Origin of the sequence: Sporosarcina sp. P3, from assembly GCF_002743415.1 — a bacterium.
In the GTDB taxonomy this organism is placed as follows: domain Bacteria; phylum Bacillota; class Bacilli; order Bacillales_A; family Planococcaceae; genus Sporosarcina; species Sporosarcina ureae_A.
Genome location: NZ_PDZE01000001.1, coordinates 346,030 through 403,700 on the forward strand (window position 1 = coordinate 346,030; position 57,671 = coordinate 403,700).

Below are 57,671 nucleotides of genomic sequence, written 5' to 3' on the forward strand. Positions count from 1 at the left end.
TACTAGGCTATTATGTTTCATTAAAGTGTTCATAGCCATTTCGCGGTTTGAAGCATCGTATCCTTCTATATCACTTAATTTAGTCAAATTCTCTTTGAACCAGTCATACGTATTAACCTTATTGTAAGTGACACATGGACTATAGACGTTAATAATAGAAAAACCTTTATGTTGTATTCCTGCTTCTATTGTCGCAGTCAATTCTTTAATATCTGCTGAAAAACATTGCGCCACAAAACTAGCTCCACTTGTAATCGCCATCTCCATTGGAGATAATGCTTTTTCAATTGATCCTTCCGGTGTTGACGGTGTGATAAATCCATCCTCTGAACGCGGTGATGTCTGACCTTTTGTCAATCCGTAAATTTGATTGTCCATAACAATATAAGTTATATCCATATTACGACGCATCGCATGAATTGTATGTCCAATCCCAATCGCAAAACCATCTCCATCTCCCCCAGCCGCAACGACAGTGAGATCACGATTCCCCATCTTTACTCCTTGAGCAATGGGAAGCGCTCTTCCATGAATTCCATGTAGACCGTAAGATCTAATATAGCCTGAAATACGACCAGAACAGCCAATTCCAGAGATTACCGCCAGATCTTCTGGAGAAAGATTCAGACTAGCTGCACTACGCTGGATCGCTGCTTGTACAGAGAAATCCCCACAGCCTGGACACCAATTTGGCTTCACACCATTTCTAAAATCTTTAATTGTTGATGTAGACATGTTCTAACAACTCCTTGCTCGCGTCGTAAATATAATGCGGTTGGAATGGATCGCCATCATATTTCAACATGCTTTGAATTTTATCAACATGACCAACATTCATTTTTATAATATTGGCAAGTTGCCCCGTCGCATTGCTTTCTACGACAAGTACATGATCCGCCCCGTCTATATAAGGCTTGATAGCTACCGTCGGGAATGGATGAATGAGTCGAATTTGCAAGTGATTTACGTTCAATCCTTCTTCTCTCAAACGTTGGACAGCTTCTTCAATCGCACCACGCGTTGCATTAAAGCCTATTAGTAAAAGATTTGTTCTTTTTGTTGGAACATTCACTGTGATTGGATTTGGAAAACGTTCTGTTAAGTTAGATAACTTACGCATTCTTTTATCCATTTGTTGTTTACGATTATGTGCGGTTTCATTTGGTCTACCCGTTTCGTCATGCTCTACACCCGTTACGTGATGGATGCCACCTTTCACCCCCGGGATGACTCGTGGAGAGATACCATCTTCTGTTACTTCGTAGCGTTTAAAATAATCCTTTTCTTCCATTTGTTCAATGTCACTAGTAATTAACTTCCCTCGCCGAATGTGTACTTTATCAAAATCAAATGTTTCTACGGTTTGTTTTGCTAACGAAAGCTGTAAATCGGATAATAAAATAACAGGGCACTGGTATTCATCTGCAATATTAAATGCTTCTATCGTATCGTAAAAAGCCTCTTCAGCTGTACTTGGTGCAATGACAACCTTCGGGATTTCACCATGATTCCCATAGATAATCGCCATTAAATCCGATTGTTCTTGCTTTGTTGGTAATCCAGTAGATGGCCCTCCACGCTGTGTATCAACAACAACAAGAGGGGTTTCTGTCATGCCGGATAGGCCAATCGCTTCCATCATTAAGGATATTCCAGGACCAGAGGAAGCAGTGAAAGAACGAGCACCCGCATAGTTAGTACCGATTGCCATCGTCACAGCAGCAATTTCATCTTCTGTTTGAATGACTGTCCCACCAACTCTTGGTAGCTTTTTAATTAAATATTCCATAATATCAGAGGCCGGTGTAATTGGGTAAGCAGGCATAAAACGAACCCCTGCTGTCAGAGCCCCGAGCGCAATCGCATCATTACCAATCATAAACATACGTTTATGATTATTTTCAGCCTTTGCAAGAAATAAAGCAGAGGCCTTTTCTCCGAGGCTTTGTTGCATATATGCATACCCTTCTTGGATAGCCTCCATATTTTTCCCTACCATATCTCCGCCTTTTCTACCAAAAATCTCTTGGATGACAACAGAGAAATCCCCAATCTTCAAATCCATAACTGCACAAGTAGCACCAATCGCTACCATATTTTTCATCAAAGAAGTGCCTAGTTTGGAAGCGATTTCAGTAAATGGAACAGGATATAGCTCAACCGTCGAGTCTTCCGGTTTCACTGGCTTAAATTTCGTATCAGCAATGATAATACCTTTTTCATGTAATTCATGATAGTTTAGATCAATTGTTTCTTGATCAAATGCAAGAAGTATGTCTAAATCATCGGCAACTGTCTGTACTTTCCTAGTACTAATACGAATTTTATTGTTCGTATGACCACCTTTAATTCTTGATGAAAAATGGCGATATCCATATAAATAAAAACCGAGTCGGTTCAGAGTTTTGGAAAGAATCTCACCCGTACTTTCAATACCTTCCCCTTGCTGCCCTCCCACTTTCCACGATAGATCTTTTTTCATGAAATCTGCCCCTTTTTAGCACGGTTATTGTTAAAATCATACGCCTTAATATTTATCCGCTGATGTAAGTCAATAAAATCACAATACATAGCAATTCAGACAGTAAGTCGATATTTATAGCCAAAATCACTTCTACTTATATATTTTCGTTAATATTTATGCAAAGATTGCCGTACTATGTTTCGGTTGTAACCGGACATTCGGGTCAATGTACTGCTTTGCATTACTTACTGCGACCGGTGCCTCACCAAATCCGGTGGCGATCAGTTTTACTTTCCCTTCATACGTGGCTATGTCCCCAACAGCATAAATGCCAGGAATGTTCGTTTCCATTTTATTGTTAACAACTATGGAGTTTTTATCAATCATCAATCCCCAATCTTTAATTGGACCGAGCGCGGAAACGAATCCATAGTTGACGATAAAGTCATCGACATCAATCTCTTCACAGTTCTCAGTTTTAGGCTCTTTGACAATGATTTTTTTGATACCACTCTCATCTCCGATCAGTTCAGACGGCACATAAGGGGTTTTGATTTGGACACTGGATTTTTTTAACTTTTCCACGCTATGTTCATGGGCACGGAACTTATCGCGTCGATGGATGATGGTAACTCCCTTCGCAATTGGTTCCAGCATCAATGCCCAGTCCACCGCTGAGTCTCCCCCGCCACATACTGCCACTTCTTTATCTGTAAACCTATTCAAGTTGTCAATGAAATAATGGAGGTTTTTCCCTTCATATTGATCCGCATCTTCAATCCCTAACCGACGAGGTTCAAATGCCCCGTTTCCTGCTGTAATAATAATTGTTCTTGAAAGATGAACTTCTTTATTTGTTTGAATTTTCAGAATTCCATCTTCTTGCTTTTCTACAGTTTGTACCGCTTGCTCCAAACAGATTGTCGTCGGAAACGTATTCACTTGTTCTTTCAGATTATCAATCAATTCTTGTGCGCGAACTTTCGGCAATCCAGCAATATCGTAAATATACTTTTCCGGATAAAGTACGGACAATTGTCCACCTAGCTGAGGTAAGCTTTCTATAATCTTTACACTGGCTTCCCGCATTCCTCCGTAGAATGCAGTAAATAACCCGGCAGGGCCACCCCCGATTATTGTGATGTCGTATACTCTCCCATCTATATTCATTAAATCCCTCACTTTTCTTCGGTTCATATTGATGCACCTCTACCGTTGAGTAAAGTATGAGAGTATGTATCAATTACTCCGAGGCATAATTGCATCTAAATTAAAAGCACAAGTCATCTATCTAGCTATGGTTGGTACAAGTCAATCCACAAAGCAATTGCTATTTCTCTACGGCTTGGAATGACTTATGAGAACATCTGGAGACTGAAAGGCCCACTGGACTGAATATTAAATTGCTTTCGTTTCGCCTTCTATTGAGATGAAAGTCTCCTATAGCTAAAGCTTCACTTTTAGTATAAAAGTGAAGCTGAATTCGGATCAATTGACCCGTTAATTAATTAGCGGTCTGCCTGGGCAACAATCGCGTCTCTTTCTTTTGCGCGCTCAACGCGGATCTTTTCAAGTTCGCTTCCTTCTGGGTAAGTCGGTAGTTGTGGCTTTGCCGCACCAAGCATTACAAGCATCATCGCATCTTTGTCTCCGTCGTTGCGGATTCCACGTTGAATGCCCGGGGGTACGCTGACACAGTCACGCTTATTCATTTTGATTTCATAATCTTTTCCCTCATGCTCTAAAAGGACTGTCATTTCACCTTCCAAAATAAAGAAAACTTCTTCCACATCCGAGTGTAAGTGCAAGGGCCCAATTGAACCTGCTGGTAAGACCATTGTGCTTAACGTGAAGTTGTTTGCTTCAATTACATCTGAGTCCTTATTTGCTGTTGCACCACGTCCAATATAGCGCATTTGGGCACGACGATATCTTGGATCTAATTCTTCTTGGAACTTTAAAACGTTCCAATCTAGCTTTCTATCTTCCAACCTCGCAATATATTTCTTTTCAAAATCCTCTACTGTTGTGAATTCCATGTTTTCTTCCTCCCCATTTTTTAGACCTCTTGACGAAAACGTTTATTCTAAGAAGTCCATTGTTTTATATATAAAACACTGTTTTATATATTTATATTATACTTCTAAGTAAATTCATTGTCAACACGAAGTTTAGAATTTTCTAATAACTCATTTACCAATCAATTAGATGATTCGAGAGAGTCAGATATCGCCCAAAAGATTGTGTGACGGCTTTTGTGGCTGATGAATCTATTTGATATCGCAATTGCTGCCCTGTGTTGCTTGCAGAGAGATTTGACTACTCAACCAATAAATATATATAAATGTCTATTGTTGACACTGGGTTGAGCAGATCATACAACCCTTATTCCGACTAATTTTTCCTCAATGAGTTAATCAAAAGGAAGTCTTTACAGGAAATAAGCGAAACCACTGATAAACGAACATCAAGCTATAAGCGTCGAATCAAGCCTTGAATCTAAGCCTACAATGTTTTCTGATTCATTAGATTATGCCTTAAACGAGAGGAACATATTTGATTATGTGTTAATAGATTCTTGGTTCACGCAAGCTCCTTTATTTAAAGTTACAGTAATTAAAATTTAATTTGTCATAGGCATGGTTTAGCCGTCCGTGGATAAAAAAGATACTTTGAGCTCTAACTATGTGACACTGGATAATGGGACTCCTTCTGAAATCTACCTCATACGTAATCGGAATAAACGGAGTGTGTGATTAACGATTTTAAGCTCAGATACCATATAGCTGTGGATACGATGTTCATGTGCATGTAGAGCCAAATTAAGTTTTTATTATCCAAAAGAGTCTACACTTTTACGTAGCGCGTACAATTGGAATCTCTTTTGTCATTTCAACAATCCAGCCTTCACTTTCACACGCCGAGCTAGTAAATCGCTCATTGACTCCGAACTAATTGCGGCGATTTCCTGCGCAACTTCCATAAGTGCTCCGATTTTGATCAGGCTATCGTGTCAACCCTGCGACCCCCTACTCGTTACTCAATATCAGAACGGCAGGTCATAATCGCTTACTGCAATTGAACCTCGCCTGTTCCGTATTAATTATTACTTTGATTCTGAATGTTCATTTGCCATCGTACGGTTTAATCTACTGTAGATGATTCCCTTGCCCTTGGATTTTAGGATCATGGGATTGTACATAGACGACAGCTACAACCTCAGTAACATATACACGATCCTATTTGACATTCTCATAATCACGAGTATTGATACGGCCGTTTACTGCCGTCTGGCCATCTTTTCTAAGATAGGTCGCTACATTTTCAGCAAGCATTCTCCAAACTCGGACCCTGATCCATAATGAAATCAACTTCATTTTCCTCACGAGGGTTAGGACCACCAAACGGGAACTCGCAACGGAGAACGAGTAGCTTGGCAACCTTTTGAATTATCATGCAAGGTATGTGATCCACACATTTATATTGCATTATCGGTTATTTAACTCTTCCGACTTAGCTAAATAGTATTCCTAAAAGTCCACAAACACGGAAACAGATCTAAGTCGCTTGTGATGCATGACTGCCTAGGAACCAAGAGCATGAACACGTTTCTGACCGAATTCATCCCTTCATATATATACATCTGTTGGAGGGCCTACATAGCCACCTTGTGTGGCAGCTATTTCAAATAACCCATCGCGAGTAGTAGTGAATGGTGTATTTGGGTCATTCTTTGTTATATATCGCTGAAAAATGATATCCCGAAGCAAGAGATTCACGCTGAACGTTTCACGTACCTTTATGAAATGATTCGCCTCTTCTTGTGTTCTATTTGTCGGCTGAACAAACCTGTTCCAAATCAACGACTTCTGCTCATTCATAAAAGTCTACACTTTTTTCTATTTCAACCATCTTCTTTTATAATTTGAGAAATAAAAAAAGGTCGATGTCAATCGTATAGGATCAATCGAATTTTAAAAAACCAATACAACAGAAAACGAAAGTTCTTTGTTTTCATGTCATTTTATTAAACACTTTATTTACTTACTACGAGTGTGATAATTTCTCGTCTGGCTTTAAGTGAAGTCTTTAATGTCCTTAACTCCTTAATTGTAATAAAGCTAATGGAAAGATGTCGGATTAAACTTTGTATAAGCATTACTAATCAAACACTTAATCGAAGCCTTCTGCATACATTTTCGATACGTTTATCTTATACTGCTTAATAGAAGGAAAAGGAGCGCAGGCTATGAATAAAATTTCAACGAAGTTAGCGGCTTCATTCATTATTTCGTTTCTCATTTTGGATACATTGCTGATGGTGTATTTACATCAGACCATCACACATGCCCGGGTGGATGAAGAACTCGATCGACTCTTAAAGACGGGTAGCAATCATCGAAATGTGCTGGAGGATAATTATACGGAAACAACTCTTCACCATATTATTTTAATGGAAAGTGGTGGGGAAAGAGATGTCGCGATTCTCGACGATGAAGGAACGATTATACATCATTCATTGTCTAACGAGGAAATTCTCGTTCCATACGTATCCGAACTGCATGATAAGCAACTAACGGAGGATACTATATTGCCCGTGGATTGGGAAACGTCTCCTTATCTCGTCAGCGTGCATCCGTATGAAGTGAAAGGCAATTCAGGGGCTCTTGTCATGCTTCAAAGTACCATCCCGATTCGTCAACTTGTCAATCAACTTAATGCGCATTTTCTACTTGCAGGTGGCGGTAGCATCGTCGTTTTGTTTGTTGTCTACTTATTATTATCCAAGTGGTTGACACGTCCACTTATTCGAATGAAAGAAGCGACAGAGCAGATGAGCGAAGGTTTGTACGATGTGGATTTGCCGAAGCTTTCGAATGATGAGTTAGGCGAACTAGCTGCTTCTATCCGGAAGTTATCGAATGATTTAAGCCGCGTCAAACGCGAGCGAAAAGAGTTTCTAGCGTCCGTGTCTCACGAAATGGGAACCCCGCTTACGTACTTAATTGGTTATGCCAAAGTAGCTCAGCGCACAGAACTGGATGATACGGAGCGATTTAACTATTTATCGATTATTGAAGAAGAAGCCGAGCGCTTGAAAACACTCGTGAAAAATTTGATGGATCTCGCTCAAATGGATGAAATGACGTTCACTGTGACGAAATCCGAATTCTCTGCCGAAGAGTTCATCCGAGATATTGTGCAACTTGTTCAACCTTCATTTGATTTGAAAGGAATTATGTTGGTGATTGAACAAGTCCGCGATTTCCCTCTCGTGGCAGATCGAATGCGACTCGAACAAATTATTCTCAATCTGTTAGATAACGCGCTTCACTATTCTGAAACTGGTAGCACTGTAATCGTTCGAGCGTTTCAAGATAAAAAGCACACGGTTTTACAAGTGGAAGACAGCGGGTGCGGCATTGCAGAGGAAAATCAGCAACAAATATTTGAAAAGCTCTACCGCGTCGAAAAATCCCGTTCTCGTTCATTTGGCGGTGCCGGTCTTGGTTTGGCGACGGTGAAGGAATTAACAGAAGCGCACGGTGGCACGATCGAGGTGCAGAGCGAATTGGAGAAAGGCAGTATCTTTACGGTACGATTATAAAGGAAGTGAGTGACGCATATGAAAACGATTTTACTTGTTGATGATGAACAGCGCATGCTCGATTTGCTTGAACTGTTCCTCTCTCCACACGGATATCGCTGTTTGCAAGCGACTGACGGTCAACAAGCACTGGAGTTATTTCAGAAAGAGGATATACATCTTGTATTGCTCGATGTTATGATGCCCGGAATGGACGGATGGGAAGTTTGCCGTAGACTTAGAGAACTTTCAAATGTACCTGTCATTTTATTAACGGCTCGATCCGATAAATCAGACGTTGTGAAAGGACTCGACCAAGGTGCGGATGATTATATTACGAAACCATTTGACGAACGCGAACTCACCGCCAGAGTGCGTGTGGCATTACGGCGTACAGGGGACGAAACTCAATCGAAGACGATTCATGAAGGTCCATTTACTCTTGACTTGGAGTCCTATTCCATCCTATATGACACGCAGGAAGTTCGTCTTACATTAAAGGAATTCTATATTATAGAAGCAATGATGACCCGGCCCAATCGGACGTTCACACGAGAAGATTTGCTTCAAGTAGCATGGGAATATGACACATATACAGAAGTTCGGACTGTTGATTCGCATATTCGAAATTTACGGGATAAGTTGAGGAAGTCGAATTTTCCTATAGAGGAAATTTTGGTGACAGTTTGGGGGATCGGCTATAAGTGGAGATAATTACATAACACGCTTTAACGATAGAAAAGGCTACTTTCCACGAATGAATGGAGAGTAGCCTTTTCTTTATGGATCGGTTCGAGCAACTTCTTTTGCATTGTTATACATGAGATTGTCCTATAGCAGCAAATTCGAATGATTTTTTATTAATTACGCAAAATAACATACACTAAATATGCAACGTACGCTAGAACTAGCATGAGACCTTCACGCTTACCAATCCTGAAGCCAGTTCTAGCGAATACCAACAATATGAACGTCAATGCAATCATAATAATCACATCGATAAATACTTTATCGTTCACTGCAATGGGCGTAATGACAGAGGAAGCGCCGAGAACAAATAGGATGTTAAAAATATTGCTCCCGACAATGTTTCCTAAAGCGATTTCACTTTCCTTTTTCAAAGCAGCTGAAATCGACGTAACCAATTCGGGTAGAGAAGTACCGATTGCGATGATTGTCAGACCGACCAACGTTTCACTCATGCCAAGAGAATAAGCGATTTTCGTAGCATTATCGACAACTAAATCTCCTCCGAATATAATCGCAGCCAATCCGACTAGAGTAATGAGTATATTCTTCCCCCACTTCACGTTCCCTGTCGCTTGTGTAAGCGTGGCATTTTGACGGCTTCTGAGGCCAAGTTCAATCACATAATACATAAAGATCGAAAGGAATATTAAGAAAATCATTCCATCACTACGCGTGATTACATTGCTGCTGAAGCCTTGCAGTGCCATATCACTCATCAATACTAACATCACTATACTTGCTAATAATGTGAATGGAATCTCTTTACGGATCGTTTCGCTTTGTACCTTCAACGGGAACAAAAATGCCGCTATGCCGACAACCATAGTAATATTAAATATATTACTTCCCACTACGTTCCCGACAGAAACGTCCGCATTTCCGCCTAATGCGGCTATAATACTGACCGTTGCTTCGGGTGAGCTCGTTCCGAGTGCTACAATCGTGAGCCCGATTAAAATAGGTGGGATTTGCAGCAGCCTTGCGATATTGGAAGAACCATCTACAAAAAAGTCGGCTCCCTTGATCAATAATACAAATCCAATAATGAGTAAAACATAGATCATGTAGTTGTTACCTCCTCCATAGGAATAAAATGATTAATTAGCTGTATGTAAGTAGGTCATGTCTAGCATAAAATAATTGGTTCAAATCCTGCATACTTGATGCACTTCATGACAAGCACAATGATGAATATTACAATATGTATTTGACTCTACATCTCCATTGCAATCATCCTGTCCAGTCACTCATATTTTATACGATGTACACTCTTCACCAGGAATCCTCCCTTCTATTATTTTTTCATTTTGATTATCTCACGTCATCACTACTTATGCATCCTACAAGTCATGCACATGAATCTACTTCCCAACTCTACTTGCTCTTTTAAGTGGTAGTAAAAAGATTTTATTAAAATAGCCTGTGCATTGAACCAGTTCTACAAACCAGATCTTCCTGATCTTACATTTCTACTTCCTTAAATAACATGGGTATCATGTAAATAACGGTATCTATGGAATTTATAAGTATAAAAACTCTTTAAAAGTTAGATAAGATATGATAGACTATCCCTGTTCACACAATTAAATACTATAACTAGGGGTGTCCAACGTAATTGGACTGAGATGGAATGATAGTACACGCATTCCGGACTCTTTGGACCTGATCTGGCTCGTACCAGCGTAGGGAAGTTTTCATTTTATCAGCGACGCGTATTTTTGCGTTTTGAAGACCAGGTCCTATTTATGGAACTGGTCTTTTTTGTTGCCGATTCCCTTTCCTTGAACCGAGTCATGTCACCCCTCAAAAGGAGACGATGACAACATGCAAGAGAAGAAAGAAGAAATCCAGATCCATGAATGTTTTCCGGCCAGTAGAAAGGTTTACGTACAAGGAAGTCGTCCAGACATACTCGTACCGATGCGCGAAATTGAGCTATCACCGACTCTAACTGATCAAGGCGAAATAGCGAATGAACCTTTCCGTGTTTATGATACAAGCGGGAAATATACGGAAGCAGGTTATCAAGTAGATATTAAAAAAGGACTTCCAATGATCAAAAAGAACTGGATAGTGGAACGAAATGATGTAGAAGAATATGACGGCAGACAAGTGAAGCCACAGGATAATGGCTATCGTTCAATGGAACACATGCAAAAAGATGCAGAATTTCCATTGTTGAAACGAAAACCATTACGAGCAAAAAAAGGCATGAATGTTACGCAAATGCATTATGCGCGCAAAGGTATTATTACACCTGAAATGGAGTTTATTGCCATCCGTGAAAATGTGACGCCTGAACTTGTACGGGATGAAGTAGCGAGAGGACGGGCAATTATCCCGTCTAACATTAACCATCCAGAAGCGGAACCGATGATTATCGGAGGTAAATTCCATGTGAAAATTAATGCGAATATCGGAAATTCTGCTGTCTCCTCATCCATTGCTGAAGAGGTAGAAAAGATGACATGGGCTACACGTTGGGGCGCAGACAACATCATGGATTTATCAACCGGAAAGAACATTCACACAACACGTGAATGGATCATTCGCAACTCCCCTGTTCCAGTGGGTACGGTTCCATTATACCAAGCGTTGGAAAAAGTAAATGGCAAAGTCGAGGACCTCTCATGGGAAGTATTCCGCGACACATTGATCGAGCAGGCAGAGCAAGGTGTCAGCTACTTTACAATCCATGCGGGTGTTCTGCTCCGTTATATTCCCATGACCATTCATCGCGTGACTGGAATTGTCTCACGAGGTGGTTCTATTATGGCCCAGTGGTGTATGTTGCATCATAAAGAAAGCTTTCTGTACACACACTTTGAAGATATATGTGAAATTATGAAACAGTACGATATTGCCTTTTCATTAGGAGATGGATTACGTCCCGGCTCCATTGCTGATGCCAATGACGAGGCACAATTCGCTGAACTTGAAACACTTGGAGAACTTACAAGAATTGCTTGGACCCATGATGTGCAAGTCATGGTAGAAGGTCCAGGACATGTGCCTATGCATTTAATTAAGCAAAACGTTGATAAGCAAATGGAGATATGCCAAGAAGCACCTTTCTATACACTCGGTCCTTTGACGACAGATATTGCTCCTGCCTACGATCACATCACATCCGCTATTGGTGCGGCTATGATCGGTTGGTTCGGGACGGCCATGTTATGCTATGTAACGCCTAAAGAACATCTCGGTTTACCGAATAAAGATGATGTACGTGAAGGCGTCATAACGTATAAAATCGCAGCCCATGCAGCTGATTTAGCAAAAGGCCATCCGAATGCACAAAAACGCGATGACGCTTTATCAAAAGCCCGTTTCGAATTCCGTTGGAGAGATCAATTTAATTTAAGTTTGGATCCTGAACGCGCGATGGAATATCATGATGAAACGTTACCGGCTGAAGGAGCAAAAATCGCTCACTTCTGTTCGATGTGTGGACCCAAGTTTTGCAGTATGCGAATTTCACACGACATTAGAAAATATGCAGATGAAAACAGTTTAGAAGAGAAGTTAGCACTGGAAAAAGGCATGAAGGAGAAGGCTGAAGAATTTAAAAAATCCGGTGCTGAAATCTATCTATAATGAGGAGTGAATGGAGTTATGACAACTGAACAGTTAATTCATCAGATCTCTGTAAAACGCCGAAGTCTTCATCAGTTAGAAGAACAGTTGGCTCTCTTGCAAAAACAGTGCATTCACGACTATACAGAAACCGTAACGTATAGGAAATGTATGAAATGCTTGAAGATCGAGAGTGTCCATTATTAATACATGTCTCGCTTTCTAAAAAACTCATCGGGAGTGCGACTTACTATAGGTTTCAATTCACGTTATTCATAACACAATCTCTTGTACCTGTTGTGCTATTAAAGCTTGCTTTCATGTCGACACAATAAAAATGACCCACCTTATCTCATTTAAAAATGTGGACTGAGGTGGGTCAATTTTATATAAATAATAGGTTTTGAAAGTATAAATCTATAAATTTATTCCATTACTGTAAAACAATTAATCAAACTCTTCGTATTCATTCGGGTGCTGCCCTTCGACTCTTCCCGCTTCGCCTTGATCCAACGAATCAATCTGCTTCATATCTTCTGCAGTCAATTCAAAGTCCAATACATCCAGGTTGGCTGTTTGATGGTCATAGTTTGATGATTTTACGACCGTTAGAATATCATTCTGTAGATTCCAACGAATAATAATTTGTGCTGGTTCCTTGTTATATTTTTTAGCAATCGAAACAATTGTTTCATTTTCTAATACGTCATTTAATTCACGACCTAAAGGACTCCAAGCTTCTGTTACGATGCCGAGACTCTTATTGTATTCCACTACGTCGTTATTGTTAAAATACGGATGACGTTCAATTTGATTAGTAGCGGGCGTCACACCTGTTTCTTCAATGATACGGTCAAGATGTTCCGGTAAGAAATTAGATACACCGATTGTCTTAATTAGTCCGAATTTCTGTGCGTCGACTAACGCTTTCCATGCTTCTACGTATTGATCTTGTTTTGGAAGTGGCCAATGGATCAAGTATTTATCAAAGTAATCGATGCCGATCCGGTATAAGGATTCTTGAATCATTAGAATCGCTCTTTCGTAATCATGTGAAGCACCAGGAAGTTTGGAGCTGATCATCAGTTCTTCTCTAGGCACAGATGACCGACGAACTGCTTCCCCTACCATTCCTTCATTATTATAATTCGTGGATGTATCAATCAATCTATATCCCGCTTCGATTGCCGTTAATGTACTGACTACACCTTGCGCACCTTTTACTTTCACTGTGCCAAAACCAATGGATGGCAGGCTCGTTCCATCATTCAATCGCATGGATTGTACTTTTAGTTGTTCCATTTTTATCTTACTCCTTTTTTAAAAGTAAACTCTTCTATCGAATAAAACACGAATTGGCAGGACGTGTCTTCTACTCGTCTCACCTATGTAATTTCCCTTGCTGATTGCGAACTAAACATTCATTCCTCATTAGAATAAAAAACACTTGTGTCAGTAACCTACGTAGATTACTGACACAAGTGCACTTTTATTTCCCCTTAAACGATCGGTACAACAAATAGCAAAATAAAACAAATCCAGAGAAAGCAATACTAAACTGTACGGCGAATCGATCAACTTCCGCCACTTGTTGTAACACTTGAAGTGGGTTGAACGCTATATCCCAGCTATTGAAGCGCAAAAACCTTCCTATATAAACGCCAATTCCTGTCAGTAAACTGACGCTTAAAATACTCACATAGCCGATGTTCTTGGAATACTTCTTCCTGACGAGCTGTTCGAAAACATAAAACGACTCCAAACCAACTACTGCGGCATAAAAGAAGCCCATAGCAATGACTAATAATTTCGTCCATATCAAAATGTCGTGACTATAGACCATTCCAGCGTCTGGCGCATACGGTCCTGTACCCGCCATCCACCTGAACTTTTCATTCGCTATATGAATAAAATCCGTTACCAGATAGACAGAATTAGGGTAGAAAAACAACCAAAGTAGTATCCAAAAAACAGACCAACTGATTTTCTTCTGCCTGATCGTCTCGGTCGCCTGACTAATGAAGAACAACGGTAAAATGGCCAACAACACATTCCAAGACAACACCGCATAGAGAAAGTCCAAACTCTTAAAGAGCATGGCCAGACAGACGCTCCAATAAGCCAACATGAATAATACTAGCATTTTATGTTTTCCGAAAAATGTCTCCATGGAACCTCCCCTAATAAGAATGGGTATACGTTACCTCTTACTCTTGAATTCACTACTAGTGTAAACGAATCCAAACGAGTTAAGTTGCAACTATATAAAAGATTGTATAGAGTTCTGTAGATACGGAGAATGTCTTTCAAATATCGACACATCATAATACTTTGAATGAAAGGAGCTCGACACACGTGGGACCCAAAAAATACTTGATGACCCAATCGGGCAAAGAAGCTTTATTGAAAGAGTTGGATGAGTTGCAATCGAAAAAGCGACAAGAGGCGTTACAGCGCATCAAAAACGCACGCAAATTTTGTGATTTTAGAGAGGACTCCGAGTACGAGGCTGCCGTTACAGCGCAAGCACAAATTGAAGAGCGAATTGTGCTGATTTTAGATAGACTTCGACATGCAGAAGTAAGTTCGGGATCAGAAGACAGTACAGATACTGTCGTTTTCGGTGCTCCTGTGACATTCATTGAACTACCAGATGGTGAAGAAGAAACGTATACGATCGTGGGTGTCGAAGAAGCCGATTCACTGAACGGAACTATTTCAAATGAATCCCCACTTGCCGAAAGCTTATTAGGTCGTTCTATTGGTGATCGAGTATCCGTTCAAACGCCAAGCGGGGAAATGACCCTTTTAATCGTAGCAGTACAATGAACGCTATCAAACATTTGATTATATACCGCTCGGGGTATATAGTAGAGTGTATAAATTATATGATATCCAGTAACAGGAGGACGTAAATTGAAACGCATAAAAACTATAGAGGAGTGGCGAACAATTAGAGAAAGTTCAAACGGACAATCCATTCTTCTTTTTAAAATGAGTCTAACTTGTTTCAGTAGCCTATCTGCAAAAAAAGAATTACATAAACTCGTTACGGACTTACCACTCTATGTCATCATCGTCCAAACAGATCAAGCCGTTTCGAAAGCGATTGAAAATGATTTACATGTAAGACATGAATCACCCCAATTATTAATTGTAAAAGACCAAAAAGCAACATGGCAAGCTACACATTATCACATTAAAGAATCTGTTGTCCGTGATGCGATTGAACTGTATAGTTAAGTATTACAAACATCTGTACATGAGGTTTTAGGAATGTATACACACTCACGTTAGTTTCAGACACAGTATTTAACAGCTTTCTACATCAACAAACAAATTATCGGTTTGTTTGTTGATGTGGAATATAAAGCATGTAATAGCGCCCCTATAGTCTCAACACTGTATTTTCACTACCCTACCTCCCTTATTTAACGCCTGTATCTTTAACACAAAGCCACGTACTCACTTAAAATACAAAACAACTCCACGCACAACACATATATCTATAAGTGTACTTCCCCAAGTAATGTACGTTTTTATTTATTCAACTTGATCATCCATACAAGGAGATCTTGCAGAACTGTCGTGTGAAGAGTGTAGTAAATATACTGCCCCTTTTTCTCCGAAGTGACAAGCCCAGCTGTCCGCAAGATGTTTAAATGATTGGAAATGCTCGGCTTGCTCATCTCGAATTCTTCATGTATTTCACTAGCAGTTAAGGAGCCTTTCTCACTGAGTAGAGTAAGTATTTGCCTTCTCGTTTCGTCGTTTAGTGCTTTAAAAATATCATTCATATAAAAGTTTCCCCTATCTTTTAATACATTTAGTAATTTGTCTAATTAGTTATTCATCTAATTATATACTATGTAAAGTAATTAAAGTAGTACCTATGCTGAAAACAATTAGGAATGAATAAACATTCACGTTTGTTTCCGTACAGGTACTACTCGTAGAAATACATACTTCAAGTTCTCAAGTCTTCGTGCGCTCATTCATCGTGAGTCCGAATGGTTTCAAGACACCGGCGTATTGTTACATTACGTAAGTCGATCTTCTAGGAGACAAAGATTACATAGTGGTGAATACTTGAATTATCTCTTCACGAATTCTTGCAATCCTGCCTTAATAATTGATCAGCAATATTCGCACCAATGAAGAAAGCTGGCGCTGACGTATTGCCATCTGAAACAAACGGTGCAATGGAATCATCCGCAACAATCAAATTTTCTACACCGAATACTTCTCCCATAGCATTCACAACACCTTGATCTTCATTTGGCGCCATTCTAAGTGTGCCTTGTATATGGTGTGTCGGACCTAAGTTATCCTTAATGAACGCCTCGAGTTTGCTATCGTCCTGAATCGTTTCCAATGTAGGTGTAACGAGTTGGTAGTGTGCATCTATTTTCGATAGTTCTTCTGCAATATTTTTAATATATACCCGATATATGTTCTTTATAGTTTCTAGGTCAGATCGATTATTCAAAAACTCTACATCAGCAAGTACAATCTTTAACGGATCTGCATTTTGAATTCTGACAGTTCCTTGGCTTTTCGGCTCCAATAATATCAGGATAATGCTTAGCATTCCGCCAGCTCCTATTTGACCAATTAGCTGGACGCAACGCCGGTTGGGATCGGCACCAGGCGTTGGATCTGGCAAAAAGGCCCCGCCTGTATAAAGCGCAAATGGATCCGCGTCCGGAAGTGCTTTGTCATTCGGATTCGTTGTAAACATCGAAGTATTTACCGGGTGGGTAGTCATGTTCTTCCCTACATTCGCGTTATGATGAACAACGGAAATACCGGCTTTATTCAGGGTATCAGCTGGTCCGATTCCAGAAAGCATTAATAACTGAGGACTATTTATTCCTGCCGATACAATAACTTTTTTGCGAGCATATGCGTAATAACAGTTTCCTTCTTTAAAAAATTCCACACCAATTGCTCGCTTATTATTATCAAAAATGACACGTTGCACCGTTGAATTATAAGATACCAATAACCGTCTGCCGCCTACACCTTCCCCACTTTCTTTCATAACATCCGACGATAGAAAGGCGGTATCAGAACTTTCTCGTTGACCATAAGGAGTCTGGTATAGTTGCCATCTTGTAAAAGGACCAAGTGGTGTATTGGGATCATTATAGTCTACAATTCTGGGGAAACCCGTGGCTCTTTCTATCGCTGTCACCAATTTCTCAACCATGCTAGTAGGGTAAGCGGGTGCCTGTCTAATATCCAACTGTCCGTTATATCCCCTAGCATTCGGATTCTGAGTCTGACCATTGTATTTTTCAAGTTGCGAAAATTGATACGTCTCTTGTTCAGGCGACCAAAGTGGTCCTAGAAGGTTTTCCCATTGTTTCATATTGACCTGTGATGGTCTTACATACTGGTTATTGTTAATAGAGGAACCACCTCCCAAAGTTCGCCCACCCGTCCAATCAAATGACCGATCTTTCACATTTTTCTGAGGGACACCTTTTCCTTGCCAGAAGTATTGAGGAAAAAAGTCTTCAGTGAGAATAAATGGCGGTGCAAACAAAGAATCTCTAATCGGCTGCTCTTTACTATTATTATCTCCTGCCTCTAAAACTAACATAGAATTTTGGTTATCATCAGTTAGTTTTCTTGCAATGGCAGCACCCGCTGGCCCCGTTCCAACCACGATATGGTCATATGTTGGTTGGCTGTTGGTTCCTTTATTCATTTCAATCCCCCTAAATGGTTTTTGTGCAGTATATCCTATGGCAAGGAGAATGGGATTATGAAGCAAAGGAAAGTACGAACGACGTGGACCGATGATACATTTTAGTAAAGGGCTCTTTCATGAACAGGGCGTGGGGAAATTTATCAATAAAAAAAGCACCGCTATATGCGATGCTTTTAAGGCGCTACCTCGATTCCAAATTGCTTATTATTTCATTTCACTCAGCAGCTCACCTAATTTTTTCACGCTAGCTGCTTCATCTGTTACAGTCTGTTCCAATAACTTTTTCTGTCTGTCCAGCGCATCCGTCAGTGTAGAAATTTCTTCTGACAAATCAGGCTTCGTTTGTTCTTTCTTCGCTTGCAATGACTTGATCGTATCGAATAGGTCTTCGTGGTCGACAATTCGTCCAGCACCCCACATAAGTTGCTCTTTCGGTGCTTTTATGACATAGTCTGTGAAGTAGTTGAATACTTCCTGATCAAAGTCATACGCATACCAGTTGTTGTCAATTGCGTATAAGTACTCATCCAGTGGAGTAGCGATATCGCCAGTAGTTAATGCCTCAATAGAAGCAGTTAAGTTTTTGACGTTATTTTGCGCATGCTCATGAGGGAATATCGGTTCATCTTCCCACGTCAATCGCACAAATTGGTCTTCCGCATATTTATAAGCTGCTAACAAGTCGCTGTTTAACTCACGACTTTCCTCGTACAACTTCTTCGCTGCGTCTGTATCCTCTTTTTTAAGTGCTTCTGCGTACTCTTTATTAATGTCAGCGACTTTTGTGTTCACTTCTTCCGCACTGGACATCGCCTTTTCAATCTCTTTCGTCAAGTTGTTCGAAGCAACAGACGCCTGTTTAAACGCATCGGTGTCGATCAAGTCTTTCATCGCTTGCAAACGTGTCGTGAAGTCTAACGGCACAATAGCAGTTTGATCGTAATGCATGGTCAATAATCCATAAAGGTTTAAGTGGAATTTTAACGCCTCGGCATTGAATGCGTCTTCGCTGTCAAATTGAGAATGATAATGGGAGTGCATGAATTCACTGTCTTGGAAATCATTCCGAAGCGCCGGCACACCCGCAATACTGAATGAGAAGTCATCTGACCATGTACGTAGCGGGGAAACGACTGAAATCCCATCTTTGTACACGTCGGATAATGGTGGAACTTCTTTTGCGAACTCCGTCAAATAGTTATTCAACTCATACGTAGAACGAATTTCGTCTTGTGTCGTATGTTCATATGCTGGAAGCTCGAAATTCATATTCGCAAACGTCTTGCCTACCCACTCAGGATGAACAGTAAATATTTGATTGTAAGCACCTGTCGACCAGTCGTAGCGAGTATTCGATTTGCCCCATTCTTCTGCTGCGATCGCATTGAAAATAAGAGTCTTTTCTGGTTGATAGCCGCTGTCAATCATTCCTTTAGCGATACCAAGCAGTAGACCGATTGCTGCATTGTCATCTTGGAACCCGGCAAAATACGAATCATAATGGCCAGATAACAGGATATAGGAGTCCGGATCTTTTCCGACAATTTTCCCGTAATAATTATACGCTTCTTGATCCATTTTCACAGTAGATTTAGCATCAAATTTTACGGTAAACTTGTCATTTTCACTTGCCTCGAGTGCCTTCTTTAGTTCAATTGCATCCGTTTGAGACATCGAGAATGCAGGTGCATCGTCCGGTCCGCAAATATCTTGTGAATTCAACGCATCGGGATCCACTTCGGCATAACCAGCTTCTTGCACCGCAATGACCGCTGCTGCCCCTTTTACATGCGCTTGATACGTAGGGTAATTAATCCACCATTCTTCTCGTTGATTGATGTCGACTAATACCAGTTTCCCTTCGATATCTAATCCCTCTAAATCTTTCGCAGTCCCTTTTCCTGCATAAACTATCTCAAGTTCTTTCACACCATTCGTGTCAAAGTTCACTTGATAACCACCTAGCACAGCAAGATGCTCTTTTCCAGCAGTATCCGTAAAGGTTAAATCGGCCTTCTCAAACTCCCAACTATCTACCGTAAACGCATCTTTCGTGACTTCAGTTAATCCGATTTTCTTCATTTCTTCTCCAATTTTCTCGCCAGTCTTTCGTTCCGCTTCCGATCCTGCCGTACGATAACCGAGCTTTTCATTGGTTTTATATTCTTCCATTCCTTTAGCGAATTCAAAAGCATATTCCACATCTACTTCAGATAAGTACTTGTCCTTCTCATCTGAAAGCGGAACGGTCTTCACTTCCTCGATCGGCTCTTTCTTCTCTTTGGAAATATCTTCTTTTGGTGTACACGCAACAAGTGAAGTTGCGACGAGCATAGACAACGTGAAGTAACTTACCATCTTTTTCATGTATCACAGTCCTTTTTCATTTTTTTGCAATCAATTCATTAAACGATATAGAGAGAGTTTTCGCAATAGATTTCTACAATTTTCGTCACCATATCAATTAAATATTTTTGTCAAGATGTTTTTGGTGTATTAGGCAAACAAACTTGACTTTTGTTTGCTTTATTTGAAAACAATTTTTTAACATAATGTTTGTTGCCATTCCTCAGGAGAATGTATCTTGTCCAGTAGCATGTCCAGCGGGGTGTTAACATGACCAAATATAATCTAGTTGCGTGTATATGCCTTGAAAGAGCAGATACTCTCACTACGGGAAGCAAGTGATCAGTTATTAAAGAGAACCGAACAAAGTAGTAGAATAAATAAACCGCGTGAACTCAAGTGAGAAAAACTTGGTTTCACGCGGTTTTAATTTTGCTGTCATTATTTCTTAATCCATTTCGACTCCACAGGAATTCCTGCATCGGCAAATAGATTATATACAGGGCATCTTCTTTCCACTTCTGCTTTTAATTGCGCAATCGCTGCATCCGATTCATTTGTAGTGATTTCACAAACAAAGCGAACTTTTTGGAAATGCGTTTTCACGCCTTCTTCTCCCATCAAACCTCTAGCATCTACAATACCCGTTGTGTCAAAATGAATCGCTGTAAAAGCGAATCCTTGTTCGTTCGCAATTAATGGAATCATCACTGCTTTACAACCATTCAGTGCAGCCGCAATAAACTCGAGTGGATTTGCACCGGTATCCGTTCCGCCTAAATGAACAGGTTCATCCATCGGAAATTCTTCAAAGTCGCGGATTGTATGTGTAGAGCGAACCCCTTCATCCCATTTCGCTGTAGCAGCAATCTTGGCTAATGTGTTGTTTGTCGTTGACATATAACCCATCCCCTTTTTAATTCTTACTATTATAATATGTATTGTAGCATATAAAATTTAAAAATGTAATGGGATAAGTAAATAAATTTTACGAATTGACTGATCGTTTAAAAGTAAGTAGGAAATATATTTCAAGATCGGCTTGGATAATTTGTCCAGGTAACCATTTTATTTTGCACAAATTGTTTTTCCGTTCGTTCTTGGAGTGCAGGTGATAATACTGCATGTTGAACAGCGCCACTTCGGTTTTGCAATCCTAAAATCCAGAGCTCCACCGTTTGTAAAGGCGTTCTAGTTTGCAATCCATAAACAAATGAACGTAATTGACTATCCATACGCCAGATCACCTTTTGAAATATTTTTTCTATCATTGTATGTTTTAAAAGGTTTTAGGTGCCTAACTTTCCTGCTGCTATTGTAACCATTGATGAAAAGATGTTGTCATGTACATCATGCGTAAATTTCACACTGATTCTTTCAACTAGTGATAATTGGTTTTTTATAAGCCATTGCTTTTTCCATCATTGCCCGGGAAAGATTTTCTGCTTGTTGAACATTCCGATCACACGACGCGAAAGCTTCCGTTGTGTATGGTAACTCATCGATTTCGGCAGGACTGCAGGACTTCTTGAATAGCGCGCCGTTCCAGCTCAAAGCACGCGGCCAGTTCTTTTTCAACAGTTTGCATTTTCTAATTTTCATTATTAAAAAGCACTGCATAAGGAGCAAACTTGAACGTTTCTTATGCAGTGCTATTTTATTCCTCCATTAATCGATACATGGTCAAAACTTGCTTTCGAAAGCATCACCGGGTGCTCCTTCTGTTGAATTAATCGCAGCCGGTACGAAATATGCGTTTTACTTTATCGCGGCGTTTGCGATTACAGGATTTATTGCCTCGCTGTTTGTGAAACGTGTTCGTGTGTAGATAATGTTCCACAGTAGAGGTACGTTAAAAAGATAACGAAAGACCGCTAATTACTAGATAAATTAGCGGTCTTTTCGATTTCCATGTGATGGATAGCGCTGACAACACGTGAAGAAAGGCATTTATCATTTTCAATACGTTGATAATTTTCACAATTGCTTAAAGGGTTGGATGGAAATAGGTAAAAAAATAGCATTTGATGAACGAATCAATCAAATGCTTGTTCCTTCCTGTCAAAAACCAAATAACATGACAATAAGTGAACTAAGAACTACTGCTGTTGTATAGAATTCAGCTTTTGTATGCCTATGTGCAAGATCAATGCAAGGGCACTCCACGTATTTAAAACGACAGCAACTAGTAGTAGCAACCATTCCGTAAGCTGCGGAAGTTCAGTAGTCAAATAAATAATTAACGCGCTACTACCAACCAGTAACATTGTCATCAGTAAAGGCACATTTCTTACCAACTTATCACACCGCCTATTGAATCATATATAGTTTATTATAACATACTCTACTTTTTTCAAAACACAACAAAGTTTACGAAAACAGCTTAATAAAAAGATACCAGGCCATGACACAGTACTGAATAGTGTCGGGACCTGGCACCACAAATCAATAATTATTAGAATGGATGTAGAATTTCACCCTACTTAGGAGATGTTTTGAAATCAAATCTTGCCTACTCCTGGTTTTGAAGACAGCGTGATTTGATCTCCTGTATACACCATATAATCTGCTTTCTCTGTCAGCCACAATGGTGCATCGAGGTCGAAGTATATGACATTTGGATGAGCAGCTGCAAAATGGGCTGCTGCTGCGACAGAATGGGCTGACTCCATCATACTACCAATCATACATGGAATTCCTGCCGCTTCAGCAATACTTGCAATTTTCCATGCGTTCGTGATTCCTCCGCACTTCATCAGTTTAATATTTAACAAATCTACATAATTTCCACTAACCAATGTGAGCGCGTCTTTTGGTGAAAAGAGACTTTCATCAGCCATAATCTGTACATTTACATGATCGGTTACATACTTTAATCCTTCTAAATCATTCGCAACGACGGGTTGTTCAATACATTCAATATTTAAGTTTTCACGTTCCATTTGATTGATTAATTGTACAGCTTGTTTAGGAGTCCACCCTTGATTCGCGTCTAAGCGTAGCATAACTTTTGATGGCACTACTTTTCGTATTGCAGAAACCCTCGCGATATCCAATTCTGGTTGAGATCCAACTTTTATTTTAAGGCTGCTAAATCCATCCTTAACACGTTCGATTGCATCTTCTGCCATCTTTTCAGGCGTATCTACTCCAATCGTCATGCATGTTTTTAACTGCTTGTGATCTCCCAAAAAACGATACAATGGAATTCCTAGCAATTTACTGTATGCGTCATACATCGCTATATCAGCAGCTGCTTTAGCACTTGAATTTCCTACACAACTATTTTGAATGTCTTTCAACAGCGTTTGGAAATGATTAATATTTTTATTCAGTACGGCTTTTTATAGGACCTGATAAAGCAGCTTCTATACTTTCCGTTGAATCCCCTGTAATTACCCATGTAGGCGCCGCAGATCCTGTACCTATAATTCCATTTTCTAAATGGATCGTTACCTCAATACAATCTATTTCTGTCGCTGTTCTTAACGCTGTTTTAAATGGTTTATCAAGTGGTATATTGCGTCGTGTGATCTCTACTTCTCTGATGATCATGCAATCTCTCCCTCTATTTTAGCGTCCATATTAGGCTTCTCTTTCATCAATGATCTTCCCTTCATTCGAGATTTTCACGACATTCCTGGTACAATACCAAGATTCAAAACCTAGTTTTTTGCTCTACATATCAATCTCATACATTCTATTCTCTCTGGTTCGATTGGTAGTTATACAAATGCTTTACTAGCGCAAAGCCAAATTCCGAAACTTATTTCGTACAATAAAAAATCCAGTCTCCAGCTATTTTCGTAGTCAAACAGAGCATTTTTAATTCATTCCAATTGATTCAAAAATACCCTTTCATACATTCAAAAACTGATTAGCTATTCTATAACAATTTATTTCTTATCAGTCTTATAGTGCTACCTTTTACTTTGTAAATGGTATGCCCTTAATTTCAGATTAAAGAAGTATTTATATGATATTCTTCACACATAGGTACTTTTGTTTGGACTTCCTGTTCAACCCGGACTGTGTGCAGTTCCCCATCCAATTAGAAAAGCCCCGCTACCAACGGGGCTCTTTAGGAAACGATGATTAATCCAGCAAACGGTTGTTGACATCTGTGTCTTTTATTTCAGCTTCACTTATGGTTCCAATGAGATATCCCGTTCCGCGGCAGATGCTGCAACCATATTGCCATCCTTCATCATCAGACAGCATGCCATTCCCTTCACACGCTTTACATGTATTTTCACGATCAATCATTCCCATTCCTCCTCATATTTCAATTTCGTCATGGCGCGCTTTCGCCCAGTTGATCATCCCACCTTCGAGCATGACCTCAATCTGGCGTTCGGACATGGAGTGTTCGACCTGAATCTTACGTTTTTTTCCTTTGATGCCCACCATGAACGGTTCACCCGTCTGGATGGCAGCGCGCATATTGGATAATTCCAGGACGTCTCCTTTTTCCAGCAGCTCATACTCTGCAGGGTCGGTAAATGTAAGCGGGAGGATCCCGAAGTTCACGAGGTTCTGCCAGTGGATACGTGCAAAATCTTTTGCCAGTGCAACCCGCAGTCCGAGATAGCGCGGTGCCAAGGCCGCATGTTCCCGGCTGGAGCCTTGTCCGTAGTTCGAACCTGCCAGGATGGCATGGCCGCCCGGAGTCTCTTTCGCTTTTGAGTAATACGAACGGTCCACGTTCTCAAATGCAAACTTACTGATTTCGGGAAGGTTGCTTCGGAAAGGCAGGACGCGGGCACCGCCTGCAAGGATTTCGTCTGTTGAGATATTGTCGTTCATCTTTAGCATTATAGGAAGTTCCATCTCGTCCTGCAAAGTATCCATATCTGGAATGAGCGCAATATTGGGTCCTTTATATAGCTCCACTTCACGTGCTTCCTCATATGGCAAAGGCTCTGTCAGAAGCTTAGTGTCGATGGTTGGTTCCACAGGATTCTTCACGCGCGGGTACGGCATATCGAGTGTCCGCGGATCGGTGATGGCTCCGTACAAGACGGAAGCCGCAGCGGTCTCCGGGCTGCATAGAAAAACGCTGTCTTCAAGTGTTCCGGAACGTCCCGGGAAGTTCCGGGGTGTTGTCCGTAAGCTGTTCCGGCCTGTCGCCGGTGCTTGCCCCATGCCGATACATCCATTGCATCCTGCCTGATGAAGACGGGCACCCGCCTGTAACAAAGAGGCGATATGGCCTTCTTTCACCAGGTCCGTCAGCAATTGACGGGACGTCGGGTTGATATCGAAGGAGGCACCTTCTTTCGCCCGCTTCCCTTTGACAATCTCTGCCACAATTGCAAAATCACGGTATCCCGGATTCGCGGAGGAACCGATATAGGATTGGTAAATCGGTGTTCCGGCCACTTCTGAAACAGGAACGACATTCCCGGGACTCGATGGTTTGGCGATTAGCGGTTCAAGATTAGACAGATTAATTTCTTCATAGATGTCATATTCTGCTCCCTCATCCGGAAGTAGTTCTGACCAATCCTCTTCCCTCCCTTGGGAAGTGAGGAAATTGCGGATTTCCCCATCTGACGGGAAAACAGTCGTCGTCGCCCCGAGTTCTGCCCCCATATTGGCGATGACATGGCGGTCCATGGCACTTAAGTTATCAAGACCTGGTCCGTAATATTCGATGATCTTGCCGACTCCGCCTTTCACTCCGTGGCGGCGCAGCATTTCAAGGATAACATCTTTCGCGCTGACCCAGTCAGGGAGTTCTCCTGTCAAACGCACGCCCATAACTTCAGGCATTTTGATGTATATCGGGTTACCCGCGATTGCGAGAGATACGTCCAGGCCGCCCGCACCCATCGCAAGCATTCCCATACATCCATTTGCACATGTATGGCTGTCTGATCCGAGCAGGGTTTTCCCGGGAGCGGCAAGCCGCTGCATATGTACAGGGTGACTGACCCCATTCCCCGGACGACTGTAATACAGACCGAATCGCTGCGTGGCACTTTTGAGAAACAGATGATCGTCCGCATTCTTGTTGTCGATTTGAATCACATTATGATCGACGTACTGGGCAGAAGCTTCCGTCTGTGCCCGCTTGACACCCATTGCTTCCAGTTCCAGCATCACCATTGTTCCCGTTGCATCTTGCGTCAACGTCTGATCAATTTTCAAACCGATTTCGCTACCGGTTGTCATTTCTCCGGAAACCAAGTGGCTTTTAATAAGTTTTTGAGTCACATTCATGGGCATAGAAGCATCCCCCTCCGGATTTTTTAAAATATTAAAGAAGTAAACGGCCTGCTATTATTATTCAGTACCTGTGTCAGAAATATACATGAATGTTTAAACATTCGTGTAAGTTTCTTGCACAGCGTTTAATGCAATGGTTGATTATAAGATGTTTTTTAACCAAGTTAATATATAAATAAATAAAAATGGTTCAATCCATATAAGGCAAAGTAAAATAATGAAAAAAGACGCGCATGATATGATTTTCATTGCTCCCTTTTCCTCTTTGGAAAACGCAATAAAACTAAAAATAATTCCACATACTAAAAAGATGAATCCGATCAGAACAACTGGTTCAATTATTTCAGTTGTTAACCAATTGATCACGAATGCTAGCAGTCCAGTAACTACAAAAACAAATGACCATGTACTAAAAGGTCTTTTCAAGTAAACCAGCCTCCTTTTGATAAGCGTCTATGTGGCATAAAATCGCTCTTACTGTTACTTCCCATTTTTTCTGGGTGCTTCTGGCGTAGCGTATATTCTATGACTGTACCTATTTGTTCAAAAACGTATTTCATCAATCTAGTATATAAAACAAATTATTTTCTTGTAATACTTTTTCAGCTACATTAACTATGGTAATTCTACTGTCATGTAGTTGTTCCATGTCGGTAATTTTTCTCACAGTGTAAGCCAGCACTTCAGGTGCAATGAATTCATCTGGATGGCTCAGCACGATTATTGCTTATCACAACATCCCTCGCTTCTATTTTCAAACAATAGAACTGCTATAGTAGTATATGAAACTAATTGGAGCAGATTAGTTACTAGTCACAGATAATTAGTATTCATATCGTATTATTTAGTTTACATAATATTATTATTTATGTTGTCGCAATATAAAACTCTTACTATATCTGCTACACTCAACTATACTAGGACCCCGAATTATATATCTTAAACGTTTTCATTTCGCGATAAAAAATTGTTTACTTCACAATAATGAAACGTAAATAGTCGTCTCATTGCATTTTTAACACTACCTTTCCAGAAGGATGTTGTCTTACTTTATAGCTAAGATCACCTATCTTATGGAAATATAGTTCATATGTATATAGGCTAAGACAAAACTTGATAATATGAAAAAACCGCGTGTATCTAAGTTACGATGAACTTCGTTTTCACGCGGTTTTAACTTTGCTTATTTATTAATTGTAATAGATTTCCCACTTATTTTGCAGCTATTTTTCACTTTTCCTTCGTATACAATCTGAATCGATTCTAGCGTAATGCGTTTTCGACGACAACCAAAGCTACTCTTTTATACGAGTCGATTCTCCAATGATTCGATCGCCAATTTTAGCGCAATTAAGCGACGCTCATTCACCGTTTTCTGAGGACTACCATCCTTTGCTTTGGCTAATTGTTTTTCGATAGACGGAACGATACTTTGCAAAACTTTCTTGGATTGTAAGATCTCTTCTTTGTTATAGAAAAAATCTATATCGCGCCAAACGTCATGTAGGCTCTCCAACCCGACTTGTATAGCGTCACGTCGTTTTTTCACTAATGTTGTATTAGAACCTTTTTCTGTCATACTTGTATAAGCATTCGAAAGCTTAGTCAAAGTGGACTCTAAAGAGTTAATAGACAGTTCTTGGACTTCTTGGCTAACCGTTTTCATATTAGAACCTCATCTTTCATTTCAAAGTATCTAAAGGTTAGTAGTTTTTATACTGACACTCTTCATTCGAGTTGCAGGCGTGCCAGCCCTTTTCCGCTATTGCTACTATTTGGACTTTGCACTCCCTATCCTTTGCACTTGGTAAAATGAAAGTTACGCTATTTTAATCGGTGTTTCTTTCACAATTTTATAAACTGCTATAGCTGTGATTGTCGCTATAGCGAATGATGCGATGAGCGCCACTACAACATTAGGTACCGGGATATCAAAGTTGAACAATCCCTTCAATGGTTTAGGTGTGTCGAACAACCAAAGCAAATCATATAAAGATACTACTACGACTGCAACTATAATGGTTACAAATCCTCCAACCCCGCCATAACGATAAAACCCTAATCCAATTAGCCATCCGACTAGAAAATAGATCATGACTACGAAGAAATAAGAGACACTAGTCAGTAACCAACTGTTTACTCCAAGTGAGGATAACACAACTTCTTTGAACACGTTGATGTTCAATACATGTACTATCCAAGTTAGAATCGTTGTTAGACCTATGACAGTAATTGCTAAGCCTATCGCTGACAGCAATGCTCCTTGAAAATACGACTTTCTAGTAACGCCATATTTCACATATGTTGTGAGGAATGCGGAGCTTGAAATGATCCCACACACGAGCATAAATATTGTAGTTGTTTGAAATGTAAATGTTAGTAACGAAATGGACCTGATATCTGGTTCATCGAGGAACCAAACAATTGCAAAGTACGCAACATACACAATCGGCAAATACCACGCAACCCATTTCATTTGGCCTAAGTACAGATCCGTAGCTACTTTCTTTCCCATTGCGTTCATTTTACATTCCCTCCTTTGTTAAATGAATAAATAATTCATGGAGTGAAATATTTCCTATTTCTAGTTCTTTTCGTATTATTTCGTCTTCTTTTTCTTTCGTTAATTCTCCGTACAACATCATCGATTTCGTGCCGCCCAGCTGTTCTTCATTTAACACATGAAGTCCGGCGACCACTTCTACTACATCACTAGTCGGACCTGTAACAGAATATCCTCTTTCTAAAAGAGTGTCCACTTCCTCTTGAAGTATTAATGTACCTTGATGAATCATAAGCACTTCGTCAAATAGGTATTCCATTTCTGAGATTAAGTGGGTAGATAAAATGAAAATTCGAGGATTGCGTGCTTGCTCTTCTAAAACTTCACTGTAAAAAATTTCACGTGTTGGGGCATCCATTCCTTGATAGGCTTCATCAAAAATCGTGATGGGCGTTTTACTCGCTAGCCCCATTGTTACATTAAAAGCAGATTGCATACCTGCCGATAACTTTCGTAATGGTTTGTTGATTGGGAGTTGAAATAGCTGAACTAATTGTTCCGCATACTTTCGATCAAATGCAGGACGGTAGCGCTCGGCTAGATCAAAGTATTTACTGATTGTGTCATGATGATCTTTGTAATCTGTTTGATGAACAAACATTACTTGAGACATTGCATTCTCGTTTTCAAATATGTTCTCTCCATCTATTTTCATTTCTCCACTCGTTGCCTTTCGATAAGCGGCTATTACAGATAGTAAACTCGTTTTTCCAGCACCATTGCGCCCGATCACTCCATAAATCTTTCCGTTCTCTAACGTGAAGTTAATATCTTGTAACGCTTCAAATTCGTTATACGAAACACTTATGTTACTTGCCTCTACTTTTCTAGTCATCCTCTACACTCCCTTTCAACTTTTCCATTATTTTCAAGATATCGAGATCTACTAACTTGAGTTTTTTCGCTTCTTTTAACATGGGAAGAACAAATTCCGCAGCGAATCCTTCTCTTCGTTTAAGTACCAATTTTTCTTTTGCGCCTTCTTTCACAAACATTCCCACACCCCTTTTTTTATAAATAATCTCTTCTTCAACAAGGAGGTTAATTCCCTTTGAAACCGTGATGTGATTGATTTTATAAAACTGCACGAGTTGGTTTGTTGATGGAATTTGATCATGCTCTTGTAATTGATTGTTTATAATCTGATCTTCAATCATTTCTTTTATTTGAAGGTAAATAGGCTTTTTATCATCCAAAGATTTACTCATCGCGTCTGTCACCTCTTTTCATGATATGCTATACTCAGTTATATGGTTATATGGTTATGTATATAACCATATAACAGATTGAATTTTTAGTCAACTAAAAAAATGATCACTTGAAATGTGTTCGTTCTCGAATCGTATAGGTTTATTATGTTGCAATACATCACTTAGTAGGTTTCATCTTATTTTTCGAAACAATGACGAAAAGTAAAGCTAACAAATTTAATAGAAAGAGGAGTAAATAATACGCACTTTCAGACCCATCTATAAGATAAGAGCCCTCAATGTGTTGAATCCTAAAACGAGTAAAAGGAATACATAGACTTGGTTACTCATGCTTCATTCATCACCTATGGAAATTCAAACATATTTTTAATCAACAACTAACCTGATTGAGGAACATAAATATTTCATCTATTTATAAGGCCGTACCGTGTGAAAGGATTTTCTTCAAGAATATTGAATTCAAGCAACTAGGCATCCACCTTGATACTCCGAATAACTAACTTCACTAAAAGGAAGTCAAAAGAAAAAGCACCGCTATATGCGATGCTAGTTCATGTCTTAATCCGATACGAATCGGCTGATCCGATCAATCTTTACATCACTCATCCGATCAGTTTTTCTTTTTTGCGCTTTCTTCTTCTAACAACCAACATAACAAGTAAAACCAGTATGCCAACAAAAGCGAGTAGGACCGCGTAAGCCGTCAGGATAATCGCATTTGGATTTTTGAGGATCGCCCACATACTTGAATCGTGCACTACGATTTTTCTATCATGTGTTTGGGCGTAATACGTCGGCACGTGTGCGACACCATTGATCTTTATGAATGATTTGAAGTAATTCGCAATGGCATACCATTCTTTCACTTCTTGGTGTTCATTCATGTAGATGATTTGGTCTTCAAAGTTTTTCACCGGTGTTCCTTCTTTAGTCTTCGGCACAACAGATAGGATTCCGAATGATTTTTCATTTACAAAAGGAAGCATTTGAACAGAATATAAGCCGCCGACCACACGGTAGAGTGTTTTGTCGTCGATTTCTTCTTTAACGCCCTCAATTGACTGCAAACTAATGTCGGTTACTTTATTAAAAATAAAACGATTCGGATTAAACGTATAACTCAATCCTGCGATAAACAGTTGCACTTCATTCATAATAGGTGTAATAGAGGCATCGACTTCTGCAATGGTTTTCAATTCTTTGCCGGTCAAATAAATATCTAGAAGCGGATAGCCAGAAATTTCATCGGGACCAATCCCCAATGAATTTACATTGAACACATGTGAAACCGTAATGTCGCCTTTGCTAAATGAATCTCTAATCGTCCCTACCGGAACAACTGCAGCAGCAATCGGTTCATAATCATCTCCTTCCAGTTGTTCAACCATGTGAATATAGGAGTCGCCAATCAAGTTTCCGATCGGCTCTTCTTGTTGATTGACTCCTAACGTGGAAAAAGATGTGAAATCAAACGGCGAATAAGCTAGCACTTCATCAAATTCCATTCCAAAGTCGTCGAGGTAATTTTCTTGAATTGCTTCTTTATATATATCAATTGTTTCAGTAATCGTTGAATCCAAAGGAAGAGAATCATCAATTGACCGTAACTCATAGTGATTTAATATCCATTTATCATGTTCATTTTTAGATATATTTAAGACACCTAGGTTTTCTCCATACTCTCCGGCTGATCCTAGTATAGTAGTACCCACAATAAGCGGTTCTTCTAATGTAGTATGGCTATGTCCACTAATTATGACATCAATATCTGGGACATTTTTGGCAATTATTTCATCTTCGGATTGCGACGGAACAGCAGACGTGCCTGCATGTGAAAGAGCGATGACTAAGTCTACATGTTCTTCGTTCTTCAATGTAGCAACTGTCGACTTGGCACTTTCTATTGCGTCATCAAACATCACACCGGACATAGGGGCATTGCCAGCTGCTTCTTTCCCCATCAACCCTATGATTCCTATTCGAATTCCTTTACGTTCGATTACTATATAATCTTTCACGTCATATTCGTCCATCGCGTCTTTTAATGTTTGAATGTTCACGGGAATTTTGCCGTTCTTATCTTTCGGAAAGATTGTATTGGAAGCAACGATACTAGGCAACTTTTCCCCACTATCTTTCGCAGCACGTAAACTACTCGCTAAACCTTCTGATCTAAAGTCGAATTCATGATTTCCTAAAGTGGTTGCATCGTAACCCATCCGCCCCATCGTTTGTAAGCCAGGTGCGTCTGTCGAATAAATCGTTTGAAACAATGTCCCCATCGCGAAATCTCCCGCATCAACTAGAATCGCATTCGGATCTTTCTCTCTTTGTTCAGCAATTGCGCTTTGCAATCTAGCATACCCACCGATTGACAGCTTCTGATTCCCTCTTTCCACCTCAAATGGTAGGAAGTTGTCATGTAAGTCATGCGTAAACAATATCGTGATCGATTCTTCTGCTGATTCTGCGTTTCCTTTTGGAACATCTATTATGAGAATTATGGCTAAGAGTAGAACGATTGAAATGGACTTGACTAGTATGTTCGTAATGATGATGTCCTCCTCATATGGATCTATAGAAATAGAAAGTATTTAGTGTATACTATTCAGCTTAAACTTCACTCCAATTCTCTCGTCTGGTGACAATTGATTTTTCCATAGATCATAGCTTTTTTCCATCATTGCCCGGGAAAGTGTTTCTGCTTGTTGATCATCAGCTGATAATGCAAAAGACAGTAACTTATTATAATAATGTAATGAAGCTTCACGGCGAAATGAGCTTTCAAAGTATTTCACTGCCATTTTTACATAAGCTGACTCAAAGCTGTTTAACACGAGCGAGAAAAGCGGATTCTTGGATAATCTAGCTAACTCCTTTTGAAGTTTCCAATCATACGATGCAAAAGCTTCCGCCGTGTCTGACAACTCATCTATTTCAGCGAGTAATCCTACTACTTTAGGATAATTATGCAGTACCGCTTTTTGTACATATTGAGGCGTTAACGCAATACGCAATTCCAAAAAATAGAGAACGAATGCATCAGGTACTTGATCAAAGTACTCGATAATATCCACGATAGTAGTAATATTGCCTCCGTTCCAATATTCATTGACGACAGCGCGTTGCCCTTTTCGTAATGTCAGCCAGCCTCCGTGACTCAGACGCTGCAAGATTTCTCGAATAGCGGGCCGTCCTAGTTCATACATCGCTGCTAGTTCTCTTTCCGTTTCGATTTGACTGCCCGCCACATATTCTCCTTGAAGAATTGCTTTAATCAGTTCTTTTTCAACAGTTGTTGTTCGATTCATGGCTAGATCTCCTTTATTCACTACTTACGTACGATTTTCTAAATTTCTAGCAGTATCGCTTTTATCGACTTCTTTTTGATCTTTGTACGTTCCAAACGTTTTGTCGATAGCTGTATGTGTAACCCCAAACCAGTAGTTTTCATTTTTAAAATGATGCCAAAGATGTGCTTTCTTTATACGTCTTCCCATTTCGGTACGCGGTTGAACGGGGCGGTGCGCAATATAATGTTTCCATTCATAATACATGAAATAGACGATGATGCCTGCTAGATACGCCACTGTGAATGTAAAGTTACTTGTAATGAAATAAAAAGCAATCGTAAATATGGAGAATCCAGGTAAGCTAAACCAAATTGGCAGAAACAATAGTTTTAAATTTGTCGGATCTACATGATGATCAAAATGTAAGCGCTTAATCGTTTTCAATAAAAATGGATGGGTTGGCGTTTTCATATGGAATAAAAATCTATGAATCATATATTCACTCATCGCATAAGTAGCCATCCCTACAATAAATGAAACCCATACACTAAGAGAGAGTGCGTGTAAAAGAGTATAACTAATCAGCGGGATCAATAGCACAAGCATCATCATAATGTCCGGAAACGTGAAGAACTCTTTTACATATTTTGTATTCATCAACCGTCCTCCTATCTTATTGTCAATCAATCGATGAGGCGTGTTAGCTAACCAATTTCATTTGGTAAGACCATAAATGAAATTGGAGTTACCAAGACTATATATTATTCAGAATTAATAGTCAATTTATTTTTTGGGAAATGAAAAAGCACTACATTAAGAAGCAAATCTAAATTTTCTTATGCAGTGCTATTTTATTCCTCCATTAATTGATACATGTTATACTACTCAAGCGGCAAGTTATGTATAGCAACGAACTTATTTCAGCTAAGGATATCTGCTTCTGGTCGTTGCCAGGGTGGGTATCCTTTGCTGTGTCACAACACGTTTCATTCATATATATTGCATCAGTCTGTTTTTAGAAAGGAAGTAAATTGTGTCTTCATTACAAATTGTTCAAGTACGTTATCCAAAAGCAATGGCTTTTACTCTGATGTTTGGAGCTTTTATCGGGTTATTCGGTGAAACGGCTTTAAATATGGCTCTTACTAATATTATGGCCGACTTCTCGATTAACTCAGCGACTGCACAGTGGTTGACTACGGGGTATTTATTAACGTTAGGTATTCTCGTTCCTGTGTCGTCTCTTTTAATCCGTTGGTTTACTACGAAGCAATTAGTCATTGCTTCTCTCGCCTTTTCCATTGTAGGTACGATTTTCGCTGCGTTAGCACCTAGTTTCGCGGTATTGTTTATTGGTCGGATTATTCAAGCAGTCGGAACAGGCATCTTGTTACCGTTGATGATGAATGTCTTGTTACTAATCTTCCCGATTCATAAACGCGGCGTCGTCATGGGGGTCATGGGACTTGTTATTACGACAGCGCCTGCGGTTGGACCTGCTCTATCCGGCTTAATTGTCGACACACTGGGTTGGTCGTTTATCTTCTGGCTTAGCTTGATATTCTATGTAGCATTAATCGTATTCGGGCTAAAACAAATTGATAATGTTTCGCAAATTAGCAAACCAACAATTGATATCGTATCGATAATCTTCTCCACACTCGGGTTTGGAGGATTAATTTACAGCTTAAGTACGATTGCAGAAAAGTCTATCACGTCTGCACAAGTATATATTCCGCTCATAGTCGGTTCCATTTCTCTCGTACTATTCATTACTAGACAGCTGAAGATGAAGCAGCCGATGATCAACTTACGTGTCTTTAAATATCCAATGTTTGCGTTGGGCACCTTGCTATTGTTCATTGGTATGTTCTTGATTTTGTCCACAGCGATTTTACTGCCTCTGTACTTGAGAACTTCTTTACTCGTCAGCGCAGCAATGGCCGGGCTTATCCTTTTACCAGGCAGCGCCATGAACGCATTGTTGTCTCCAGTCGTAGGCATGCTTACAGATAAATTTGGTGTTAAAAAGATTTTACCGATCGGCTTTTTATTTACCTCCATTTCAAGTGTCATGTTTATCATCATCATTTCAACCGAAACACCTATTTGGCAAATTATTATTGCTTTCCTAATATATTTCGTAGGCATTTCCATGATTATCATGCCTTCACAAACGAATGGGTTAAATCAATTACCTCGCGAACTTTACGCGGATGGTTCCGCGGTAATGAACACCTTACAACAAATGGCAGGTGCTACGGGAACGGCCATGGCTATCACATTACTCGTACATGGCGAGAACTTGCTTCAGAAAGTTTCACCGAGTGCCCCTCCTGTTGAATTAATCGCAGCGGGTACGAAATATGCATTTTACTTTATCGCAGCGTTTGCTGTTACAGGATTTATTGCGTCTCTGTTTGTGAAACGAGTTCGTGTGTAACCGAGGTACTTCAGTCAGCAAGGGATTCATGAAACAGCGGGAACAGATTTCATTACCCTCACACTCACTTTCGCTATGCAGAAAGTTTACTAAATGTATCAAGTCTAGCTGTTTACGAAGCAACGATAAATTATATCCATTAACAAAAACCCTTCTGCGATGACTTCATCGTAGAAGGGTTTTTTGTATAGTGACACGTGTTTAAATTAACGATTCCAGATTCAGAGCAACTTCAATATTCGTAATAACCGCTGTCTGAATTCACTACGACCGTATCACGACCTTGATCTGTCTGAACCGTGAATTTGTATTTCGTATACGTATATTTTTCTCCACTTTTCTGATCTGTGCCAGTGGCTGTTGACTCGGAGACGAAATGAATCGTAATGTAAGCAGGGTCTTGATACGAATAGTCATAACGCAAAATCTGCTTCACTTCGTCCTGTGTCAGCTCAAAATTACGCTTGCCGATTCCCGTATATTTCAAATCATGTATTTTCCATTTGCCACTTTCTTTTTTAAATATATAGTCAACGAAAGCTCCACCCGAAACCGGTCCCGGCGAATCTAGTAAAATTGTGTTGACGACCAGTTTATCTTTGCTCGGTTGCGAATACTGGAGACGAACCGACAATTCCGATACATAGTACGGGAAGAACGATGTATCGCACGCGAAACACACATACGGATAATCGCGCTTCATCTGAATATCTGCAAATCTAGCAGTGGCATATGGCAGTAATTGCGAACGAATTTCACTGAACTTCTTATTCGCTAGGAACCCTCTGATCATCACACCTTCTACTTCAGCTGGTGTACGGTACAGAAGATTCAGCACTTGCGCCTTGCTCACTTTTTCTGTTTCCACAGGCGTAACGCCTACTTTCAATGAACGGCTCAAAAACTCCGCATAATGCGCGCGTGTAACTCGTTTATTGGGCATAAAAATACCGTCATCGCCTTTTGCTATACCATTCTCAAGCAAGACATGCGCATGAACAAACCCCCAATGATCCAAATAAAGGTCATGGAAGCCGCCTGGTCGATCAGTCAGTCGAAAACCGAATGCTAAGTCCAATATTTTCGCCATCTGAATTCGTGTGATCGGTGCGTCAGGATTGAATTTTTGATTCGCCCCTCCGCTTACGATCCCTGCTTGCGTCAAATTCATGATGGGCTGATAATATGGATGACTAAGTGGTACATCTTTGTAGATCAACTTCTTTCCTGCTTTTGGTAGCTTCAGTGCCTGATCAAGTAATGTCGCAACATGCTTGCGACTAATTGGATCATTCGGTCGGAATGTACCATCTGGATACCCGCTAATAAGTCCTTTCTTCTCCATCTCTTGGATCGCTGCATAGTTCGGATGTTTCTTCGGTACGTCCTTGAATTCCTTTGCGGATGCCTGTCCAGAGTTTACGAAAACAATGGATAAAACGAACAGCATGGCGGTCCACAACAGCGTTTGCAAAAGTTTTTTCATGACTTCACTCCTAGTTTGCCAGTATAGTATTTGTTTCAATCCGAAAGAAATATTCTTGAGTGAAACATTACTATTTATTTTACATGAATAGGCTTATTTTGCTAGTCTAATAATACTAGTCGGTAGATTTTTGTTAAATAGTAATTATTTATTCGGAATATATAGCATTAATATATTGAACAGTCCCCATACAGATAACAAACACAAATGTTTAAGTAGTCGTAAAACTTTCATGTAGAAACTCTCGGGTAACTTATTCATACCATAAAAAAGCAGACACATCCCGCGTGTCTGCTTTGCATTTATTGAACTTAATTATATCAGGATGCACTTCCTAGATAGTAGAAGGCGTAATATTGATTAAACCGTTCATTTCTAAGATTTTGGTCTTCATACCTGTAATCGTTTCAGACATACCCTCGCCTAGTTGAAATGGTCTTTCATAGTTCGAGCTTTAAAATTCCATCTCCACAATCCCTACTGTCTAGTGGTGGTACCGGGCTCCCAAACAAGAAGACTAGACACAAAAGCACAACGAATTGTCTTTGTGTCTAGCTCTCAGTAACCTTCATACAACATACTTACTATTAAAATGGACCGTACCCTGTAAGGACTGCATAAGTAATCGCGATAACTCCTACCACAATCCACATAAGTAAGAGAGGAATTGCAAACCTGATCCATTGAGTCCATTTGACTCCGCCTATAGCTAACACTGCCATTAAAACCCCGGAAGTTGGTGCAATAATGTTTGTAAAGCCGTCTCCAAGTTTAAATGTTAGAACTCCGGTTTGTCTTGTCATTCCTAAAATGTCGACAATAGGAACCATAATAGGCATTACGATAGCTGCTTGAGCATCTCCTGCCGTTACGAGTAGATTAAAGCCCATATTAAACACGAAGAGTAACAGTGCACCTATTAATAATGTGGTTGATTCTAATGGAACGAGAACCATATTCACAATCGTATCGAGTATATGGCCATTTTCCATTACAATGACCACGCCTCTTGCTAAACCTGCTACGAGTGCACCGTATGCGATGGACTGTGCACCTGAAATAAAGATTTTAACGAAGTTATTCGGATTGATACGTGCGATGATTGCCACTATAACACCCATCATAATAAAGATACCTGCTAACTCATTAATCCCCCATTGTTTAGTGAAGGCTCCGTAAACGAAAAAGACTAGTGATCCAACAAACGCCAAAATGACAAGCTTTTGTGTAGTCGTAAACTTTGTCACTCTATCTTCTTGAAGCTCTCCAACCTCGTCAGAAACCTGTTGGTGATTCCCGAAAGGTTTACCAGCCATAATTGATTTCTCTGGGTTATTTCTAATCTTTCTAGCATATCTATTTGTATAAATTATAGTGATGGTAATTAAAGCAATAAATACAAATATTCGAAGAACTATTCCTGAGAATAGTGGTAATTCGGCAATTGTTTGAGCAAATCCTAAAATCGTAGGATCAAAAACGCCTGCAATCATTCCGGAATAATACCCTAAATAAATCATCGCTACTCCGGTTATCGCGTCCAACTTCAGGGATCGTGCTAAACCAATACCGATGGGAATAAAAGCGATAACAGCATTTGCTACAACTCCCATTGAAGCTAAAATACCAAACATAGCACTAACTGTTGTGATTAATATAATATACCGGCCTTTTGTTTTATCTATTAATTTATTCAAACCGGAATCAATAGCTCCCGTTGACTCAATAACCGCTATAATTCCACCAATAATGAAGATTAAGAAAATGATATTCGCAGTTTCAACCATTCCGAGTTGAATCGATGTGAATAGATCCAATAAATTGGCTGGATTAGATTCTTGAGCAGTATAACTATTAGGTACAACTTTTGTTATGTCGTCAACGGTTTCCCTCTCATAGGATCCCGCAGGTATTAGATAAGTGGCAATAGCCGCCAATGCAATAATACTAAAAATAATGATATAGGCATCAGGCATTGTAAATTTCAGACGCTTCTTTTTGCGCTCTTGTTCCATAGTGTCCTCCTCCATCAATTCAACTGATTGCACTTATTTATATTCTTTTGTGTTATGTGATGATATCTTGATCATCTTTACAATTAAAAACTAAAACGTTGTGTGTCTATTGGTTCGCAAGGCTGCCCTTCTTTTAAATACATACTTTTATTGGTTAAGTTCATAATGACCGAAAAACATGTAATTGTATCTGTATAATCTGATGTCCCAGGTACTTTGTGTATGCAAATCGAATTGGGTTGGTTTTCGTGGTCAGCTAACCATCCTTCGATATCTTTTTCTGTTACTACATTTTGATACTTTGTTGAATTTTCTATTAATTCTCCCATGCGATCCATTCGATTGTATGAATTTTCTTCCGTACTTAAATTATCATTGCCAATATCCTCAATAACCGCTTTCGAACAGAAGTGGTTTGTATGGTAAAGATAGGAATCCACCGTTTCTTGTTCACCAAATTTACTCGGAGATAGCTCTAAGTTTATCGCTTTATGCACAGCGCCTTTCGCTTGAGCTAGTAAAAAGTTTGCTGAAGATCCTAACTGACCATTCACTACTTTATTTCTAGCTTCATCAATATCCTCTGAATTTAATACTTCTCGTAACCCCAGATGAATCGGTAGTTCATTTGATTTCAGGTTTGAACGTAAAGCATTGAGACAAACACCCAATCCATGTTCATTCAAACCAATCTTTCCAATAATTCCTGCTTCTGTGACCATATGAATTTTCGGGCCATGCTGTTGAGTGATTTTCGTCATAATCAGACTTTTAGCTTGAGCCGATGTCCAATCCCACGTTTGACCCAAAAATGCGTACTCTGATTTAGGCGGCATGATCGCAAAGCTTGTACAACCGTCCGTTTTATTTTGCGTTAATACAATTTCACTTCGTGCATTTAACACTAAAATATCTTCAAAATCTACAGAAGCACCTTTTGCAAGCCCTTTCATTTCTTCAAGTAAATCAACATTTGTCTTCTCAATAGAATCTAAATAGTGTTTCCCCATCTCTCTAGCCTGACTCCACGTGATACCCGCATTTTCGAAAAATAATTTTTCATAGGAAGTGATACTCGTTAGAACCTCATTTTTCGCTTGCTCTCCATGACTCAAACCAATCTCATATGGTGATCCACTTAAGTTCAATATCTTCATTTTACTCCACCCTTTAAAAATATTTATTAATTATTATGAAAAACGATGATATCGCTTTCATTTTTGATCGTAAAAGTAGTGTACTTCAAAAATCATGCGTATCCTTCGTCCAATTTCTCGCAAATTGCCGAACGACAAATTTTCCACTTGTGTACTTTCTGACAACAACATTTCTTTTATTCATATGATACTTTAAGTTTAGCTTGCTAGTCATCATTCGAGAAGTATATAATTCATATAACAACTATACATTTTTCAAATACTTAGAAAGCGGGTGACGGAACAATGGAATTAAGACAGCTACGTTATTTTATAGCGGTCGCGGAAGAATTAAATTTCAGTCGCGCTGCAGAACGACTACATATTACCCAACCGCCTTTAAGTATGCAAATTCAAAACCTAGAAAAGGAAATGGGCATTCTTCTATTTAATCGAACGAATCGCAGGGTTGAATTGACAGCGGCTGGTCAACACTTCTATCAGGACGTCGTCAAAATTATCGATTCTTTAGAAGGTTCAATTGAAAATGCAAAACGGATACATCTTGGAAAACTAGGGTCATTGCGTGTCGGATTTGTTGGTTCAGCAACCTATGATATTCTCCCTGCAGTGTTACGGGTATTTCGTAAACAATTCCCTGATGTTCAAGTGCACATATCCGAATTGTCTACAGCGGCCCAACTGGAAGCATTGCGTCAGAATGAAATCGATGTCGGTGTCCTAAGACCGCCAATCCTTGATGATACGCTTCACACCGAAATCGTTTCCATTCGTCCTTGCGTACTCGCGGTCCCCAAACAACATCCTTTACTTGAATTAGAAGTAGTCACGCTGGAAGACTTAAAACCATACCCGTTCGTATTATTATCACCAAAGACATGGCCCGGCTTCTACACTGAAATTCTAGGACTATGCCATCCGGTCATCCAACAAGAAGCACTTGAATTTCAAACAGTCATCGGCTTAGTTGCTGCTGGTCTTGGTATAGCCATCGTGCCCCAATCTACCATGAATCTGCATACACAAGAAGTCGTCTATATTGATTCCATTCAACAGTTACCGCTCGCTTCGATGGGCGTTACGTATCGACGCAGTGATCAATCAATCCTTGTCAAAGCTTTTTGTGAGATTGCAGTTCAAGTTGCTAGAAATCTAGGATAATTTTTTAGAGCAAGGTACCTTTTGCAAATGCCCTGCTGTATATCGTACTCAGTGATGACGGATTAATGAATGGTATATTAAAATAGTGCAGGTATAAAATACAAACATTACTATATAAACAACCATGAAAGATTCTCAATCAAACACTTTTCACTAAAACTACCACACAAAAAAGCAAGCGTCTATTTCACGCTTGCTTCCATCTGTTTACGGGCCATATTGACCTTCAAAAATTGTTGAAGCGGAGATGTTGATGATTCCGTACATTTCTTGAACGTGGTATTTTTTATATATCGAAGCTTCATTTAACATACTGCCCGACACATTGAGTGTGCCTATTCTCTCATTTAGTGGAATAAGTTGAATTTTTGTTTTAGTATAGCCTGGCTTTCCATAGACCATAACTGATTCATATAAATCTGTATCTGTCTTCCATATAACACCTTCAATTTCATCCAATCCAACATCTTTAGCCTCTAATGTGACCATTGACGGCTTCATTTCTTCTGTGACTTCCATTAATTTAGCGGCCTGTCCTCTTGTCACATCTGTATTTATGCCGAATGTGTTAGGTGAAGTCCCTGTAGTAATTCCTAATTTATAAAGGATCAAGATATTTTCACTGTGCGATTGTGAAACATGAATATCTTTGAACGGATTTTTCATGCTCTGAAAATTGTAGCGTGGTAAATCAAATGCTTTAACAAGAATTGAAGTAACGTATAGACGTTGAATTTTGGATATAGTTTCAATTTGATTTACTATTATTTCCACAAAAAAGCAGACACGTCATTCGTGTCTGCTACGTACTCATGCACTATAATTAGAAATCTTTATGCAACTCATAAATAGTGGAAGGCGTGATATTGATTAAACCGTTCATTTCTTGAATTTCTATCTTCATACCCGTAGTGGTATTCGCTAAACCTTCGCCCGGCACAAAATGCGCTCCATCTACCGAGTTCTCAAATTCCATCTCCACAACCCCTACTGCCTTGGCGGTAACACGGAACACATTCGTTCCGGGATCTCTTGTAATGCTTGCGATGTCATTCGCATTTGGTGTTAGAATTGTATGCTTTCCTATCTTTTTCAATGCTTCCTTATCATAATAATAATCATGAATGAATAATTCTTCTACATCAAATACATATGTTAACCGTTCTTTTAATGTTTTTATATCGTAATGGAATCCTCTATCATGATGAACTCCTTCTTTTGGCACTGTAGCTTCAATCGCATAGCGAACATCTTCACCTGTAGCAAATCGTGCTGTCGCAATATACTTTCCAGGTTTTTCAATCTTAATGCATGTAAAATAGTCATAGTTAGTGCAATTTTCGAATGGGACATTGTCAGACACCAAGTTCCCTCCTAGTGTAGAAAGGCTGATGTTTTTGACCTTTTCTTCCGGCGATACTTCGAGTAACGCATCTGTCGGTACATAATCATCCGTCGCTTCAAGGGTTAGCTTTAATTCACCATTCACATTTTTGATAAGAACATAAAACTTTTTAGTTATTCGCTTTCCTGAAATAGAGCCGCCAACGCTGATCCTCCCTTTTCCCTCTTTCAATGGGAGGAGCTGAGCCCTCTCTTTTGTATAACCTGGTTTTCCGTATACAGGCAGTAACGTATACAGCTCCTTGTCGCTATTTGTTATAGAACTCGCACCATAAAAATCATCAAACCCGAAAGTTTCTGCTTCTAACGTGATCATCGTTGTGGGTTTGTTCTCTTCGGTTGCTTTCATCAATTTAGCTGCCTGCCCTCTAGTTACAGGCGCGTTCACGCTGAATGTATCAGGCGATGTTCCTGTCGTGATGCCTAATTTATAAAGGGTCAGGATATTCGGACTGTGCGAACCTGTGACAAGAACATCCTTGAACGGATTTTTCACATCATATACACTATAGCGCGGCAAGTCGAACGCTTTGACGAGGATGGAAGCCAATTGCCCTCGCTTCACAGGATCATTTGGTCCATAACGTCCGTCTTGATAGCCGCCAATAATATTTGCTTCTGCAAGCGCGGCAATTGCTCCGTGATAGCCGTTTGCTGTCGAGACGTCTGAGAAGCCTGGATCTTTGACATTCTTTATGTCCATTCTGATCAATTTCGCAATAATTGCAGCGGCTTGTCCACGCGTAATTGATTTACTCGGTTTAAACGTGCCGTCCGGATAACCTCCAATGATATTGCGTTCTGCCAACTCATTTACCGCTTCTGCAAAATGTTTCGTAGAAGGCACGTCAGAAAATCGTTGATTACTTGCAGCTGAGCTTGATAATGGGAGGCTAAGTACAAGCAAACATGCACCCAGTATCATGAATAGTTTCTTCATTTACTCTCTTCCTTTCTATTGTTTATTCATATAACAACGTACAGACGGAAAAATCAGGAAATAGTTTCAAATTCTTTTGCAAGTATAGTGGCATCCCGGTACGTAAGAGAAGATGAAAAGACCGCTAATTTGTATCCATTAGCGGTCTTTCCTAGCGTAATTACTTACTTAATTACTTCTTAAATACATATTTCTTCCCATCTTGGCCAGTTACAATCAGCTGTGTGTCAGTGACCGACATGTGCTTCCCTTGAATACTCGACAGTTTACTAGTCTTCTGATCAAGCAAACTGTACTGATAAACACCTGTTTTATTGAAGAAATACATCATGGAATGATCGAACAGCACGGATGCGTTGTTTTGGTTTTCATTCGGGATAAATGATGGTTCTGATGGATCTTCATAAAATAGGATTCTAGCATCAAAATCACGTACTTTTTTTCTATCTGATCCATCCATAGCGACAGAGTAGAGTGTTAGTTTACTGTCTTTCGGTATGTTAGGCGTGCGGTAATAGTCTCTTTTCATTGCTTCATTTGTATAATAGATGCGGTCATTCCAAATAAATACGTTTCGCATCGTCTCACCAGAAAACGATGACATGATCATAGAATCTTTGGGTCCTGTAAATCGTTCTGTTTTTGTCCGAATGACGCCATATTCCATCGGTAATTCTGAAGCTTGGCCAATTGCACGTAAATAAGGAATGAATACTTCATCATTATAGACAATTACATCAAACCAGTTTTCCATATAACTAACCCAGACTCCGTCGGTCGCTTCGAAATCTTGTTGATTCAAGATTTTTTCACTTTTACCTGTTTTCAACTCTTTTTTTACCAATCCATTATTCATATTGTATGAAAAACCATTCTGCTCGACCGTTTTTCCTTTCTGACTGACATATGAATGGTATCGACCGATTTTCATTGAATCATCAAGCGCTCTTGTCAGAAAAGCTGAGAATTGCGCGCGCGTCACCGATTGGGATGGCATGTACTTGCCTTCCGATCCGCCAGCAATGCGTTGTTTAGCAATGCCGTTAATGTCAGCATACGCCCAGTGCGCTGGAACTACATCGACAAATGTCGGTTGACTATCAAACGGTATATTGAATGAACGGCGCAAGATGGCTGCCATTTGTGCCCGTGATGTATTTTCACTCGGTCGCATTACACCATGATCACCGCGAAGAATTCCTTTTTCATTCACCGTCGCCAAAATTTTATAATACGACGACTTCTTTGAAACGTCTTTAAACACCACTTTAGGATTTTCTATGAGCGGAATCTTTAGAGCCTTAATGAGCATGGCGGATGCCTGCGCTCGTGTGATGGGTTCATTCGGTTTGAATGTGCCGTCTGGATAGCCACCAATAATATTGCGGTCGTATAAATACTGGATTTCCTTTTTCGCCCAATGTCCATTCATGTCCGTAAACTCGGCCGCTTGCGCTTGAAACGGCATGGTTGCAACCATACATAGTAATGCGATGAACGAGACTGTGAGTTTTTTCTTCATCTGTTTCTCTCCTATATTCGTAGTACGCACTGTGTACTCTCCTCAGCTGCGCACCCTACAGACGAAGATACTTAAAAAAAGTTTCAAAAAAATACCAACTCCTCACACGATAGTGTTGGACCTGGCATCTTACATCATAGTTCCACGTATTTTTTCGTCAGTATTTATTGCACACGTTTATATGTAAAAAGTATCAAATACAAGTCTCGCCAAGTATTTCCGCATTACTGATTGCTTCCTATACCACACATTTTTACTTTTCCCGCTCGAATGCGTCAATCTGTTCTGGCGTGCCAAGCAACAGCAATACGTCCTCCTCATGCAATGGTCCCGACGAAGGTTCCCCGATCAGTTCGCCATTGCGCAAAATCCCGACTGGTAAAACACCGAATCTCTCTTGGATATCGAGTTCATGCAATGAATGCCCCACAAAATGTGATTCGGCAACGATTTTCACTTCACTTATACTGAACTCAGCCTGACCTGGACTACGAAGTTGCCGAATGCGCGACATATCGTACGGTTCGAGAATGGACATTGCAAGCTCCCTGCCACCGATTGCGTACGGATTGACAACATGCTTCGCACCGGCTTTTTCCAATATTGTTTCAGAACCTTCTTGATTGGCGCGGGCTGCCACGTCGATGTCTTCATTCAAGTTTTTAACTGTCAAAGTAATGAATACATTATCCGCATCATCCTGCATGGCAGCAAATAACGCGCGGGCATGCAGTGCGCCGGCGCGTTCCAGCACTCTTTGTTCAGTCGGATTGTCCACGATCCGCAGTGTATCCGTTTCTAAATAATCTTCCATAAACTGGTGATCCTCGCTGATGAATATGATCGCAGCGTCCGGTTGCGACGCGCGGATTTCATCATACACTTGTTTCGCAAAATTGCCCGATCCGCAGATGATAATATGATCGTTCAATTTCTTTAACTCTTTCTCCATCCGATTCTCCCTCACTTTCTCCGGAAAATGCTTCTCAAGGAAATACGAAGCCGCTGTTCCGAAACCATAGCTGAACACGGTAATTCCCGCTGGCACGACGAATAACGTAAACAGCCTGCCACTTTCTGTCCGTGGGTAAATATCTCCATATCCGATGGTCAAAATGGAAACGATCATCAACCAAAGTGCATCAAATAAACCGAGATTCTCGAAATGCATAAATCCGACAACACCGATCAAGACCAACAGAACGATCAATACTCCCATGATCACAATTCTTCGATATCGTACGCTTATTTTAGCTATCGATCTTCCTTTCATGGCAGTCTCCTTTCACTACAACATTCACGTATATTTCTTCCAGTTTACCAAATCATTCATGAATTCGTACAAAAAGATGCTTTCAGCACACTGGGGTATGTGGGTTGACCCGTGTTTCTTGCAAGCATGAAAACTACCTGCAGCAAACTATTACTCACGTTTGCTGCAGGTAGTTTAAATTATTTTTTCAGTTTCTACTCTTACTATGTTTTATTACTCCTTTTTAAAAATCAAGTTCACTTGATGTCTACCATCTTTGACGTTTTCACTTTATAGTACAACATATGTCTATCTGGAACCTGTACTTCCACTGCGTAGCGCGCTTCTTTTCCGTCAGTAAAGCGGACTGTCGCGATGAAGTTACCCGGCTTATTGACACGAATGAACACGTCGGGCGAATCGGCATACCCTTCAAACGGCATGTTGCCCGATAAGACTTCCCCATCCGTCCGAGCGAAATGAATATTTTCAACCTCTTTACCCGCTGCCAGTTTTAGTCGCGCCCGTGTCTTCAAAACATCGCTCGCGTATTGCAACTGTACCTTCAATTTACCGTCGACCTTCTTCACATCCACATAGTATTTATGATAGTAGCGTTTGATATTTTGATCTTCCATACCATAATTACCGCCCAGCTGTAACGTTCCTCTTCCTTCTTTCAACGGCGTCACCTGTACGCGGTCACCGGTATATCCTGACGGCGTCTGTCTGCCTTTAATAATAGCTGCGTGGTACACTTCCGAGTTGACCGCGAATTCATCTGTGTCCTCATCAGCGATGATTTCCGAGAATCGTAGCATCGGACCCCATGTCTTCAATGAATACGACTCGGGGTGGACACGTTCCGTTAGCTGCATTAACTTTGCCGCTTGACCTCTCGTCACCCATTCATTGATGCCGAATCTGTCAGACGTTACACCTGTCGTAATGCCGAGTTTGTGAAGAATCAAGACATTCGCGCCATGCGACGTGTTGGGCTTGACGTCATGGAATGGATTTTCTTCTGCGTTAAAAGCATAGCGCGGCAAGTCGAACGCTTTGACGAGGATGGAAGCCAATTGACCTCGTTTGACAGGATCATTCGGACCGAAACTTCCGTCTTCATAGCCTCCGATTACTTCAAGCTCTGCAAGCTTGGCAATGGCATTATGATAGCCATTCGCTTTCGAGACGTCCTTGAATCCAGGATCTTTCACCATGTAATCTGGATTCAGTCCCATCAATTTCGCAATAATTGCCGCCGCCTGACCACGCGTGATGGGATTGCCCGGCTTGAACATGCCATCCCCATACCCCGTAATAATGTGACGTTCGGCCAATTCATTGACCGCCTCCGCAAAGTGCTTTGTTTCAGGCACATCTGTGAACTTCTGGTTACTAGCGGCCATACTTGTTAATGGCAAGCTCAGAGCGAGAGCTACCGTGCCAAATGTCATCCAAATCTTTTTCATTGTGTTCCTTCCTTTCTGTTCTGTAATCATAGGTCGACGTACAGACGTTAAATTTTCAATTTAGTTTCAAAGATTATTATTTTATTTTTTGTATAATAGCGTCGGTATATATAGGTAAATAGAATCGTTTGAGTATAGCGTATTTGAAGGTCTTATTGCACTTGAAGCGGCTGCTCATGGAAACAACAATTAGAAGATGTCGAGTACTGTATTTATCGAGACGACATTTAATACGAAGGACTCTGGAGATATGACAGCAATGCCTATTGATTTGTTAGGGTACTCTGCTACTCAAGAAGCAAAAGGTTAAATTAAAACAGACTCCTGATTGGCTCACATAACGAAGTGGGCTGATCAGGAGTCTATTGGATTGTTTAGACATTCGAGTTGATTTCTCAAGTAACTGTTACAGTACGCCACAGATGTTAACTTCTCAGTCCACGGCCTTTTTCAATCAAATACCAATTGATTACGTAAAGCACTACGATAAACGTAATCGAAATGAGAATGGAAAATATAATGGGTACATCGAGCACGCCGAGAATCCCGAACCGGAATCCCGAAATCATGTAAACGATCGGGTTAAACTGTGAGATTACTTGCCAAAATGGAGGCAACATCGAGATGGCAAAAAATACGCCACCTAAATACGTCAACGGCTGAAGAAGGAATGTAGGCACAATAGACACATCGTCAAATGACTTGGCAAAAATACCGTTCAACAGACCTGCCAACGAGAACAAAATAGCCGTCATCAAAAACGTCAAGATGACCATGCTCCACGAGTGCACTTGCAGCGGCACGAAAAACAGAGAGATGATCGTGACCAGTATCCCTACGAGAACACTTCTTCCTATTCCTCCAATGACAAAGCCCCAAATAATAATATGAGTCGGTACAGGGGCAACTAATAGTTCTTCAATGTTCTTTTGAAACTTTTGCGAGAAAAATGATGACGAAACATTTGAGTAGGAACTGGTGATGACTGACATCATGATCAATCCTGGGACAATAAACTCCATGTAAGAGAATCCGCCCATTTCGCCAATCCGTTTACCAATCAAATTCCCGAAAATAATAAAATACAAAGAAGTTGTGATGACTGGCGGGACCAATGTTTGGACCCAGATTCTTAAATAGCGGTTCGTTTCTTTGACCGATAAACCTTTTAATGCTGTTAAATATAATTTAAACATGTACATCCTCCACTACGCAGTTTCTTCTGTAAGCTTTAAAAATAACTCTTCTAATCGATTGGACTTGTTGCGCATAGATAACACTTTAATCCCTTGTTCTGTCAATTGGTTAAACACTTCATTGATCCCTTGATCACGTGCTACTTCTACAGAAAGAGATCCATCGTCCATAAGTTCACTAGTATAACCATTGATCACCGGCGCTTGTCCTGAAGGTTCGATATCTAAAATAATGGTTTCATACTGAAGCTTAGCGAGCAATGATTTCATACTAGTATCTTCAATCAGCTGCCCTTTTTGAATGATCCCGATATTACGACACAACATTTCCGCTTCTTCCAAGTAATGTGTTGTCAGAATAATCGTTGTGCCATTTTCATTCAATTCTTTAAGAAACGTCCACATCTCTCGTCTTAATTCAATATCTACACCAGCTGTAGGCTCATCAAGGATAAGTAAGCGCGGTTCATGCATCAAAGCACGTGAGATCATCAGTCGACGTTTCATCCCTCCAGAAAGCATCTGGGCTTGAACATTTCGTTTCTCCCACAAATCAGACTGCTTCAAGTATTTTTCGCTACGCTTTAGTGCCTCTTTCCTTGACACGCCGTAATAGCCCGCCTGGTTCACTACAATCTGCTGAACTGTTTCAAACGGACTGAAGTTGAATTCTTGAGGAACCAGACCGATCTGCAGCTTGGCTTGCATTAACTGCGTATCCATATCATAGCCAAAGACATTCACTTTTCCTGATGTCTTATTGACGAGAGACGTCACAATTCCGATAGTTGTAGATTTGCCGGCACCGTTAGGACCTAAAAGAGCATAAAAATCCCCTTCTTCTACTTTCAAATCGATGCCACGCAAAGCTTCAACACCACCAGCATAGACTTTTTTTAGATCTTTAATTTCTAATGCGTATGTCATTCTATTTATCTCCTCACTATCTCTGTGATCGGGTTTATATAAATATCCATTTGCCAGTATACCATTCCTATAGTAGAGGTGCCAGGTACTAGCACCAGTATGAATGGTGCTAGTACTATCTATAAAGATAAATTCAATAAAAAGGCAGCAAGCTCGGAACCATGATAAATTGAAACGGTGCCAGGTCCCGACACTATTCTGAATAGTGTCGGGACCTGGCACCTTAAATCGATACTTTTATCATCGCAAGAAAATTTGCTATGATGGTGTTACCACTACTACAAAAGGATGGATGAAATATGTTGCAATGGATATCGGAACGTCTAACACTTACCGGCACACCGCTTGAGCAGATCAGCCAAGTTCAGACGCTTTTCGCTGAGCAATTTGAATTTGAAAATCTGGATGTCTTGTTAGCGAATGAAGAAACTCTCACAGAGCAATACCTTCAAGATAAAATGATGAAACAAGGACGCGGCGGATTGTGCTATGAGCTAAATGGTCTGCTGTATATCGTACTTAGGGATCTAGGATTTCCTATCCAACTCGCTGCTGGTACTGTGTGGGCACCATCCCCGCGAGATGGCTTCGTCATGGACCGAACACATGTCGTGAACTTGCTTAAGCACGAAGATACACTGTACTTGGTCGACAGTGGTTTCGGAAACAACCTTGTTATGCAGCCGGTCCCGTTAGATGGGGAACCTGTCACTTCACCTGCCGGCACATTCCGGTTTCGGACCGAAACGACTGAAAAAGGCACGATGGTATTTGAACAATTGAAAGACAACAACTGGGAACTTCGCTATAGTCTCTATCCCGATTCAGTCGACTGGGCGCACTTGGATCATGTGAAACAGCAAATCCATCACAGCCCCGAGTCTGCATTCAATAAAGCGTTGCTCATTGCTAAGTTAACAGACGATAGCACATACTCGATTAATGACGAACGTTACCATCGCAAGTTTAGCGGCGAGGAAGAAACTCTAACGTTCCAAGATCGTAGTGAACTACTTGAACAAGTGAGACAGCATGCGGCTCCAGCTGTGTACGAAGCGACGATGAATTATATTAATCAGCGAAAATCCTCTTAAAACATACTAGGTCCCGACATAATTCTGAACCGCGTCGGGACTTAGCACCTACTATTACATATGATAATCTGTATCTTCATACATATTTATTTGAACAATTGAACCTATCCTTTGAATATTTACACTAATACCTATCAGATCCACCTTTTTATTATCAGGGAAACGAATGTCAAATGCCCCTTCTTTTTTTAGTACCACACGGAAGATGTTCGTTCCCGGATCTCTTGTGATGTCTGCAATCTGTTCAGCACCTTTTGGTAGGACAGACGTACCTATATCATAAGTTGCTCCTAAATCTACAGATGCTTCTAATATTTCCTCTACCGTTCGGATACCATAATAAAATGAAGGTCTCGAGCTTATTGCTTCGATCCCGTAACGTACAACTTCCCCATCTGCGTAACGGATTGTCGCAATGTGCTGACCTGTCTTATCAATTGGAAACAGCACACTTTTATAATTCCCTTCCGCATCAACCTGATTTTTTTCAGGACAGACCTGAATACCATAGTACGTACATGGGGTGAACGCTACATCGTCCGATAGTTCTTTTCCATCTATATCGTGATGAGAGTTGGTGTTTTCTATTTATTTTTTAATCAATACTTTTTGTCAGTTAGGATTATCAGACTCACGAACTTTCAGGATTGCTTAAATAGGCATATTTGCACCAATAGTTTTGACATAGTTGTCGGTCATTATAAAACAAGGTGTTTATGAAATTATCAGTTCTTCATTATTTATTTTTCATTAACTTCCGTATAGCTTTACCTGTCATTGGATAGGACTCATCGTGACATTTCTGTATAAGTAAAACCTTCCCAAAAAACACCACCTCAACCCGCATAAAAAAGAAATAATAAGGACAAGATGAATAGAAGGGTAAAAACCCACCAAAAATCATGCGTACCAGCGCAAAACACCAAACAGTAAATGAGGTAGTGTATGAGCTTTTTAAAAAGGAGAAATATTTCTAAAGTACAATCCACTTCCCCTAGCCAAACGAAGAAAAGCAGTTCAACAAAGGTCTTACAAACAAGTCTTCAAGACAATATACAAAACGTGAAGGATAGTCTGGGCGAAAGCACGGATATTGTCATTCGGGAAATACGAATTGGTAAAGGTGGATCAGTGAAAGCGGGTATTTTCTATACCGATGGGTTGACTGATACCCCTGCATTGCAAAATTTCATCATGGAATCCTTGATGTTAGACATACCAGGCACTGAGTTGGAAGAGAAGTTAACGCCTGAACAAGATTTGTTAGCCTCATTAAAAGATTTTGCCATGACAGTAAGCGAAATTAACGATGTAACCAATTTTGATGATCTTTTAACTTCCCTCTTATCTGGGGATACGATTTTATTAGTTGATGGATATTCTGAAGGACTGGTCATTGGGAATAAGCATTGGATTGAGCGTGGAGTAACAGAACCTACGTCGCAGACAGTGGTTAGAGGGCCAAGGGAAGGTTTCTCCGAAAACTTACGTGTGAATACGGCACTAGTTCGGCGGAAACTTAAGGATCCGAATCTTTGGATGGAGTCAAAAGTTATTGGTACACGTACAAAAACGAATGTTGCCCTTATGTATATCAACGGTGTTGTCGACGACAAAATTGTTGAAGAATTGCGGTTACGTTTGGACCGAATAGATATTGATGGGATTTTGGAAAGTGGTAATATCGAAGGATTCATTGAGGATTCATCATTCTCCCCTTTCCCTACCGTTTATAATACAGAACGACCGGATACAGTTGCCGCGGCACTTCTCGAAGGACGCATAGCCATTTTAGTAGATGGAACACCTTTTGTATTGATCGTTCCTGCACTATTCGTCCAATTTTTTCAATCTCCTGAAGATTATTATGTGCATACGGGTATTGGGAGTCTGATTCGAGCCCTTCGCTTTCTTGCATTTTTTATTGCTTTGCTTGCACCTGCTTTTTTTATTGCAATTACCACTTTCAATCAATCGATGCTACCGCCAGCACTCCTCATTAGCTTGACAGCTCAACGAGAAGGTGTGCCATTTCCAGCATTTATTGAAGCGCTCATAATGGAAGTCACCTTTGAAATCTTAAGGGAAGCAGGTATTCGAATGCCCCGCACGATCGGGTCAGCTATGTCGATTGTTGGCGCATATGTTATCGGAACCGCAGCAGTTGAAGCGGGTATTATTTCAGCTGCAATGGTCATCATCGTTTCCATTACCGCGATATCTAGTTTTGTTTCCCCTACCTATAACCTTGCGATCTCTGTGAGGATACTACGCTTTGTATTTATGGCGTTAGCCGCTTCATTCGGTCTATATGGCATTGCCATAGGTTTAGTGGCGCTTACTCTTCATTTATGTAGTTTACGTTCTTTTGGTATACCGTATATGACACCACTAGCACCATTTAATATACCTGATCAAAAGGACACGTTAATTGTTGTGCCTATCTGGAGGATGTTTACACGCCCTCGCTTAATTAATCAAAAAAATAGAGTGAGACAACAAGATCCCGCTTCTGCTAAACCACATCCACCTAAAAATGAGAACTAAGGAAGGGAGTAAATGATGAAAAAGTATATATTCGTACTTCTAGCTCTCACCCTCTTCCTATCCGGGTGTTGGGACCGTAGGGAGCTAAATGAGCTTGGTATAACAATGGCATTGGGAATTGATAAAGTGAAAAATGAATACCAAGTAAGCGCTCAAGTGATCGTGCCTTCGGAAGTCTCTATGAAGGCAAGCACGGGGCGCTCAGCGGTTACGCTCTATCAAGCATCAGGCGAAACAATATATGAAGCCTTTCGGAAAATGACGAAGAATTCCCCCCGGAAAATTTATCCTGGGCATCTTCGTATTCTGATCATCAGTGAGGACTTAGCTAAAGAAGGAATAGGTGAATCACTGGATTTTCTAGCAAGGGATTGGGAGCTTCGATCGGACTTCTACGTAGTAATTGCGAAAGATTTGACTGCTTCTGAAGTACTGAATGTGACGACACCAATAGAAAGCATTCCAGCCAATAAAATGTTTAATGCTCTTAAAACAACTGAAAGTAACTGGGCTGGCACGGAAGGCATTATATTAGACGACTTATTAAACAATCTCACGAGTGACGGGAAAGAAGCTGTATTAACGGGGATTAAAGTAACAGGAAATAAAGAATTAGGCTCTAGCAAACAGAACGTAGAATCAATTACTTCTGACGCACAAATTCAATATGACCATTTAGCTGTGTTTAAAGAAGATCAACTAGTCGGCTGGCTAACTGAAGATGAAGGCAGGGGCTTCTCGGATATCACCGACAACGTCAAAAAAACCGTAACCGCTATTTCTTGCCCTACAGGAGGAAAAATTGCCATAGAGATTTTGGATTTTAATACTTCAATTAAAGGGTCTATAAACAAAGGAGAACCTGAGGTGGATATCCATGTTGAAGTCAAAGGCAATGTAGGAGAGGTACAATGTTCAATTGATCTCACGAAACCAGAATCAATTACAAAGATACAAAAAATTTATGAAAAAGAAGTGAAAGAACTAATAGAACAGACTATAAGTTCCGTACAAAATCAATATCAATCAGACATTTTCGGGTTTGGTGAAGCTATTCATCGCTCCAATCCTAAGGAATGGAAAAAGATGAAAGACCATTGGGACGAAAAATTTACCAACTTGACTGTACATGTTCAGGTGGATATGAAAGATCTTCGGATTGGTACATTAAATAATTCATTTTTAAGAAAATTAAAGGACTAATCTATTATGCTAAATAGTATAGGAATACTCTTGTTAACAGCTGCCATTGTGTGGTATGAAGTTCCTTCACTTTTGGATAAAAAATATAAAAAAGAATTGCTCGTGTTTTCAATTCTTCTAGCAATTGGAGTTGTGCTAGGCATTATGCTTGGATTTGGCGTAACTATTCCGCCCCCAACAAAATTAGTGAAATTTTTGTTTACACCGCTAACTGACCTTATTGCTCCATTGTTGAAATAAAGAACCATATGGAGGGAAAGGTAGGATTTTATATGCACAATGTTAAAATTAATTCATATCAATTTCTAGTTTTGGTTATTTTCTTTACTGTTGGTACAGGCATCTTAATTGTCCCATCAGCTTTAGCTGCTGAAGCGAAACAAGATGCTTGGATTGCTGCTATTGTTGGTATAGGAATCGGTCTATTGGTCATATGGCTATTTACCACTATAGCTTCTTGGTTTCCAGGTCTCACCTATATCCAAATAACTGAAAAAATATTCGGAAAATGGATAGGTAAAATTGTGTCGATATTATTTGTATCCATGGCTACTTATTATACTTCTAGTCTTTTGTATTATTCCGCAACATTCGTAACGACCAATATGATGCCAAATACTCCTTCGGTAGCCCTCCATATTTTGATGATAGGAATTGTCGTGATGGGAATCCGTCTTGGAATAGAAACGATCGCCCGTTCTGCAGAAATCCTAATTGTCGTTTTCGTTGTCCTATTCCTCATTTTAACGGTGTTTATTTCTCCGCAAATCAAGTTTGAAAATTTACAGCCTGTTTATGAGGTAGGGACAAAAATGATCTTTCAATCCAGCATTTATTTTGTCACTTCATCTTCTGTTAATGCGATTGTTTTATTAATGATTTTCCCTGCATTTATCAACAACATGAAACATGCTAAAAAGTCCTTTATAATTGGGCACTTAATAGGTGGAATCTTCATCTTGATGCTTACATTTCTGTGTGTTGCGGTATTAGGCGCTGAAGATACGGCAAGACAAATTTATCCAGGCTATGAATTAGCTAAAAGGATAAGTGTTGGAGATTTCGTACAGCGTATTGAAGGATTCATGGGTTCGCTTTGGTTTATTGCTCTCTACTTTAAGACAGTTCTTTATTTTTACGCTTCCGTTTTAGGGATTACACAAATATTACATTTGAAAGATTACCGTTCTTTAACGCTGCCGTTAGGAATGTTCACCGTGATTCTCGCTCTCGTGATCTATTCGAACGTTGTATACCAAAAATTAGTGGAACAAACGATTGAAATATTCTTTTCCGCATTGATCGGACTTTTCTTCCCTCTTTTACTTGCGATTGTATATGCCTTTCGAAAAAACAAGTTTAAAAAGGAACCGGAGAGTTCTTAGTGTGAATTTCCTTACTAATTAATCATAAAGTATGTAGCCATCCAGCTGATCTTTTGATATAAAGATCGCTGGATTTTACCATAATTCGTGAAAGCTTAGTGAGTTTCATTGCGATTCACTTCCCGACTCCACTTCCAACCCTCCCTCGTTTATAACACACGATGCACCAAGCGCTTCCCTGCTTCAACATGCCCCACATACACCGGAAACTGCATGATTCGTTTTCGATACTCATACAAACTTTCTTCTTTCCCCGATTCCGCAAACGTTAATAAGTTCGACATCAACCGGTCAGCGTGTGTGACTTTCACACCCGTTTCGCGAAACGTTTCGCTATGCAACCGATAAGCGTCTGTCTCTTCCTGACCGAGATAAAACGCGTACCAGTTCGGTTGCTTACTTTTTACGACAAAGAGCTTGATTTCCCCAATACGTAGCGTGTTTTCGTTCATTGATTGCTGGATTGCTTCCTGATCGAACTCGATCTCTCTTAGTTTCAAACTATCTTCGTTTATTCCGATTTTTTGATTCGTGATCGCCCAGAAGATGCTGTGGGCGGTCAATGACATATCGGTATCTAGTGCGTAATCAAATAATTCTTCAACTGTAATCACCTGTATATCCTCCTATTTTGAGTACCAGGTCCCCGAATGATTCAGATTTGTTCAGGTACCTGGCACCGAAGCGATCATGTGTCACTGAATCGATGCGAGTCGACCATTATCTT

The 57,671-nt window shown here is 40.1% G+C and carries 51 protein-coding genes, 2 pseudogenes and 1 riboswitch (2 of these 54 only partly in view); of the genes and pseudogenes, 14 read left to right on the forward strand and 39 right to left on the reverse strand.

Annotation, left to right across the window (positions count from 1 at the left end; all coding sequences use genetic code 11):
• From CSV61_RS01725 to CSV61_RS01750, 6 genes are all read right to left on the reverse strand, one after another.
• Window positions 1-735, reverse strand: the 5' portion of a protein-coding gene (locus CSV61_RS01725; RefSeq protein WP_099637854.1) for a 2-oxoacid:ferredoxin oxidoreductase subunit beta. Its footprint begins 135 nt before the window's first position; the window shows 735 of its 870 coding nt (coding positions 1-735); its start codon is at window positions 733-735; the stop codon falls past the left edge of the window.
• Window positions 716-2,482, reverse strand: coding sequence for a 2-oxoacid:acceptor oxidoreductase subunit alpha (locus CSV61_RS01730; protein ID WP_099637855.1), 1,767 nt, complete (start codon window positions 2,480-2,482; stop codon window positions 716-718). The genes CSV61_RS01725 and CSV61_RS01730 overlap by 20 nt, the downstream gene beginning before the upstream one ends.
• 156 nt (window positions 2,483-2,638) lie before the next feature.
• Complete coding sequence (locus tag CSV61_RS01735) at window positions 2,639-3,634, reverse strand: NAD(P)/FAD-dependent oxidoreductase (RefSeq protein ID WP_099637936.1); 996 nt, start codon at window positions 3,632-3,634, stop codon at window positions 2,639-2,641.
• Window positions 3,635-3,972: 338 nt separating this feature from the next.
• A complete protein-coding gene (locus CSV61_RS01740; RefSeq protein ID WP_083031368.1) occupies window positions 3,973-4,503 on the reverse strand; it encodes a cupin domain-containing protein in 531 nt (176 codons plus the stop codon).
• Window positions 4,504-5,703: 1,200 nt separating this feature from the next.
• The gene (locus tag CSV61_RS17325) at window positions 5,704-5,841 is read right to left on the reverse strand and encodes a single-stranded DNA-binding protein (RefSeq protein ID WP_143561045.1); all 138 of its coding nucleotides are present in this window, start codon (window positions 5,839-5,841) and stop codon (window positions 5,704-5,706) included.
• A 252-nt stretch (window positions 5,842-6,093) separates the two neighbouring features.
• Window positions 6,094-6,345, reverse strand: a complete 252-nt coding sequence (locus CSV61_RS01750; RefSeq protein WP_099637857.1) for a hypothetical protein — start codon at window positions 6,343-6,345, stop codon at window positions 6,094-6,096.
• A gap of 368 nt (window positions 6,346-6,713) precedes the next feature.
• Here CSV61_RS01750 and CSV61_RS01755 point away from each other — a divergent pair, with 368 nt between their 5' ends.
• Both CSV61_RS01755 and CSV61_RS01760 read left to right on the forward strand, forming a co-directional pair.
• Window positions 6,714-8,072 carry a sensor histidine kinase gene (locus CSV61_RS01755; RefSeq protein WP_099637858.1) on the forward strand — a complete coding sequence of 453 codons (1,359 nt, stop codon included), beginning with the start codon at window positions 6,714-6,716 and terminating at the stop codon, window positions 8,070-8,072.
• An 18-nt stretch (window positions 8,073-8,090) separates the two neighbouring features.
• Window positions 8,091-8,765 (forward strand): response regulator transcription factor, encoded by a 675-nt coding sequence (locus tag CSV61_RS01760; RefSeq protein ID WP_083031388.1) that lies wholly within the window; start codon window positions 8,091-8,093, stop codon window positions 8,763-8,765.
• 146 nt (window positions 8,766-8,911) lie between these two features.
• Here CSV61_RS01760 and CSV61_RS01765 read toward each other — a convergent pair whose 3' ends face one another.
• On the reverse strand, window positions 8,912-9,865 hold the full coding sequence (locus CSV61_RS01765) for a calcium/sodium antiporter (protein ID WP_099637859.1): 954 nt from the start codon (window positions 9,863-9,865) through the stop codon (window positions 8,912-8,914).
• 524 nt (window positions 9,866-10,389) lie between these two features.
• Window positions 10,390-10,507: riboswitch (TPP riboswitch) on the forward strand.
• 118 nt (window positions 10,508-10,625) lie between these two features.
• Between CSV61_RS01765 and thiC the strand changes: the two genes are divergently transcribed.
• A complete protein-coding gene (thiC, locus tag CSV61_RS01770; protein WP_099637860.1) occupies window positions 10,626-12,398 on the forward strand; it encodes a phosphomethylpyrimidine synthase ThiC in 1,773 nt (590 codons plus the stop codon).
• 426 nt (window positions 12,399-12,824) lie between these two features.
• Here thiC and CSV61_RS01775 read toward each other — a convergent pair whose 3' ends face one another.
• Both CSV61_RS01775 and CSV61_RS01780 read right to left on the reverse strand, forming a co-directional pair.
• Window positions 12,825-13,679 carry an aldo/keto reductase gene (locus CSV61_RS01775; protein WP_233193483.1) on the reverse strand — a complete coding sequence of 285 codons (855 nt, stop codon included), beginning with the start codon at window positions 13,677-13,679 and terminating at the stop codon, window positions 12,825-12,827.
• A gap of 187 nt (window positions 13,680-13,866) precedes the next feature.
• A complete protein-coding gene (locus tag CSV61_RS01780; RefSeq protein WP_099637861.1) occupies window positions 13,867-14,547 on the reverse strand; it encodes a DUF1361 domain-containing protein in 681 nt (226 codons plus the stop codon).
• Between the two features lie 185 nt (window positions 14,548-14,732).
• Between CSV61_RS01780 and greA the strand changes: the two genes are divergently transcribed.
• On the forward strand, window positions 14,733-15,206 hold the full coding sequence (gene greA / locus CSV61_RS01785; RefSeq protein WP_304442543.1) for a transcription elongation factor GreA: 474 nt from the start codon (window positions 14,733-14,735) through the stop codon (window positions 15,204-15,206).
• A gap of 87 nt (window positions 15,207-15,293) precedes the next feature.
• Entirely contained in the window at window positions 15,294-15,620 is a 327-nt protein-coding gene (gene ytxJ, locus CSV61_RS01790; protein ID WP_099637862.1) for a bacillithiol system redox-active protein YtxJ, read from the forward strand.
• Window positions 15,621-15,916: 296 nt separating this feature from the next.
• Here the strand turns inward: ytxJ and CSV61_RS01795 are convergent, their stop codons facing one another.
• The 6 genes from CSV61_RS01795 to CSV61_RS16670 form a co-directional block, all read right to left on the reverse strand.
• Entirely contained in the window at window positions 15,917-16,174 is a 258-nt protein-coding gene (locus CSV61_RS01795) for an autorepressor SdpR family transcription factor (RefSeq protein ID WP_083031406.1), read from the reverse strand.
• Between the two features lie 305 nt (window positions 16,175-16,479).
• On the reverse strand, window positions 16,480-18,093 hold the full coding sequence (locus tag CSV61_RS01800; RefSeq protein WP_099637863.1) for a GMC family oxidoreductase: 1,614 nt from the start codon (window positions 18,091-18,093) through the stop codon (window positions 16,480-16,482).
• A gap of 207 nt (window positions 18,094-18,300) precedes the next feature.
• Entirely contained in the window at window positions 18,301-20,463 is a 2,163-nt protein-coding gene (locus CSV61_RS01805; protein ID WP_199173565.1) for a M28 family peptidase, read from the reverse strand.
• Between the two features lie 420 nt (window positions 20,464-20,883).
• On the reverse strand, window positions 20,884-21,342 hold the full coding sequence (locus tag CSV61_RS01810; RefSeq protein WP_099637864.1) for an OsmC family protein: 459 nt from the start codon (window positions 21,340-21,342) through the stop codon (window positions 20,884-20,886).
• Between the two features lie 131 nt (window positions 21,343-21,473).
• Entirely contained in the window at window positions 21,474-21,677 is a 204-nt protein-coding gene (locus tag CSV61_RS01815) for a hypothetical protein (RefSeq protein ID WP_099637865.1), read from the reverse strand.
• A 142-nt stretch (window positions 21,678-21,819) separates the two neighbouring features.
• Window positions 21,820-22,020, reverse strand: a complete 201-nt coding sequence (locus CSV61_RS16670) for a hypothetical protein (protein WP_158233753.1) — start codon at window positions 22,018-22,020, stop codon at window positions 21,820-21,822.
• Window positions 22,021-22,132: 112 nt separating this feature from the next.
• Here CSV61_RS16670 and CSV61_RS16675 point away from each other — a divergent pair, with 112 nt between their 5' ends.
• Together CSV61_RS16675 and CSV61_RS17040 are read left to right on the forward strand one after the other, a co-directional pair.
• Window positions 22,133-22,270, forward strand: coding sequence for a hypothetical protein (locus CSV61_RS16675; protein WP_158233754.1), 138 nt, complete (start codon window positions 22,133-22,135; stop codon window positions 22,268-22,270).
• Between the two features lie 102 nt (window positions 22,271-22,372).
• A pseudogene (locus tag CSV61_RS17040) lies at window positions 22,373-22,558 on the forward strand (IS1595 family transposase); the annotation flags it as partial.
• Here the strand turns inward: CSV61_RS17040 and CSV61_RS01825 are convergent.
• From CSV61_RS01825 to CSV61_RS01875, 11 genes and pseudogenes are all read right to left on the reverse strand, one after another.
• Window positions 22,542-22,739, reverse strand: coding sequence for a hypothetical protein (locus CSV61_RS01825; protein ID WP_099637867.1), 198 nt, complete (start codon window positions 22,737-22,739; stop codon window positions 22,542-22,544). The pseudogene CSV61_RS17040 and the gene CSV61_RS01825 sit on opposite strands and share 17 nt — an antisense overlap.
• 204 nt (window positions 22,740-22,943) lie before the next feature.
• Window positions 22,944-23,997 (reverse strand): annotated as a pseudogene (locus CSV61_RS01830) (dipeptide epimerase).
• 540 nt (window positions 23,998-24,537) lie between these two features.
• Complete coding sequence (locus CSV61_RS16680; protein WP_158233755.1) at window positions 24,538-24,708, reverse strand: hypothetical protein; 171 nt, start codon at window positions 24,706-24,708, stop codon at window positions 24,538-24,540.
• 12 nt (window positions 24,709-24,720) lie between these two features.
• On the reverse strand, window positions 24,721-26,673 hold the full coding sequence (locus CSV61_RS01835) for an aconitate hydratase (protein WP_099637868.1): 1,953 nt from the start codon (window positions 26,671-26,673) through the stop codon (window positions 24,721-24,723).
• Between the two features lie 1,303 nt (window positions 26,674-27,976).
• The gene (locus CSV61_RS01845; protein ID WP_099637870.1) at window positions 27,977-28,339 is read right to left on the reverse strand and encodes a hypothetical protein; all 363 of its coding nucleotides are present in this window, start codon (window positions 28,337-28,339) and stop codon (window positions 27,977-27,979) included.
• A 153-nt stretch (window positions 28,340-28,492) separates the two neighbouring features.
• Window positions 28,493-29,197, reverse strand: coding sequence for a hypothetical protein (locus CSV61_RS01850; RefSeq protein ID WP_099637871.1), 705 nt, complete (start codon window positions 29,195-29,197; stop codon window positions 28,493-28,495).
• 1 nt (window position 29,198) lies between these two features.
• Complete coding sequence (locus CSV61_RS01855; protein ID WP_099637872.1) at window positions 29,199-30,071, reverse strand: ATP-binding cassette domain-containing protein; 873 nt, start codon at window positions 30,069-30,071, stop codon at window positions 29,199-29,201.
• Window positions 30,064-30,444, reverse strand: a complete 381-nt coding sequence (locus CSV61_RS01860; RefSeq protein WP_099637873.1) for a GntR family transcriptional regulator — start codon at window positions 30,442-30,444, stop codon at window positions 30,064-30,066. Before CSV61_RS01860 ends, CSV61_RS01855 begins: the two co-directional genes overlap by 8 nt.
• Before the next feature lie 605 nt (window positions 30,445-31,049).
• A complete protein-coding gene (locus CSV61_RS01865; RefSeq protein WP_199173566.1) occupies window positions 31,050-32,888 on the reverse strand; it encodes a bifunctional metallophosphatase/5'-nucleotidase in 1,839 nt (612 codons plus the stop codon).
• Between the two features lie 153 nt (window positions 32,889-33,041).
• On the reverse strand, window positions 33,042-33,758 hold the full coding sequence (locus CSV61_RS01870) for a GntR family transcriptional regulator (protein WP_099637875.1): 717 nt from the start codon (window positions 33,756-33,758) through the stop codon (window positions 33,042-33,044).
• A 24-nt stretch (window positions 33,759-33,782) separates the two neighbouring features.
• Window positions 33,783-34,397, reverse strand: a complete 615-nt coding sequence (locus CSV61_RS01875; RefSeq protein ID WP_099637876.1) for a sterol desaturase family protein — start codon at window positions 34,395-34,397, stop codon at window positions 33,783-33,785.
• A 418-nt stretch (window positions 34,398-34,815) separates the two neighbouring features.
• On the opposite strand from CSV61_RS01875, the gene CSV61_RS01880 reads away from it, so the two are divergent.
• Window positions 34,816-36,183, forward strand: coding sequence for a DHA2 family efflux MFS transporter permease subunit (locus CSV61_RS01880; RefSeq protein ID WP_099637940.1), 1,368 nt, complete (start codon window positions 34,816-34,818; stop codon window positions 36,181-36,183).
• A 232-nt stretch (window positions 36,184-36,415) separates the two neighbouring features.
• Here the strand turns inward: CSV61_RS01880 and CSV61_RS01885 are convergent, their stop codons facing one another.
• The 3 genes from CSV61_RS01885 to CSV61_RS01895 all read right to left on the reverse strand — a co-directional run bounded on the left by CSV61_RS01885 (window position 36,416) and on the right by CSV61_RS01895 (window position 40,841).
• The gene (locus tag CSV61_RS01885; protein WP_099637877.1) at window positions 36,416-37,669 is read right to left on the reverse strand and encodes an S-layer homology domain-containing protein; all 1,254 of its coding nucleotides are present in this window, start codon (window positions 37,667-37,669) and stop codon (window positions 36,416-36,418) included.
• A 587-nt stretch (window positions 37,670-38,256) separates the two neighbouring features.
• Window positions 38,257-39,684, reverse strand: a complete 1,428-nt coding sequence (locus tag CSV61_RS01890; protein WP_099637878.1) for a YfcC family protein — start codon at window positions 39,682-39,684, stop codon at window positions 38,257-38,259.
• Window positions 39,685-39,767: 83 nt separating this feature from the next.
• Complete coding sequence (locus CSV61_RS01895; RefSeq protein WP_099637879.1) at window positions 39,768-40,841, reverse strand: C45 family autoproteolytic acyltransferase/hydrolase; 1,074 nt, start codon at window positions 40,839-40,841, stop codon at window positions 39,768-39,770.
• 285 nt (window positions 40,842-41,126) lie between these two features.
• On the opposite strand from CSV61_RS01895, the gene CSV61_RS01900 reads away from it, so the two are divergent.
• Window positions 41,127-42,002 (forward strand): LysR family transcriptional regulator, encoded by an 876-nt coding sequence (locus CSV61_RS01900; RefSeq protein WP_099637880.1) that lies wholly within the window; start codon window positions 41,127-41,129, stop codon window positions 42,000-42,002.
• Window positions 42,003-42,209: 207 nt separating this feature from the next.
• Here CSV61_RS01900 and CSV61_RS01905 read toward each other — a convergent pair whose 3' ends face one another.
• From CSV61_RS01905 to CSV61_RS01935, 7 genes are all read right to left on the reverse strand, one after another.
• Window positions 42,210-42,776: an S-layer homology domain-containing protein gene (locus CSV61_RS01905; RefSeq protein WP_099637881.1), complete on the reverse strand. Its 567-nt coding sequence runs from the start codon at window positions 42,774-42,776 to the stop codon at window positions 42,210-42,212.
• Between the two features lie 49 nt (window positions 42,777-42,825).
• Entirely contained in the window at window positions 42,826-44,346 is a 1,521-nt protein-coding gene (locus CSV61_RS01910) for an S-layer homology domain-containing protein (protein WP_099637882.1), read from the reverse strand.
• A 172-nt stretch (window positions 44,347-44,518) separates the two neighbouring features.
• The gene (locus CSV61_RS01915; protein ID WP_143561046.1) at window positions 44,519-45,868 is read right to left on the reverse strand and encodes an S-layer homology domain-containing protein; all 1,350 of its coding nucleotides are present in this window, start codon (window positions 45,866-45,868) and stop codon (window positions 44,519-44,521) included.
• A gap of 253 nt (window positions 45,869-46,121) precedes the next feature.
• A complete protein-coding gene (locus tag CSV61_RS01920) occupies window positions 46,122-47,141 on the reverse strand; it encodes a potassium channel family protein (RefSeq protein WP_099637884.1) in 1,020 nt (339 codons plus the stop codon).
• Window positions 47,142-47,377: 236 nt separating this feature from the next.
• Complete coding sequence (locus tag CSV61_RS01925; RefSeq protein ID WP_158233756.1) at window positions 47,378-48,592, reverse strand: S-layer homology domain-containing protein; 1,215 nt, start codon at window positions 48,590-48,592, stop codon at window positions 47,378-47,380.
• Between the two features lie 425 nt (window positions 48,593-49,017).
• The gene (locus tag CSV61_RS01930; RefSeq protein ID WP_099637886.1) at window positions 49,018-49,788 is read right to left on the reverse strand and encodes an ABC transporter permease; all 771 of its coding nucleotides are present in this window, start codon (window positions 49,786-49,788) and stop codon (window positions 49,018-49,020) included.
• Between the two features lie 12 nt (window positions 49,789-49,800).
• Complete coding sequence (locus tag CSV61_RS01935) at window positions 49,801-50,715, reverse strand: ABC transporter ATP-binding protein (protein ID WP_083031496.1); 915 nt, start codon at window positions 50,713-50,715, stop codon at window positions 49,801-49,803.
• 299 nt (window positions 50,716-51,014) lie between these two features.
• Here CSV61_RS01935 and CSV61_RS01940 point away from each other — a divergent pair, with 299 nt between their 5' ends.
• Window positions 51,015-51,809 (forward strand): arylamine N-acetyltransferase family protein, encoded by a 795-nt coding sequence (locus CSV61_RS01940; protein WP_099637887.1) that lies wholly within the window; start codon window positions 51,015-51,017, stop codon window positions 51,807-51,809.
• Between the two features lie 54 nt (window positions 51,810-51,863).
• Here the strand turns inward: CSV61_RS01940 and CSV61_RS01945 are convergent, their stop codons facing one another.
• Window positions 51,864-52,259: a hypothetical protein gene (locus CSV61_RS01945; RefSeq protein WP_099637888.1), complete on the reverse strand. Its 396-nt coding sequence runs from the start codon at window positions 52,257-52,259 to the stop codon at window positions 51,864-51,866.
• A gap of 495 nt (window positions 52,260-52,754) precedes the next feature.
• Here CSV61_RS01945 and CSV61_RS01950 point away from each other — a divergent pair, with 495 nt between their 5' ends.
• Genes CSV61_RS01950 through CSV61_RS01965 form a run of 4 tightly spaced genes read left to right on the forward strand, consistent with a single transcriptional unit; the run spans window position 52,755 to window position 56,944 of the window.
• Complete coding sequence (locus CSV61_RS01950; protein WP_099637889.1) at window positions 52,755-54,356, forward strand: spore germination protein; 1,602 nt, start codon at window positions 52,755-52,757, stop codon at window positions 54,354-54,356.
• Between the two features lie 12 nt (window positions 54,357-54,368).
• Window positions 54,369-55,559, forward strand: a complete 1,191-nt coding sequence (locus CSV61_RS01955; protein ID WP_233193484.1) for a Ger(x)C family spore germination protein — start codon at window positions 54,369-54,371, stop codon at window positions 55,557-55,559.
• 6 nt (window positions 55,560-55,565) lie between these two features.
• Window positions 55,566-55,799 (forward strand): hypothetical protein, encoded by a 234-nt coding sequence (locus tag CSV61_RS01960; RefSeq protein WP_083031511.1) that lies wholly within the window; start codon window positions 55,566-55,568, stop codon window positions 55,797-55,799.
• Window positions 55,800-55,831: 32 nt separating this feature from the next.
• The gene (locus CSV61_RS01965) at window positions 55,832-56,944 is read left to right on the forward strand and encodes a GerAB/ArcD/ProY family transporter (protein ID WP_099637890.1); all 1,113 of its coding nucleotides are present in this window, start codon (window positions 55,832-55,834) and stop codon (window positions 56,942-56,944) included.
• Between the two features lie 149 nt (window positions 56,945-57,093).
• Here the strand turns inward: CSV61_RS01965 and CSV61_RS01970 are convergent, their stop codons facing one another.
• Window positions 57,094-57,558, reverse strand: a complete 465-nt coding sequence (locus tag CSV61_RS01970; protein ID WP_099637891.1) for a hypothetical protein — start codon at window positions 57,556-57,558, stop codon at window positions 57,094-57,096.
• A gap of 81 nt (window positions 57,559-57,639) precedes the next feature.
• A protein-coding gene (locus CSV61_RS01975; RefSeq protein WP_099637892.1) for a replicative DNA helicase crosses the window boundary here: on the reverse strand, window positions 57,640-57,671 show its 3' portion. It continues 1,219 nt past the right edge of the window; 32 of the gene's 1,251 nt are visible here — the last part of the coding sequence; the start codon falls outside the window, past its right edge; its stop codon occupies window positions 57,640-57,642.

Excerpts from the sequence above, each read along its gene's own strand:
- CSV61_RS01730 (WP_099637855.1), bottom strand. The coding sequence starts at position 2,482 with ATGAAAAAAGATCTATCGTGGAAAGTGGGAGGGCAGCAAGGGGAAGGT.
- CSV61_RS01735 (WP_099637936.1), bottom strand. The coding sequence starts at position 3,634 with ATGAATATAGATGGGAGAGTATACGACATCACAATAATCGGGGGTGGC.
- CSV61_RS01740 (WP_083031368.1), bottom strand. The coding sequence starts at position 4,503 with ATGGAATTCACAACAGTAGAGGATTTTGAAAAGAAATATATTGCGAGG.
- CSV61_RS17325 (WP_143561045.1), bottom strand. The coding sequence starts at position 5,841 with ATGAAGTTGATTTCATTATGGATCAGGGTCCGAGTTTGGAGAATGCTT.
- CSV61_RS01750 (WP_099637857.1), bottom strand. The coding sequence starts at position 6,345 with ATGAATGAGCAGAAGTCGTTGATTTGGAACAGGTTTGTTCAGCCGACA.
- CSV61_RS01755 (WP_099637858.1), top strand. The coding sequence starts at position 6,714 with ATGAATAAAATTTCAACGAAGTTAGCGGCTTCATTCATTATTTCGTTT.
- CSV61_RS01760 (WP_083031388.1), top strand. The coding sequence starts at position 8,091 with ATGAAAACGATTTTACTTGTTGATGATGAACAGCGCATGCTCGATTTG.
- CSV61_RS01765 (WP_099637859.1), bottom strand. The coding sequence starts at position 9,865 with ATGATCTATGTTTTACTCATTATTGGATTTGTATTATTGATCAAGGGA.
- thiC (WP_099637860.1), top strand. The coding sequence starts at position 10,626 with ATGCAAGAGAAGAAAGAAGAAATCCAGATCCATGAATGTTTTCCGGCC.
- CSV61_RS01775 (WP_233193483.1), bottom strand. The coding sequence starts at position 13,679 with ATGGAACAACTAAAAGTACAATCCATGCGATTGAATGATGGAACGAGC.
- CSV61_RS01780 (WP_099637861.1), bottom strand. The coding sequence starts at position 14,547 with ATGGAGACATTTTTCGGAAAACATAAAATGCTAGTATTATTCATGTTG.
- CSV61_RS01795 (WP_083031406.1), bottom strand. The coding sequence starts at position 16,174 with ATGAATGATATTTTTAAAGCACTAAACGACGAAACGAGAAGGCAAATA.
- CSV61_RS01800 (WP_099637863.1), bottom strand. The coding sequence starts at position 18,093 with ATGAATAAAGGAACCAACAGCCAACCAACATATGACCATATCGTGGTT.
- CSV61_RS01805 (WP_199173565.1), bottom strand. The coding sequence starts at position 20,463 with ATGAAAAAGATGGTAAGTTACTTCACGTTGTCTATGCTCGTCGCAACT.
- CSV61_RS01810 (WP_099637864.1), bottom strand. The coding sequence starts at position 21,342 with ATGTCAACGACAAACAACACATTAGCCAAGATTGCTGCTACAGCGAAA.
- CSV61_RS01815 (WP_099637865.1), bottom strand. The coding sequence starts at position 21,677 with ATGGATAGTCAATTACGTTCATTTGTTTATGGATTGCAAACTAGAACG.
- CSV61_RS16680 (WP_158233755.1), bottom strand. The coding sequence starts at position 24,708 with ATGATTGATCGTGAAAATACATGTAAAGCGTGTGAAGGGAATGGCATG.
- CSV61_RS01835 (WP_099637868.1), bottom strand. The coding sequence starts at position 26,673 with ATGCCCATGAATGTGACTCAAAAACTTATTAAAAGCCACTTGGTTTCC.
- CSV61_RS01845 (WP_099637870.1), bottom strand. The coding sequence starts at position 28,339 with ATGAAAACGGTTAGCCAAGAAGTCCAAGAACTGTCTATTAACTCTTTA.
- CSV61_RS01850 (WP_099637871.1), bottom strand. The coding sequence starts at position 29,197 with ATGAACGCAATGGGAAAGAAAGTAGCTACGGATCTGTACTTAGGCCAA.
- CSV61_RS01855 (WP_099637872.1), bottom strand. The coding sequence starts at position 30,071 with ATGACTAGAAAAGTAGAGGCAAGTAACATAAGTGTTTCGTATAACGAA.
- CSV61_RS01860 (WP_099637873.1), bottom strand. The coding sequence starts at position 30,444 with ATGAGTAAATCTTTGGATGATAAAAAGCCTATTTACCTTCAAATAAAA.
- CSV61_RS01870 (WP_099637875.1), bottom strand. The coding sequence starts at position 33,758 with ATGAATCGAACAACAACTGTTGAAAAAGAACTGATTAAAGCAATTCTT.
- CSV61_RS01875 (WP_099637876.1), bottom strand. The coding sequence starts at position 34,397 with ATGAATACAAAATATGTAAAAGAGTTCTTCACGTTTCCGGACATTATG.
- CSV61_RS01880 (WP_099637940.1), top strand. The coding sequence starts at position 34,816 with ATGGCTTTTACTCTGATGTTTGGAGCTTTTATCGGGTTATTCGGTGAA.
- CSV61_RS01885 (WP_099637877.1), bottom strand. The coding sequence starts at position 37,669 with ATGAAAAAACTTTTGCAAACGCTGTTGTGGACCGCCATGCTGTTCGTT.
- CSV61_RS01890 (WP_099637878.1), bottom strand. The coding sequence starts at position 39,684 with ATGGAACAAGAGCGCAAAAAGAAGCGTCTGAAATTTACAATGCCTGAT.
- CSV61_RS01895 (WP_099637879.1), bottom strand. The coding sequence starts at position 40,841 with ATGAAGATATTGAACTTAAGTGGATCACCATATGAGATTGGTTTGAGT.
- CSV61_RS01900 (WP_099637880.1), top strand. The coding sequence starts at position 41,127 with ATGGAATTAAGACAGCTACGTTATTTTATAGCGGTCGCGGAAGAATTA.
- CSV61_RS01910 (WP_099637882.1), bottom strand. The coding sequence starts at position 44,346 with ATGAAGAAACTATTCATGATACTGGGTGCATGTTTGCTTGTACTTAGC.
- CSV61_RS01915 (WP_143561046.1), bottom strand. The coding sequence starts at position 45,868 with ATGAAGAAAAAACTCACAGTCTCGTTCATCGCATTACTATGTATGGTT.
- CSV61_RS01920 (WP_099637884.1), bottom strand. The coding sequence starts at position 47,141 with ATGAAAGGAAGATCGATAGCTAAAATAAGCGTACGATATCGAAGAATT.
- CSV61_RS01925 (WP_158233756.1), bottom strand. The coding sequence starts at position 48,592 with ATGAAAAAGATTTGGATGACATTTGGCACGGTAGCTCTCGCTCTGAGC.
- CSV61_RS01930 (WP_099637886.1), bottom strand. The coding sequence starts at position 49,788 with ATGTTTAAATTATATTTAACAGCATTAAAAGGTTTATCGGTCAAAGAA.
- CSV61_RS01935 (WP_083031496.1), bottom strand. The coding sequence starts at position 50,715 with ATGACATACGCATTAGAAATTAAAGATCTAAAAAAAGTCTATGCTGGT.
- CSV61_RS01940 (WP_099637887.1), top strand. The coding sequence starts at position 51,015 with ATGTTGCAATGGATATCGGAACGTCTAACACTTACCGGCACACCGCTT.
- CSV61_RS01950 (WP_099637889.1), top strand. The coding sequence starts at position 52,755 with ATGAGCTTTTTAAAAAGGAGAAATATTTCTAAAGTACAATCCACTTCC.
- CSV61_RS01955 (WP_233193484.1), top strand. The coding sequence starts at position 54,369 with ATGATGAAAAAGTATATATTCGTACTTCTAGCTCTCACCCTCTTCCTA.
- CSV61_RS01960 (WP_083031511.1), top strand. The coding sequence starts at position 55,566 with ATGCTAAATAGTATAGGAATACTCTTGTTAACAGCTGCCATTGTGTGG.
- CSV61_RS01965 (WP_099637890.1), top strand. The coding sequence starts at position 55,832 with ATGCACAATGTTAAAATTAATTCATATCAATTTCTAGTTTTGGTTATT.